Origin of the sequence: Streptosporangium sp. 'caverna' (assembly GCF_003203775.1) — a bacterium.
Lineage (GTDB): Bacteria > Actinomycetota > Actinomycetes > Streptosporangiales > Streptosporangiaceae > Streptosporangium > Streptosporangium subroseum.
Genome location: NZ_CP029711.1, coordinates 56,649 through 111,860 on the forward strand (window position 1 = coordinate 56,649; position 55,212 = coordinate 111,860).

Here is a 55,212-nt window from a genome sequence, read left to right on the forward strand (position 1 = left end):
CGATCGCCGCCTGTGCCTTCGCCGCCATCCTCTTCAAGGTGGTGACAAGTCCCGAGGTTCAGCAGTTGATCACGGGCCTGATCAACCGGGCACTGAACGTGGCCGGATGATCCTCGTGGCACCGGCGGCTTCCCATCGCCGATCGAGGGGATCGGTGACCGTGGAGACCGCCGCGGTGCTACCCGCCCTCATGGTGGTGCTGGCAGCCGGATTGTGGGCCGTGGCGGCGGTCGAGGCGCAGCTCGAATGTGTGGACGCGGCGCGGGCGGGTGCTCGGGCCGCCTCACGGGGCGAGGCTCTAGAGCGCGTTCGGGGCGGCGTTCTGGCCGTCGCCCCGGCGGGTGCGCGAGTCGTGGTGACGCGGAGCGCGGAGGTCGCCCGGGTGGAGGTGTCCGTGAGTGTCAGACCTCGCTGGGGCGCCTCGCTCCCGAGCGTCACCGTTCATGCGGCTGCGATGTCCGCCACCGAACCCGGTGTGATGTCCGCCACCGGGCCTGGCGAGGAGTGACGGCTGAGCCCGGTGCGATGTCCGTCACCGGATCCTGTGGATCTGTCATCGAATCCCGTGTGACGTATGTCACCGAGCCCGATCGGATCCGTCACCGAATCTGATGGAAGCGATCGCCCTCTCCGGCACCGAGCCCGATGTGACGTTTGCCATGGTGACGGCTGTCTCCGGCACCGAACCATGAGGAGGGAGACGGATGGAGTCGGCGATGAGAGGCCGCCGGTGCCACAGGGAGGCGGGGAGGAGATTGGGCCGGGAACAGAGCGGACACCGGAAGCAGGCCGGACATCGGAACGGGGCGGACACAGAGCGAGGGTCGGCCACGATCTGGATGGTCGGGCTCATGGCGTTGATCTTCGCGATGGCGTCCGCGGTCGCCTTCACCGGGATGGCCAGGGTGGCGCGTCACCGGGCGCAGAGCGCCGCCGATCTGAGCGCGCTCGCCGCCGCGAGACTGGCCTTCGCCGATCCGAACCGCGGTTGTGCTGAGGCGTCCTCGCTTGCCGTGGGCAACGGGGCGAAGGTCACACGCTGTTCCATCGACGGTGACGGCATCGCTGACATTCAGGTGGCCCTACGGCTTTTGTTGCCTGTGGCGGGCGGGGTGACCGTCATGGCCGATGCACGTGCCGGGCCTGTTCACATCTCCGATTTCGCCGACTGAGAAAGGGATCCGAACAGAAGTGATGAGTCCTTCGGAAGAAAGGTCGCGATCGAGCGGCCGACCAGGACGACGTTTCCCTACCTCGGCTCCCGATCCCGGCGGACGCCGTCGTTTTACGAGCACTCCCCTCCTGGCTGGAGGAGTTTTACGAGCACTCCCCTCCTGGCTGGAGGAAGCGACATAGGGTCACGGCCCGCGGCGGCAAACGCAGCGCTTCCATTCACGGTCCTGAGGGAGCAGGCGTGGGGCCCACGGTCCGTGAGCAATATGGGGCTCCACCGTCATGAGCTTTCGGGTGACCGAAATGTCGGGTGCACTGGATGTGACCTGCTTCGATCATGCCTCGCGCGGGTCGATGGAGAGCAGGACGGCGAGGAGACGGAGTGCTCCGGTCTTGTCCAGAGGCTCGTTGCCGTTGCCGCATTTGGGCGACTGGATGCAGGAGGGGCAGCCCCGTTCGCACTCGCATGAGGCGATGGCCTCGCGAGTGGCGGTGAGCCAGTCGCGGGCGCGGGCGTAGCCACGTTCGGCGAAGCCGGCGCCGCCTTCGTGGCCGTCGTAGACGAAGACGGTGAGCAGCCCGGTGTCCGGGTGGAGTTCGGTGGAGACGCCGCCGATGTCCCAGCGGTCGCAGGTCGCGAACAGCGGTAGCAGGCCGATGGAGGCGTGTTCGGCCGCGTGGGCGGCTCCGCCGAGATCCAGGCCGTCCCCGGCCAGAGGGGTGATCGCTGAGGCGGGAAGCGTCCACCAGACCGCGCGGGTCCGCAGCGTGCGCGGAGGCAGGTCGAGAGGCTCGTCACCGAGGAGTTCGCCGCTCTGGGCGCGACGCTTGATGTAGGAGACCACCTGGCTGGTGACCTCCACCGAGCCGAAGTGAAGCTCTCCGGGGCCGAGCGGGTGCGAGCGAAGGGATTCGATCACCGAGATGTCGGTGACGTCCCTCGCGAAGGTCGTGTATTCGGGTGTCCCGGCCTCGAGCAGGGCGACTTCCGCCTCCAGGTCGAGCTCGGTCACCAGGAACGATTCTCCCTGATGCACGTAGACCGCGCCGGTGTGCACGGACATGTGGGCCGAGGGCTCGTCCACGGTGCCGAGCAGCCGGCCGGTGGACGTCTCGACGAGCTGGACCGGAGCGCCTCCTCCTCCCCGGATGTCGGCGAGGTCGGTGGCCCGGTCCCGGCTGGTCCAGAACCAGCCCGTGGCGCGTTCTCTGAGCAGGCCGGCCTCGACCAGGTCTGAGAGCACCTGCTTGGTGGCCGGTCCGAAGACCTCGAGGTCGTCATGGGTGAGGGGGATCTCGGAGGCGGCCGCGCACAGATGCGGCCCCAGCACGTAGGGATTGTCGGGGTCGAGCACGATCGCCTCGACGGGCCGGCCGAACAGGGCCTCGGGGTGGTGGACCAGGTAGGTGTCCAGGGGGTCGTCCCTGGCGATCAGCACCGCCAGCGCGTCCTGCCCGTCCCGTCCCGCCCGCCCGGCCTGCTGCCAGAGTGACGCCCGGGTTCCCGGCCAGCCCGCGATGAGCACGGCGTCCAGCCCGGACACGTCGACGCCGAGCTCCAGCGCGTTGGTCGTCGCCAGCCCGAGCAGGTCTCCCGACCGCAGAGCCTTCTCCAGTTTCCGGCGGTCCTCCGCCAGATATCCGGCCCGGTAGGCCGCCACCTTGTCGGGCAGTTCCGCCGGTGCGCCCACGTCGATGACGAGGTCCTGGAGCCTGGCCCGGGTGGTGAGGGCCACGGACTCGGCGGCACGGCGGGAGCGGACGAAGGCCAGGGTGCGGACGTCGGCGATGACGAGGTCGGCGAGGAGGTCGGCGCTCTCGGCGGTGGCGGGACGGCGGAGGGGTGCGCCCCCCTCGCCGCGCAGGCCGGTCAGGGGCGGCTCCCACAGGGCGAAGGTGGTTGCGCCTCGGGGAGAGGCGTCCGTGGTCACCTCGGCCATTTGAAGGCCCGTCAGGCGCATTGCGAAAGTTCCGGGCTCGCTGGCCGTGGCCGAGGAGAGCAGGAAGGTGGGGCTGGAGCCGTACCGGGCGCAGATCCGGCGCAGGCGGCGCAGGATCTGCGCCACGTGGGAGCCGAACACGCCTCGGTAGCCGTGGCACTCGTCCACGACGATCATCCGCAGCCGCCGCCAGAAGGCCGACCACTGGGCGTGGCGGGGCAACAGGGTGCGATGGATCATGTCCGGGTTGGTCAGGACGTAGTTGGCGTGCCTGCGGATCCAGGCCCGTTCCTCGAAGGAGGTGTCGCCGTCGAAGGTCGCCGCGCGGAGTTCGGGCAGGTCGAGCTCGCCCAGTGAGCGGAGTTGATCGGCTGCCAGCGCCTTGGTGGGCGACAGGTAGAGGACCGTGCCGCCGTCGAGCACCGACGAGAGGGCGGGCACCAAGTAGGAGAGGGACTTGCCCGAGGCGGTCCCTGTGGCGATGATCACGTTTAGGCCGTCGTGAACCAGGTTGGCCGCCTCGGCCTGATGCGGCCACAGGCCGGAAATACCGTGGTTCGCCCAGCGCGTAACCAGACGTTCATCGACCCAGTCCGGCCACTGAGTCTCGCCCGCCTGACGTGCGGGAACGTGCTCCACGTGTGTCACACGCTCGCGACGTGCGGGAACGTCGAGCAGGTGGGTGAGAGCGGTGCCCGCTCGAAGGGAAGAGGATGAGGGCGGAGTCACTGGTTTCCAGTCTCACATCTGTGGGCAGAGTCGCCGGGAATCGTGATTTCGTATAGACACTGAGCGTACGCATGGTTGAATGCCGCGCGTCGGGGCTTGTCATCCGGGGGTCACTCGGTCCCAGGAGGCACGTCCGAATTGGTACTTTCGCAGGCAAGGCGCTGGAGGATCTGTGGATCTGAAGTTGGACCACCATTCCGAGGACCGTCTCACCATCGTTGAGGTCGAGGGTGAGATCGATGTCTACACTGCGCCCAGATTGCGTGAGCTCCTGATCGACCTGGTCAACAAGGGGAATTTCCACCTGCTCGTCAACATGGAGAAGGTCGACTTCCTTGACTCCACGGGCCTTGGTGTCCTGGTCGGCGGGCTCAAGCGAGTTCGGGCGCACGATGGCTCACTGGAGCTGGTCTGCACCCAGGAGCGCATCTTGAAGATTTTCCGGATTACCGGACTGACCAAGGTCTTCGGGATCTACGCCTCGGTTGACGAGGCCAAGGAAGCCCACGGTCGAGACAAGTAGTCGTGGCTACCGTCGAGCTGACGTTCAGCGCTCTTCCCGCACATGTGCGCACGGCACGTCTGGTCGCCACGGCGATCGCCAGGCGCACCGGTGTGGAGGAGTCGCTGCTGGACGAAGTACGGCTCGCTGTCGGTGAGGCATGCTCACGGGCCGTGGAGGCACATCGCCTCCACTGCCCGGGAGAGCCGATCCGTATCGAGCTACGAGATGACTTGGGGCGGTTCGAGGTGACAGTCACCGACTCCGCGCCAAGTGACGAGCTGGAGCAGGATCGCGGATTGTTACGGTTCGACGATCCGCTCGGGCAGCTCCCTGACACCCTGATGTCCGGATTCGGCATTGCGGTCATCGCGGGGCTGGCCGACGACGTTCAGGTCTACCCGAGTCAGAAGGGCATGCGCATCCGCATGAGCTGGCCCGCGGCGACCAACGGCCTGCCTCCGATCTGACAGACGACTCCAGCAGCCGGGCGCGTCCGCTTGCGGGCGCGCCCGGCTGTTCGTCTGCGTATCCCCATTTTCGGTCAAAACATAATTTGTATATAAGCAGACCGAAATGGCCATGAAACTGGGTTGTAGGCCTTGATGTGGCGGCGTAAATGCCCTTATAAGCAGGTCGGTCGGCGAGGGCTTAGCTGACGCGTTGTCAATTGGCCGCCGGGAGAGGCTTTATATCCGCGTCCTCGCTGCGTAGACTCCCGGCACCGGCCAAGGTTTGTCCTTCGGAGCGGCCCATGACGGGCCGAATCCGGTGGGCGTCTGCGGACGCAACTGGAAGCGGCAGTGCGAACCACCCCGGATGTGCGCCGCTCCGCCCGCTTATACCTATTGCAGCGCACTCCGGGCAGGACGTGGTTCCCGTCTTGCCAAGGAGAGTCGGATGTCTGTGCTCCACCTCGCCGCTGTCGAAGAGCCAGCGGTATCCCTGAGCGGTTCCCATTTCAACATTGTGATCGTGGTCGCCGTCGTGGCCCTGCTCGCACTTGGCGTCGCAGGCGCCCTGGTGCGGGAGGTGCTCGCCGCCGATCAGGGCACCGAGCGTATGCAGAACATCGCGCGAGCCGTACAGGAAGGGGCTTCCGCGTATCTGACGCGGCAGTTCCGGACGCTCGCGGTGTTCGTCGTACTGATTCCTTTCCTGCTGTACCTCCTACCGGCCGAGTCGACCAGCGTGGCGATCGGCCGATCGGTGTTCTTCGTGATCGGTGCGCTGTTCTCCGCACTGACCGGTTTCATCGGCATGTGGCTCGCGGTCCGCGGAAACGTCCGTGTCGCCGCGGCCGCCCGTAGTGCCGGCGAGAAGGTCGCCATGCGGATCGCCTTCCGCACCGGTGGCGTCGCGGGCATGATCACTGTCGGTCTCGGCCTGCTCGGCGCGGCCATCGTGGTGCTCGTCTACGGAGGCGACGCTCCGGCGGTGCTGGAGGGCTTCGGCTTCGGTGCCGCCCTGCTCGCCATGTTCATGCGAGTGGGCGGCGGCATCTTCACCAAGGCCGCCGACGTCGGCGCCGACCTGGTCGGCAAGGTCGAGCAGGGCATCCCGGAGGACGACCCGCGCAACGCCGCCACCATCGCCGACAACGTGGGCGACAACGTCGGTGACTGCGCGGGCATGGCCGCCGACCTGTTCGAGTCCTACGCGGTCATGCTGGTCGCCAGCCTCATCCTGGGCAAGGTCGCCTTCGGCGTCGAGGGCCTGGTCTTCCCGCTGATCGTTCCGATGATCGGTGTGCTGACCGCCATCATCGGCATCTTCGTCACCGCTCCGCGCAAGGGTGACCGCAACGCGATGGCCGCGATCAACCGTGGGTTCTTCATCTCCGCGGCCATCTCGGCGATTCTCGTCGCCGTCGCGGCCTTCCTCTACCTGCCGAGCAGCTTCGCCGGGCTGACCGGCGTGAGCCCGGAGGTCGCCGCGATCACCTCCGACCCGCGTCTGATCGCGATCGGCGCGGTGCTCATCGGTCTGGTGCTGGCGAGTGCCATCCAGGTCCTCACCGGCTACTTCACCGAGACGAACCGTCGTCCGGTGAGGGACATCGGGGAGAGCTCCCGCACCGGTCCCGCCACGGTCATCCTGTCCGGCATCAGTGTCGGCCTGGAGTCGGCGGTCTACTCCGCACTGATCATCGGAGGCGCCGTCTACGGAGCCTTCCTGCTCGGGTTCGGCAACGTCACCATCGCCCTGTTCGCCGTGGCACTGGCGGGCACCGGCCTGCTGACCACGGTCGGTGTGATCGTGTCGATGGACACCTTCGGCCCGGTCTCCGACAACGCCCAGGGCATCGCCGAGATGTCCGGCGACGTCCAGGGTGAGGGCGCACAGGTGCTCACGTCGCTGGACGCGGTGGGCAACACCACCAAGGCCATCACCAAGGGCATCGCGATCGCGACGGCGGTGCTCGCCGCGACCGCGCTGTTCGGCGCGTTCCGTACGGCGGTCGAGACCCAGCTGACCATCGCGAGTGCGAGTGTGAAGGAGGCGCTGGGCTCGTTCGCGTCGTTCAACCTGAGCGTCGACTCCCCGAACGTGCTCGTCGGCCTGATCATCGGTGCCGCGGTGGTGTTCATGTTCTCCGGTCTGGCGATCATGGCGGTCGGCCGTGCGGCCGGGCGGGTGGTCTTCGAGGTCCGCGAGCAGTTCCGCACCAAGCCGGGAATCATGGCCGGTACGGAGCTGCCCGACTACGGCAGGGTCGTGGACATCTGCACCCGCGACTCGCTGCGGGAGCTGGCCACGCCTGGCCTGCTCGCCGTACTGACCCCGATCGCCGTCGGTTTCGCCCTCGGTTACGCGCCGCTCGGCGCGTTCCTCGCCGGCGCCATCGCCTGCGGCACGCTGATGGCGGTGTTCCTGGCCAACTCCGGTGGCGCCTGGGACAACGCCAAGAAGCTGGTCGAGGACGGCCATCACGGAGGCAAGGGTTCACCGGCTCACGAGGCCACCATCATCGGTGACACCGTCGGTGACCCGTTCAAGGACACCGCCGGCCCGGCGATCAACCCGCTGCTCAAGGTGATGAACCTGGTGGCGCTGCTGATCGCTCCCGCCGTGGTGACCTATGCCGACAACGTGGGGCTGCGGATCGGCGTCACCGTGCTCGCGGTCGGCGTCGTCGTCGCCGCGGTGGTCATCTCCAAGCGTCGTTCGGCGAGCATCGCCCCGGCCGAGGAGAGCCAGACGGATCGCGAGCCGGAGCAGATCTCCAGCTGAGCGAGGTGTGACGGGAGGGGTGCACGGGGGCGTGCACCCCTTCCGCATGTGCGGACGACCCCGGTGGGAAACTGGGCCCATGGAAGAACAACCCTCCGGCGGTAAGACGCTCCTCCTCATCCTGCTGGCGATGGTCGTGGTGTTCGCGGTGATCGCGGGTGCGGCCATCTGGGCGTCGGGGTGACGGCGCGCACGCTCATCGTCCTGCGGCACGCGAGGGCGGCTCAGGTTCCCGGCCTCCCGGACAGGGAGCGCCCTCTCACCGAGCGCGGCGAACACGACGCCCGCCGGATCGGTGAGGCGCTCACCGGCATGGACCTCCGGCCCGACCTGGTGCTCTGCTCGCCGTCGGCGCGGACCAGGCGGACCGCCGAGCTGGCCCTCTCCGGGGACGGGGCCACCCCCTCCGGCGCGGACATCGTGTTCGAGCCGGTCATCTACGAGGCCTACTCCGATGAGCTGCTCACGCTGATCCGGCGGAGCGACCCCGAGGTGCGCACGCTGATGCTGGTCGGCCACAACCCCGGCATCCACCACCTGGTCCAGGGCCTCACCACGGAGAACGGCGACTTCGGCTTCCCGCCCGGCGCGTTCGCGGTCATCGAGATCGACGACGAGTGGGCCGGGCTCGACGTGGGACGCGGCGTCAGCCGCTGGAGCCCGGGCGACCACTGAACATCCGATAACGGGGCAGGAAGGTCAGGAAGGGTACGACCTCCCGTCGTCGGGATCGGGGGTGGCATGCGGAGGATCGTCAAGGCGCTGCGCTGTGACTTCGAGATCTCCGGGCGTCCCGCATGGGGATACGGCCTGATCTGCGCGCTGGGCGTCTGCCTCCCGCTGTTGCTCGGCGTGCTGTCCGGCCACGTCCACGAGGGCGCCGCGACGGCGCTGGGCGGCTACCTCGCCGTCTTCGGCGACGCCCCCGGCCTGCCGTACGGCGAGCGCGTCCGCAAGCTGCTCCTCGCCACGGTGATGGTCACCCTCGGCGTCGGCCTCGGCGGATTGATCCAGCCCTATCCCTGGCCGGCCGCCGTCGTGGTCGGTCTGGTCGCCGCGGCCAGCGTCTACTGGGCCGTGCTCGGCATTCCCGCGGTGCTCGCCGTGGTCCTCGCCTACTTCGCCCCGTCCGGATTGAGCCTGCCGCTCCACATGGCGGTCACTGCGGCCGGCGGCCTGCTGGTCACGCTGCTGGTCGTGGTGGTCTGGCCGGTGCGCCGCCTTCAGCCGCTCCACAGGGCGCTGCGGAAGGCCGGTACGGCTGTCGCCGACCTCCTGGCCTCGGAGGGCAGGACCTCGCTCTCGGACGAGAGCAGGGAGCTGCTGCAGCGCCAGGCAGGCATCGCGCAGAAAGACGCGGCCAGGGCGTTCTCCCTCTACCGGGTCTCGGACGAGGACGAGAATGAGAACGACCACTCCCCGGAGCGGTTGCTGGCCACGCTGACCCGCGTCCTCCACGAGACCGTCGCGCTGCGCGTGCTGCGAGCGGCGGCCGCAACGGCGGACATCGGGACGGGATGGACCGATGAGCTGGATGAGGCGGTCGAGGCACTGGCCCTCGCGCTGCGGGAGGCGGTGACGTCCGGCAGTTCGGCCGCGGTGCCCGAGGCGCTGGCCGCCGCCAAGCGCTTCGCCGACCGGACGGAGGAGATCCGCAGGGACGTCGACGCGGATGGTGAGGGGCTGACCGGGGTCGTGCTGCTGGGGCAGATCTGCCGGGGTCTGGACCGGATCGGGATGGCCGTGCGGTCGGTGGCGCAACAGATGGCCGAGGGGCTTGACGTCGCGGTGCGCCTGCCGAGGTTCGGACGGCCGGGAAAGCCGGTGTTCACGACCGGCTCCGACCCGATCCGGCGGGGGCTGGCGACGATCATGGCCATGGGGCTGATGCTGCTGGTTCACGAGCACTACGCCAAGTGGTTCGTGGTGACCGTGACCGTCAGCCTCCGTCCGGCCTACCAGGACACGGTGGACCGGGTACTGCTACGGGTCCTGGGCACGGCCGTGGGCGCGATGGGCGCGGCGCTGGTGCTCGCGATCGCGCCGGGTCTCTTCTACCTGATCCTGTTCATCGGGATCTGCGCGGCACTGGGGTTCGCGTTGCGCGGATCCTGTTACGGCTGCTGGGCGATGTTCTCCACGCCGCTGTCGCTGATGCTGTCCGACTTCTCCCTGCCGCTCAGCTGGGACGCGGCGGTGGCCAGGGTGGCGCTCACGATCGCCGGCGGGGCGCTGGCGCTGCTCTTCGCCCGGCTGCTGTGGCCCAGGGAGAACCGGGCACTGCTGACCGGCAGGATCGTGGACATGCTGGAGAAGCACGCCTCGCTGGTGCGGTCGCTGGCCGACCAGGGCCCCCGCGAGGTGCGTGCCGAGGTCGACTCGGCGGCCGACGCCGGGGATCGGCTCACAGAGTCTCTGGACCGGTTGGACAAGGAGCCGGGGGGCAGCGCGCCACGGAGGCTCAGGGACGCGGTGACGGCGGCTCAGAGGCTGCGGGACAACGCGCTCACGCTGCTCGCGGTGCCGCCGCCCGGAGCGGAGCCGGGGCCCACGGTGACGGTTCTCGACATGGTCGCGGATCGGCTGGAGAGGGTCGCGGAGGCGGTCAGGGCGGAGCGGCCCGAGGAGCCGCCCGATGATCTGGACAGCGTCCTCGACGAGCTCGGCGCATACGTGGACGGGCTGGCCGCGCGCCGCATGGAAGAGCTGGCCGAGGGGACCGCCGACCGGATGACCGGGGTGCGCGAGGGGATCAGACACGCCGCGGCCGCCCAGCCGCCCCTGCGGGGCCTGAGCGCCGAGGCCGTCCGGCTGGCCTCGCTCAGCGCTCCGCGACGGTGACGCCGTCTTCGGCGTCGGCGTCCTCGACCTCGGCCCGAGGAATGCCGAGCAGGTAGAGGATCGAGTCGAGATAGGGCACGTTCACCGCGGCGTCGGCGGCCCGGCGGACCACCGGCTTGGCGTTGAACGCGATCCCCAGACCCGCCTTCGCGATCATGTCCAGGTCGTTGGCGCCGTCGCCGATCGCCACCGTCTGGCTGATGGGGATCCCCGCCTCCAGCGCGAAGCGCTCCAGCGCCCGCGCCTTCCCCGGCCGGTCGACGATCTCGCCGATGACCCGCCCCGTGAGCAGGCCGTCCACGACCTCCAGGGTGTTGGCCGCCGAGTAGTCGATCCCGAGATCCTTGACGAGGGCGTCGGTGAGCTGGGTGAACCCGCCGCTGACGATCGCGAACCGGTAGTCGAGCCGCTTGAGCGTCCGCACCAGCGTGCGGGCACCGGGAGTGAGCACGACCTCCTCCCGGACCTTCTCGAAGACCTCCTCGCTGAGGCCTTCCAGCAGCGCGACCCTGCGGCGCAGCGACTCGGCGAAGTCGAGCTCGCCGCGCATCGCCTCCTCGGTGACCCTGGCGACCTCCTCCAGGCAGCCCGCGTGCGCCGCCAGGAGCTCGATCACCTCGCCCTGGATGAGCGTGGAGTCCACGTCCATCACGATCAGCCGCTTGGCCCTGCGGTGCAGGCCGGTCCTCTGCACGGCCACGTCGACCTGCTGCGTGTGCGCCTCGACGGCCAGCTCGGCCCGGAGCGTGTCCGGGTCGGCGCCGGAGACGGCCAGCTCGATGCAGGTCACCGGGTAGTTGGACAGTCGTTCGATCCGGTCGATGTTGGCGCCTGCCGCGGCGATCCGCCCCGCGATGCCCGCCATCGCGGCGGGCTGGAGGGGCGCGCCGAGCACGGTGATGTGAAGCCGCCCGCGTCGCCGCCTCTCCTTGGGATCGGAACCCGTGGACAGCTCCACCTGCAGACCGAGGTCCTCGGCGCTCCGCTCCACGGCGGTCCAGAGCGCGCCGAGGGTGCCGCCGGTCCCGGTCGGGGCCTCGCCGGCGTAGGAGACGAGGATGCCGAGGGTGAGCCGGCCACGGATGACGACCTGCTCGACGTCGGCGACGACGACGGGGAAGTTCGACAGGACCGAGAAGAGCCGCGAGGTGACGCCCGGTCGGTCCGGGCCGGTCAACGTGATCAGAAGCGTGCGCTGGTTCATCGTTCCCTACGCTACTTGGCTCTGGAATCGATCGTGAATGTGGTTCATCATCCGGACGCCTGAAGTTCGCGGACACCTCAGGTCCAGCGTCACTTATGGGTGTCTTCATGAACCCATGACGACCCTTCCCGCAGAGCCACGAGTCGCTCGCTACACCGTCGGGCTGGCCAGTACCGCTGTCGAGATGCGCGAGGCCCAGCGCCTGCGCCACCAGGTCTTCGCCGAGGAGATGGGTGCTCGGCTGGACAGTCCCATCACAGGTCTGGACGTCGATCCGCTCGACGCCTACTGTGACCACCTGCTGGTACGGCACGGCGACACGGGCGAGGTCGTCGGCACCTACCGGCTGCTCACCCCTCGCCGGGCCGACCGGCTCTACTCCGACTCCGAATTCGATCTCAGCGCGCTGGCCGGGATCCGGCCGGGCATGGTCGAGGCGGGCAGGGCCTGCGTGCACGCCGACCATCGGGGCGGTGCGGTGCTCGGGCTGATGTGGGCGGGCATCGCGCGTTACATGGTCGCCGGGGGGTACGAGTGGCTGGCCGGGTGCTGCTCGGTCCCGGTGTCCTCCGCCGCCGGGGTCATGCAGCGGGTGCCGCTCTCCCCGCCGGAGTATCGCGTCACCCCCCACCGTCCCCTGCAGGTCGACCCGAGCTCCGACCGGACCGTGCTGCCTCCCCTGATGCGCGGCTACGTCCGGCTGGGCGCGTGGATCTGCGGCCCGCCCGCCTACGACCCCGACTTCGACGTGGCCGACTTCTTCGTGCTGCTCTCGATGGCCAACGCCGACCCCCGCTACCTGCGTCACTTCCTGGGAGAGCAGGCGTGAACCCCTGGCTGCCGGTGGCGCCGTGCATGCCCACCACCTGTCTCATCCCCTCGGACGCGAGGGCCGCCTGGCCGCGCAGGACCCTGCGGCTGGCGGCCGCCGTGGTCCTGATCCTGGCCGGTACGGCGTTCGCGCTCCTCACCCACGTGCTCGGTACGGCGGAGCGGGTCCGGTTGACGAGCATCTGGTCCCGGCTGCTGCTGCGGGCTCTCGGTGTCCGGATCGAGGTACGGCAGGGCTTCGCGTTCCTGGCCGGGTCGGCCGAGCGCGGTTTCGCCCCCGTTTCGAGGGCGAAACTGGTCGTGGCCGGCTCTGTCTCGGGCGTCTCGGGCGTCTCGGGCGTCTCGGGCGTCTCCGGTGTCACCGGTGTCACCGGCTCGGGGGCGGCTCCGCTGATCGTGGCCAACCACGTGTCCTGGCTGGATCCGCTCGTCATGGCGGCCGCGCTGCCGTGCCGCCTGCTCGCGAAGCGGGAGGTCCAGGGATGGCCGGTGATCGGCATGCTGGCGGCCGGGTCGGGCGCCCTGTTCATCGACAGGGACCGGCTGTCGGCGCTGCCCGAGGCGGTCGGCGAGGTGGCCAGGGCCCTCGGGGAAGGCCACCCGGTGATGGCCTTCCCCGAGGGCACCACCTGGTGCGGCCGTGAGATGGGCGCCTTCCGCCCGGCCGTGTTCCAGGCGGCACTGGACGCCGAGGCCCCGGTCCGCCCGGTCGCGCTGCGCTACGTGGACGTCGACGGCGCCCTCGCCACCGGTTCCACCTTCGTGGGCGACGACACGCTTCTGGCCTCCATCCAGAGGGTGGTCGCCTTCCGCCGTCTGGTCGTGGAGGTGACCATGCTTCCTCCGGTGACCGCGGAGAACCGCCGCGTCCTGGCGTGGAAGGCCGAGGCCTCGGTCGCTTCGGTGATCATGGAATCGGCGAGGCACACGGTTCCCGCCGCGGCCTAGGGCCGCGGCCCGCGGTTCCCACGGCGGCCCGGAAGCGTGGTTCGTGGTCCTGCGGCGGCCCGGAAGCGTGGTTCGTGGTCCTGCGACGGCCCGGAAGCGTGGTTCGTGGTCCTGCGACGGCCTGGAACCGTGGTCCTGCGGTGACCTGGAGCGCGGGGCGCGATGTCCGGTGCGCCGTCGGCGACCGGTGCGTTTCTAGGCCGACCCGAGATAAGCGATGACCGCGGCCACCCGGCGGTGGGTGTCGGGGCTGTTCTCCAGGGCGAGCTTCATGAAGATCGAGTTCACGTGTTTCTCGATCGCGGAGACCGACAGGTGCAGGGCCCGGGCGATGCCCCCGTTGGACAGGCCGTGTGCCATCTCCCTGAGCACGTCCAGCTCCCTGGGCGTCAGTTCGGCGGGCGGGGGAGTGTCACGCACCCCGCGCTTGGCCAGCAGACCCTCCACCACCTTGGGGTCGATCACCGATCCGCCCCCGGCCACCGACCTGATGGCGCCGAGCAACTCGTCGATGTCTCCGACCCGGTCCTTGAGCAGGTAGGCCCTGCCCTCGGTGCCGTCCCTGAACAGGTCCAGGGCGAACATCGCGTCGGAGAACTGGGAGAGCACCACGACCCCGATGTCCCGCGAGGAGGCCCGGATCCGGTGCGCGGCGTCGATGCCCTCCATGCCCGGCCGTACGAGCTCGGCCGATCCGGGCATCCGGATGTCGGTCACCACCACGTCGGGCCGGAGCCGCTGAGCGGCGTCGAGCAGCTCGTCGGCGGTGCCCACGGCCGCCACCACCTCGATCTCCCCCGAGGCCTCCAGGAGCCGGCGGGTGCCCTCGCGCACCAGATAGTGGTCCTCGGCCAGGACGACCCTGAGCTCAGCCATGGGCCACACGGTGTGCGGAATCGGTCATGGGGGAAATCATGCCGGGCGGGCGGTCCCGGCGCATATGAGGCTGTCCACACTTCGTACGGCGGACGCGAGGGACGGCGGGGGCCGGGTGCCTGCCGTACGGCGGGTGCGCGGACGCCTCGCCCGGGTCGAACGCCGAGAGCCCCCGCCCCGAAGGGACGGAGGCTCCGGTGGCGGGCATCACCGGCCGGTCGATGCCCCATCGGAGCGGCGGCGGGCCGGGTTCGTGCGCCGGGGTACGGCTAGCGCGCGACGCGCGTGCTGTGGTTCTTGCCGAAGAACCAGCTCTTGACGCCGAGGCGCTCGAGCTCGTCACGGCTGAGGGTCTCCGCGCCCGTGGGCACGTCGTAGGCCGCCACGCCGAGGGTGGACTTCAGCGTGCCCTTGGCGGTCTTCGCGACCTTGAACGCGAACTTGAAGGAGATGGACTCCTTGACCTTGAGGTTCTTGTCCACGGCGCAGACCAGGATCTGCTCCTCGGTGATGCACTCGCTCTCGGCGGGGCCCTGGTAGGTCCACTTGCCGCTGAGGATGACGCTCTTGGGGAACTGGGCCAGGATGAAGTAGGCGCCTGCGTCGGAGACGTACGGGCCGGAGTTCGTGGCCTTGATGGTGTAGGTGATCTTTTGGCCGGGACGGACCGTCTTGGAGGCCGCAGCCTGGACGACGAAGGTGGAGAACGGGTCGTCGGCCTTCTTGACGGCCGCGGCGGGAGCCTTGGCGGGAGCGGCCGAGGCCGGTCCGGCGAGCAGGAACGTGCCCGCGAGCGGTGCGACCAGGGCAAGAGCGGCGATCTTAGAGATCGGGTGGCGCATTAAACGTCTCCCAGTTGGGGGGGACGGGGACGCTGTGATCGTCCCCGTTCAAGTCGCAGCGTTTTATCACATATAGCGAGAAAAAGTAAATTTATTATCTTTATTACGCTATTCCGAGCCGACTCTCGGAGCGGCGCCGTATCGAGTGTCGGAGTGTCCCGCGCCGGCCGTCCCGCCCCATGTGGACAGCCTCGGATGCTTCGGGTATGCGGGAAATTCATCGAAAAGAGATGTACGGACTATCGGGGGAACCGGGTTCTCGGCCCCGGCACTTCAGACGCACACCCATGCGGAGATTAAGGGCGTTCCGGGTATCGGTTACGCCCGTTGGAACGCGGGCCGACGCCATGGCGAACTCGCCGCTATAGCGCGGGCGCCGCCCTTACCTCCGTTCTGAATTCGGTGCCCCTCGTGGATTGCCGTGATCGGCGGATGAGGGCCGGCGGGAAAGCCCCGCCGGATGACCGGCTAGCTCAGGATCAGGTGGACATCTCCGAACTCGTGCCAGAGATAACCCTCCCTGAGAGCCTCCGCGTAGGACCTGGAGAGCAACTCGCCACCGGCGATCGCCGACAGCATCAGCAGGTGACTGGAGCGTGGCTCGTGCAAGCCGGTGATCAGGCCGTTCACCGCCCTCACCCCGGCGGAGGGCGTCACGATGTGGGAGGTCCAGCCGCGCGCGGCCCGTACGCGGCCGGTGGCCAGCGCGGCCGTCTCCAGCGCCCGCACCACGGTCGTGCCCACGGCGATCACCCGGCTGCCCGACTCGCGTGCGAGTTCCACCTGCCGCGCGGTGGTCTCGGGCACTTCAAACCACTCCGGATAGGGCGGCTCGTTCTTCTCCGGCGAGGCCACCCCCGTGTGCAGGGTGATCGGCGCCATGCCGATCCCGCGTGACACCAGCTCGGTCACCAGGCCGGTGGTGAACGGCCGTCCCGCGCTGGGCATCTCCGCGCTTCCGGGGCGCACCCCGAACACGGTCTGGTAGTCGGCCAGCGGCCAGTCCTCGTCCACGTAGGAGTAGCGGATCGGCACGCCGTACCGGTGGAGGTAGGCGGGGACCTCGCGGTCGAGCCTGGCCCGCCACAGACGCGGCGTCTCCCGCTCCAGCAGCCGCAGGGTGGCCCCGCCGGGCAGCGGCAGCCACTCCCCTCCGGCGCCGCCCGGATAGGGCTCGCTGGCCGTCCGCATCCGGCGGCGCAGCTCGACCAGCCAGGTTCCGTCCTCTCGCTCGGTCGAGAAGTGCACCGCGAGCCGATCGAGCCGGACCGCGGCGGGGAGCGTGGCGGAGTTGTTGACGACCAGCAGATCACCGGGTTCCAGCAGGCTGGGCAGGTCGGCGAACGTGCGGTGGCTGATCTCACCGCCTCTCCCACGGGTCTCCCTGGCCTTCCCATGGGTGTCTTCGGCGCTCTCGCGTGTTCCTGCGACGTCACCGTTGCTCCCATGGGGCTCTCGGGTGTCCGTACGGGTCTCGCCGTTGTTCCCACGGGGTTCTCGGTTGTCCGTAGGGGGCTCTTCGGGACTTCCACGGGTCTCCAGGGCCTTCCCGCGGGTCCCTTCGGTGCTTCCGCGCGTCTCTCCGACACCACCGCGCGAGACCAGCAGCCGCACTCCGTCGCGGGCCAGCCCGCGGGCCTCGGGTGGCTCGTGCGCCTCCAGGTCGTACGGGAGTACGAAGTCCGATGCCATGGCGTCCGTCGTCGGTGTGCTCACGATTCCTCCTTCGCCGTTCCGATCCGCGTGCCGCCGGGATCGCCGGCCCGTTCGCGTCGTTCGCGTCGGCCGCTCATTCGTGCCTCACCCGTCCGCTGGCCGGGCGCTCCGCGATCAGCCGCCGCAGGGTGGGGACGACCGCCTCCGGGCCTGCGGCCGCCGAGGCCTCCTCGGCGCCGACCGCGTCGGCGAGCATGGCCGTGTTCATCTCGCCCGGGTCCACCCACCAGACCAGGACGTCGGGCTCCTCGGCGGCCAGCACGCCGGAGATCTGCTCCAGGGCGGCCTTGGTCGCGCCGTACCCGCCCCAGCCCTCGTAGGGCTCCACAGCGGCGTCGGAGGAGATGTTGACGATTGCCCCGCGCCGCTCCCTGAGCCCACGCAGGGTCAGCTGGATCAGCGCCAGCGGAGCCAGCACGTTGGATCTGAACAGATCTTCGAGGGTGTCGATCGGATAGCCGGCCAGGGGCGGCAGCGGGACCGCGCCCAACCCGGACGCGTTGTTGACGAGCAGGTCCAGCCCACCCTGATCGTGTACGGCATGCGCCAGCCGGTCCCGGTGGCCCGGGTCGGCGACGTCTCCGGCGATGGCGAGGGCGCCGAGCTCGTCCGCGACGGGTTTCAGCGCGTCCACGCCCCGTGCGGTGAGGATGAGCCGCCAGCCGTCGGCGGCCAGGGAACGAGCGAGCGCGAGGCCGAGGCCACGGGAGGCGCCGGTGATGAGTGCTGTCTTCGTCGTGTCTTGACGGGTCATGTCTCGACGGTATGAACCGCATGCCTCCCGCACATCGGGCGCAGGACCGGGGCGGCCCTGCGCTGATGGACCTAGGACCGACGGCCGAGCGCGGTCGCGAGCACGGGGGCCTAGAGTTTTTTCATGAACGAAGACCGGGACGCGGTGCTGCACGCGGTGAGTTCCGCGGTGCTCGCCGTGACCAGGCACCTCTCGGTCAGGGAGGTGCTCCAGGTCATCGTGCGGTCCGCCCGGCAGCTGCTGGACGCCCGCTACGCCGCGCTCGGCGTGCCCGACGACCAGGGGGCGTTCGCCGAGTTCGTCGCCGACGGCATCTCCGACGAGCAGTGGGACGCCATCGGGCCCATGCCCCGCCAGCACGGCATGCTGGGCGCGATGCTGCGTGAGGGCGAACCGGTCCGGCTGCCCGACATCCGCAGGGATCCCCGGTTCGAATACTGGCCCCGCGCCCATCCGATTCTCAAGGACTTCCTCGGGGTGCCGGTTCTCGACGGCGATCAGGTGCTCGGGATCATCTTCCTGTCCAACAAGCGGAGTCCCGGGGGGTTCACCGAGGCCGACCAGGGGCTGCTCACCATGTTCGCCGCGCACGCCGCGATCGCGCTCACCAACGCCCGCCTCTACGAGCGCGGCCGGGAGCTGACGCTGGCGGAGGAGCGCACCCGGATGGCCGGGGAGCTGCACGACGCGGTGACCCAGAAGCTGTTCTCGCTCCGGCTCACCGCCCAGGCCGCGGCCTCGCTGGTGGTTCGCGACCCCGACCGGGCGCTGCGGGAGCTCGATCGGGTCGAACGGCTGGCGGGAGAGGCCCTGGCCGAGCTCCGCGCGGTGATCGTGGAGCTCCGCCCGGCCGAGCTCGACCGGCACGGCCTGGCCGAGACGCTCCGCAAGCACGTGCACCTGCTGGACCGGCTTCACCCGGCCTCGTTCACCTTCGAGGAGACCCCGGTGTGCGCGCTCGCGCCGATGACCGAGATGGCCGTCCTCCGGGTGGCCCAGGAGGCGCTGCACAACGCCTCCCGGCACTCGGCGGCGGGCGTCGTCAGCGTACGGCTGGGCTATGAGGACGGGCGCGTGGTCCTGGAGGTGCGCGACGACGGGGCGGGGTTCGACGTGGACGTCGCCGCGGGGCGGGGGCTGGGCATCGCGTCGATGGGAGACAGGGCACAGGCCCTGGGCGGGGTCGTACGGGTGAGGTCGGAGCCCGGCCACGGGACACTGGTCAGGATGGAGGTGCCCGCGTGCCCCGTGTGATCCGTGTGCTGATCGCTGACGACCACCCGGTCGTCCGGCAGGGACTGCGCACCTTCCTGGACCTTCAGGACGACCTCGACGTGGTGGGAGAGGCCGCGGACGGCGCGGAGGCGGTCGCCCTGGTGGAGTCCCTCGTCCCGGACGTGCTGCTGCTCGACCTGAAGATGCCGGTCCTCGACGGTCTCGGCACGCTGCTCAGGCTGGGAGAGGGAGGGCCGTTCCCGCGGGTGCTGGTGCTGACCTCGGTGAGCGACAGGGAGGACGTGGCCCCGGCGATGCGGGCCGGGGCGGCCGGCTTCCTCTACAAGGACGTCGAGCCCGCCGCGCTCGTCCAGGCCATCCGCGCGGTCCACGGAGGCCAGATCCTGCTGGCGCCCGAGGCCGCCGAGGCGATGCTGTCGGGGTTGCCCGGGCCGTCGGGGCCGCCGGACTCTGCCGCTCCGGTGGCCGGGCACATGACGTCGCTGACCGACCGGGAGCGCGAGGTGCTCACACTGATCGCCTCGGGGCGCTCCAACCGTGAGATCGCCAGGGAGCTCACCGTGGCGGAGAAGACGGTGAAGACCCACGTCTCCAACGTGCTGATGAAACTGGGGGTCCAGGACAGGACCCAGGCCGCCCTCTACGCCGTGAGGCACGGCCTGGACCGGCCCGGTGGCTGACCGTGTCCCCCGGACCCCTCCACCCGGGAGCGGCGCCCGTTCGGGCAACGGTCGTGTCCGCCGCTCCACCGGTGAGCCGACCGGGTTTCCCACGCCCGGGAGCGGCGCCCGTCCTTGGAACGACCCGGCCGGGGCCCGGAGGCACCCCGCTAGACGAACTCGGTGATCGCGTGATGGGCGGCCACCCGCGCACGCCGTACCGCGCGGTCGAGGTCACGCAGGGCATGGTCTCGGGCGGTGATCTGACCCGAGGTGAGTCCCCGGTCGTCGGCGACGCGCAGCACCGCGTCGAGCCGGGCGGCGAGAGCGGCGACCCGGTGGGCTCGGGCCGGGTAGCCGGGGGCCAGGCCGTCGCTGACGATTTGCACGCGGCGGTGGCCCTGAGCCGGGCCCTCCACACCGAGCAGGGCGTCGGTGGCCGCGCGCATCGCGAGGGTCAGCCCGTGCTCGGCCTCGGCCAGCGAGGGCAGGTCAGGGGTGGTGGTGCCAGCCCCCAGCACGCTCCAGCGAACCCCGGCGTACGATGACCCGCGGCGGTCTCTCATGGGGATGAGGCCGAGGCATCTGCCGGGAAGCACGGCTATCGCAGCCTGCCCCGCCTCGATGGCCGCGGAGTTGAAGGGGGGTGGTCCGGTGAGTCCGAGTGGGTCGCCCGCAATGGGGAGGGCCAGCCGCAGCGACTTCATGCCCTCGATCCGCAGGTCGGCGAGGAATCCGCGGAGGGGAAGGTCGCCGGTGTCTCCGGCGACGAGTTGGGGGCCTGCCTGCCGCTCCACGCGGTCGGCGGCTTCGTCGAGGCCTACCTGCCCCGCGAGCCAGGCGTTGCCCCAGCAGACCAGGGTGGCCGAGATCGGTGAATCAGGATGCACCGATCCACGATATGCGCTTGTCCTGCAATAGGTTTTGTTCCAGGCGATTCACGAGGAGGCGTAAAGGGATGGGCGGTCAGGTGCTTCGGCTACAGGACGTCACCGTCCGCAGGGACGGAGCGGCCCTGCTGCGGGACATCGACTGGACCGTTCATGAGGACGAGCGGTGGGTCGTCATCGGCCCCAACGGCGCGGGCAAGACGACGTTGTTGCAGGTGGTCGGGGCGATGCTGTTCCCCACCGAGGGCATCGTCGAGATCTTGGGCGAGCGGCTCGGCCAGAGTGACGTGTTCGAGTTGCGGCCCCGCATCGGGCTCGCGAGTGCGGCGCTGGTCGAGAAGGTGCCGCCGGAGGAGAAGGTCATCGACCTGGTCCTCACGGCCTCCTACGCGATCCTCGGCCGCTGGACGGAGGAGTACGACTCCAACGACGTCACGCGCGCCGTCGAGCTCATCGACCAGCTCGGCTGTGCGCATCTGATCCGGCGCCGGTTCAACACGCTGTCGGAGGGTGAGCGCAAGCGGGTTCTGATCGCCCGCGCGCTGATGCCGGACCCCGAACTGCTGCTGCTGGACGAGCCGGCCGCCGGGCTGGACGTCGGCGGACGGGAGGATCTGGTCCGCCGCCTGGCGATGTTCGCGAACGATCCGAAGGCGCCGACGATGGTGCTGGTCACCCATCACGTGGAGGAGGTGCCCAGCGGCTTCACCCACGCGCTGCTGCTCCGTCACGGATCGGTGGTCGCCCAGGGCCCGATCGACCAGGTGATGACCGCTGAGAATCTGTCGCGGACCTTCAGCGTCCCGCTCACCTTGGAGCGCGGGCTCGACGGCCGTTGGTACGCACGGGCGCACCACTTCTGAGGTTTTAGCCGGGATTTTCTCGGAGTTCCGGGGCTTTCTCTGAACTCTGGGATTTTCCTGGATTTCTAGGGTCTTTCACGGATCTTTTGGCGCCCTTTTCGAGACCATTATGCGGCGTTCGAAGGCCGATAAAGAAAAAATAAAATATCCTTCCGGAACGAGAGATCCAGGTGACTCGACCGTCCGGAGTGGCTCATGGAATCGCTGGTCGCTGCACTCGTCGTCACGGTAATAGCAGTGCTCGCCCTTTTTAGGGCGGTCCGCATTATTCCGCAGGCCAATGCGGGGATTGTGGAGCGATTCGGCCGTTATCATCGGGCGCTCAGACCCGGGCTGAACCTGATGGTGCCATTCATCGACCGGATGAAGAAGACGATCGATCTGCGCGAGCAGGTCGTCTCCTTCCCGCCGCAGCCGGTGAGCACCTCGGATAATCTCGTCATCTCCATTGACGCGGTCATCTATTTCCAGGTCGTCGATCCCAGGGCGGCGACCTACGAGATCGCCAACCTCCTGATCGCCGTCGAACAGCTCACCGTGACCACGCTGCGCAACGCGGTCGGCGGCATGGATCTCGAGCGCACGCTGACCTCCCGTGAGGAGATCAACAGCGAGTTACGCGGGGCGATGGACCACGCCACCGGCAAGTGGGGCGTCAGGGTCAACCGCATCGAGCTCAAGGCGGTCGACGTTCCCGTCTCGATCCAGGAGTCGATGGAGAAGCAGATGCGCGCCGACCGGGACAAGCGGGCGGCGGTGCTCTCGGCCGAGGGACAGAAGCAGGCGGCCATTCTCGTCGCGGAAGGTCAGAAACACGCCGCGGTGCTCAGAGCCCGCGGTGAGGCCGAGGCCCTGGTGCTCAGGGCCCAGGCCGACGCCGAGGCCAGGGCGATGCGCGCGAAGGGTGAGGCCGAGGCGATCGGCATGCTCTGCCGTGCGATCCACGAGGGCAAGCCGGACCGGGAGTTTCTCGCCTACCAGTATCTGCGGACGCTCCCCGAAATCGCCAAGGGCGACGCCAACAAAGTGTGGATCATGCCGTCGGATATGGGCAGGGTGATCGAGAGCCTGGAGAGCCTGCTCGCCGGTAAGGACACCCCCGCCGCCTGACGGGGCGCGTCCTCCTCCTAGCATCCGGGGAGTGCCGTGCACCGTTCACGGGCGCGAGCCGGACAAGTTGAGGGGGGCGTCATGACGCCGTTGGGGGCCGTTGCGCTCTTCGCTGCCGGAATCTGGGCCGGGGGTATCAACGCCGTCGTCGGCTCGGGGTCGCTGATCACGTTCCCGACGATGCTGGCGTTGGGGTTCCCGCCGGTCGTCGCCAACGTCTGCAACACCATCGGCCTGGTCCCCGGGTCGCTGACCGGTGCGATCGGCTACCGCGCGGAGCTGAAGGGGCAGCGCGACCGGCTGCTCAGGCTGGGAGTGGCCGCGCTCATCAGCTCGTTGATCGGCGGGATGCTCCTGCTCTACCTTCCGCCGGGGGCCTTCAACGTTGTCGTTCCCGTTCTGATCGGCGTGGCGTGCGTGCTGGTCGTGGTGCAGCCGAGGCTCAACAGGTGGCTGCGCGCCCGGCGGGAGCACCCCCGCCCGGATGGAGGCCCCTGGCTCTGGCTCGGCGTCTTCGGGGCCGGGATCTACGGCGGCTACTTCGGCGCGGCCCAGGGCGTGCTGTTCATCGGGTTGCTGGGCAGTTTCCTCGACGACGGCCTGCAGCGGATCAACGCCGCCAAGAACGTGCTCTCGCTGGTGGTCAACGCGGCCGCCGCGGTGCTGTTCATCATGGTCGCGGAGGTGGACTGGCTGGCGGTCCTGATGGTCGCGCTCGGCTCCACGATCGGCGGCTTCCTCGGCGCGAAGGTCGGCCGGAAACTTCCCGCCCCCGTATTGCGCGGATTCATCGTCTGCGTCGGCATCGCCGCGATAATCAAACTGGTGTACGGATAAATCTGCGATGTTTTTGGGTATATAGCACATATGAAGGGTGACAAGGTAGAGATTGTCATTGACGCAGGGGACAGCTCACGCACCTACGAAGTCGCCGCCACCAAAGCGGGTCGCCGGGTTGAGGTGACCAACCTTCGCGGTGGTGTGGTGGAGGTGAGCGAGGTCACCCGGAGCGGTACGGCCGTGCGCACCGCCAGATTCATGTCCAGCAGGGTCCTCGCCCTGGTCGAACACCCGGCCGACGGCAAGTCCGACTGACCGTCCATCCCGCCCAGATCAAGACCCGGGTGGGATGGAGGTCATCCATCCTGCCTGGTTTCCATCCCGCTCAGAGCCCGGATCGGGCTGGGACGAGATGAGACCATCCATTTCGCCCAGCTCGGGCTCGGATTCCACCCAGCCCGGACTCGGGCGGGATGGAGACGATCCACTCCGCCCGGGTTCTATCACGCCCAGGTCAGACCTGGGTGGGACGGACCTGGAGGACGCCGTCACGGCGGATCCGGGTCTCGAAGGACGGCTGCGGGGCCGTGGCGGGACCGTGGACGACGGCTCCGTCGGACAACCGGAAGGTGCTTCCGTGCCAGGGGCACACCACGCAGGAGGTGCCCTCCTCGGAGACCAGCTTCCCTTGATGGAGGGGGCCGGCCAGGTGGGAGCAGCCGTCGGCGAGCACGGTGACCCCGCTGCCGATCCGTAGGACGAACAAGTCGATGTAGCCCAGTCTCCGGGCCACCGGGCGTCCGTCGGGAAGGTCGGTGATGTCGCACAGGTCGTGCCAGCCCAGCGGGACCAGATGGGTGACCGACTCGGCGTGGTTGGCTCCGGCGGCCTGCCGGTAGGCCAGGTGACCGCCGAGGTAACCTCCCATGCCCGCCGCGCCCAGCCCGGCGAACGACAGCATCCGTCCGTTCCGGTCGTGCCCGGCGAGCCGGAACGCCAGCGAGCCGGCGTAGAGCCCGAGGGCGACCAGGTTGGCGATCGCGTGCACGAATCCGACCCGCTGCTGCTCCCGGTGGAGCACCGACCAATCGGTGATGCCCGCGACCGCGGCGGGTATCGCGCCGGCGACCCCGCCCGCGAGCAGTATGCGCGCCGCCCGCGGATCGGAGCGGGTCACGTCGAGCACCGCCGTCGCCACCCAGAACCCCAGGCTGACGTTGGCGAGCGGTGGATGGAGGGGTTTGCCGAGGGGAACTCCATGCAGCAGGTCGCGTAGCCCTCCGGGGCCGATTCGCCGGCGCACGGCCTTGGCGAGCAATCGGATCGGCCTGTCAGCCCTGGTCGACCGTTCGATACGGTCGGTGAGGTCGACTGGAGGCACCAGATCTCTGAAGGTCCGGCGTCCTGTTTTGACTGTTTCCTTCACAATCGCCCCCTTCTAACCCATAGGGACCTACCCGGGAACGGCGTTATGCACGCGCCAAATGTCCCCGCCTGACGGAGAGGGCAATGATCTCGGTGGCGTAGGCGCCGAGCGTCGCCGATCCCTCCTCGATGATTTTCACCTTCTCAAGCACCTGGTCGGCTGTCACCTTGTAGAGCGACCAGGTACCGCCTTCGTTGTGGTGGTTGGCCATGATCGGCGCGATTCGGTCGAGGGCCTTGGCAAACCGGGCTTCGGGAGTCTTGCGCTCTTCGAACTCGTCCCAGAGCGCGCGCAGCCGCATCGTCTGGTCCTCGGGGAGCAATCCGAAGATCCGGTCGGCGGCCTTGCGTTCGATGCCGAGCTGGGCCTCGACGGCGGAGGCGTCGTAGATGAACGTGTCTCCGGCGTCGATCTCGACGATGTCATGGACGAGCAGCATCGCGATGACTCTGTCCAGGTCGGTGCCCGGCGGGGCATGCTCGGCCAAGACCATCGCCAGCATGCCCACGTACCATGAATGCTCGGCGTCGTTCTCGCGCCGCGACCCGTCCATGAGGGTGTTGCGGCGGACGATGCGTCTGAGCTTGTCGATCTCCATGACGAAGGCGAGCTGAGCGTGCAGACGGTCCTGTGCTGGAGGGGTGGTCACCTGCGCAAGCCTAATGCGCGTCGATCCTCCTTTTCCGAGCGACCATGGGATCATGCGCGACCAAGTGTGACGGGGACCCCGTTGAACACGGCGTTTCCGGAGGGGATATCGAACACCGAATCGTCTGCCGGCGTGTTCGCGTCGATTCCCGCGTGTTTGGCCGCGACCAGCTGAGAGGTCCCGGAGTGCCCTCATCCGTGGGGCGGTCTGACCCCTCCCGTGAACTCATGAGGGCGCCGCCCGGGACAAGGGGAAGCCCCGGAGTTCGTGCTCCAGGGCTTCGAAACGGGTCACGAGATCCGGGGCCGCTCCGCACCGAGCGGGGAGATCGTGGCCGGGCTCCCGTCGTGGGTGAAGGTCACGCGGCCATGGGGAAGGCCGTCGTGGCGGGGCGGGTATCGGGCACCTCCTCAAGGTCCCGGCCGGAGCGCAGAGACACCCAGTTCGCCTGCCCGTAGAGCCGGTCGAGTCCCAGGAAGAGCCCGGGGGCCGCCTCCCTGCGGATGATCTCGACAGTGATCAGGTGGGCCCACCTGCGGTGCCGCGCGACCTCGGTCCGCCGGGCGTAGCAGGCCGACGAGAGCTCTCCGGAGAAGGCCTCGAAGTCCTCGGCGCAGATCCCGGCCCGGGCCAGGACGAGAGCCTTCTCCCCGATGGCCGTCGGGGTTATCCACAGGATCAGCGGGAGCCGGCCCGAGCGGGTGTGCATGCCGGTTTCCGCGCACGTCCTCTGGATGCGGTGCCGGGAGACCAGGCACCACATGTGCGCGATCACCCAGTTTCGTCCGAAGCGGGAGGCTGCAGGGGCGCCGACGGTGCCGGCCAGCACCAGGAACGGCAACCAGTCGCCCTTCCCCAAGGAGAGGACAACGGCGGTCACGGCGATGACGCCGGCGGCCAGCAGGGCGATCTCCGTGCGCCAGCGCCACAGCCGGACCAGAGGGCTCGTCCGGTGGGGCAGTGGCTCGTACGGCCGCTCGTAGCGGTTGTTGCGGAGGTTACGCCACGACATTGCCGCTCACCCCCTCGTCGGGAGTGGGCGTGAGAGCGAGGGCGGGAGCGGCGAGGCGTTCAGCCTTGAGGAGGTCGAAGCGGGGGTCGCGGTAGTGCCGGGCCCCGAACCCGGTCCTGGTTACGGTCCAGCCGAGCCGGTGGGCCCATTCATCCTGGTCCATGCAGAGCTCTCGGTCGGAGATGTCGATGAGGTCGAGGATGAAGGCCTTGATTCCATAGAGTCCCTTGGTAACGTGGAAGTACATAGGAAACTCCCTTCGTGGCTTTGACGCGGAGTTCTTGTGCCAACCGGGTCGGTGGCCGCCGGCCCGGTTTTTCTGTGGCGCCTCATCGGCGCCTTCTGGTGCGCGCGACACTGGGCTGTCGTCGGCCGGCTTTCCTGCTCCCCCTGGTGACCTCCCCGCATGACTCCGACATGTGGACGGCGCCGTTGCCGATCAGGCGCGCACCACCCGTAACTCCCGCGCGTGGCCCGCTGAGGGTCTCCCGAAGAACTCCACCGGATGATCATCGGTGGCTTCCCCGATCTTCTGGGAACCTTCCTGATTTGATAGTCGCTCAGGAGAGATTTCCCTGCAAGGCTTGGCGTAAGGAAAGAAGCAATAATCTTTCACACATGCACTGCAACGATCCGTGTAACTTGCACTACCATTTGTTCTGTTCCTGCTGAGGCCATGCCTGCCCGTCATGGTGAAGGAGGTCGCGATGTCTGAGCGCGGTAGTCCGGCGTTTCGCCGGCGTCGGCTGGGCATGGAGCTGCGCAGGCTCCGCGAAAGCCTGAACCTGACTGGTGACGAGGTGGCCGACCGTCTGCTCTGGTCGACCGCCAAGGTAAGTCGCATCGAGAATGCCAAGACGCTGGCCAGCCAGGTTGACGTCGAGGCGCTCGCTGAGCTTTACGGGGTCGAGGAGGCCCTTCGGGGGGTTCTTGTCGCGCTGAGACACGACGCCGCCCAGAAGGGCTGGTGGGAGCGATATCGCAATTCCATTCCCGATGACTACACCATGCTCATCGGAATGGAGGCGGAGGCCACCGTGGTGCGAAGCTGGGAACCCCAGATCGTCCCCGGTCTCCTCCAGACGGAGACGTATGCCTGGAGCCTCTCGCTGGCGAGCCAGCATGCCAGTCAGCTTCCGCCGAGCTGGCTTCAGGATCGGATCGAGATACGGACGGAGCGGCAGCGCACGCTGCTGCACACGGCCGATCCGCTGACTCACGTGAGCGTTCTCCATGAATCCGTGCTGAGGAACCAGTACGGCGACGCGCGCGTCATGCGCGACCAGCTCGTCCATCTGATCGAGGTCTCGGAGCTGGAGCACGTGGAGATGAGGATCCTGCCTCAAGTCGTTCCACCACCGGTATCCACCGGAGCTTTCCTGCACCTGACGTTTCCCGACTTCCCTGACGTCGTCTACGAGGAGTCTCTTCCCGGTGGACGATTGGTGGAAGACGCGGAAACGGTCTACATGTACGAACGCGCCTTCGGCCACCTGATGGAACGGGCTCTCGACGAGGCGGCGTCACAAGAACTGATCAAGAAGACAATCAAGCACTGGAGCTAGTGGCGGGTTTCGACCTGTTGCTGTCCCTCATTTTCGGAAAGAATTATGAACATAAATAATCACAATGATGTGATGTGGAAGAAAAGCACGCGAAGCGCTGTCAACGGCAACTGTGTCGAGGTGGCGACGCTGGGCGAGGGGCGCGTGGGAGTCCGGGACAGTAAGGACTCGGCGGGGCCGGTCCTGGTCTTCACCCCTGAGGAATGGGGTGCTTTCGTCGGGGGGGTGAGGGACGGGGAGTTCGACCTGTAGGAGAAGGGGGCCCGGCGCTCGCGAAATCTGAAATCAGAAAACGGCCCACCGGTTGACAGCCGGGAGCCGCTTTCCTGGACGGCCGCCACTGTGAAAAGTGAGAACGGCCCTGTGACACCGATCAGCCGCGATCGTTGGTAGCGGTCGGCTAATCGAGGCGCCTTACCAGTTCGGCGGAGTGCCAACCGATACGGACACGGGTCCATCTTGTCATGGGCATGATCGATGTGTTGGTCACTTCGTCGGAATATCCCCTACAAGACGGAGTCAAGGATCATGGGTAGTACGCCCTCTAGCAAAGGGTCCAAAAGCTGCACGTTCAAGATCGAACTTTCCGGCGGGGATTGTGTTCCACAGTTCGCCGATGCCCTCAGGGAGGTAGGGATGACTGATCTGGGGGCTTCCGGGCAAGCAACGCTCAGGACCGACAAAGCATCGATCGATGACGCCGGAACCGCGACGGAGGCCTACGAAAGAGCCGAGACGGCGGGTCTAGCTCTTCGTAGTTTCGATTATACGATGCGTGATGGCGGCGTGGAGGGGAACACGCTCGTCATGCGGGTCCCGAACTGCCAGGCCGCCCAGCCGGACGCCTGGGTTACGGTCAGCGGTCCCGCCATCAACCGCTGGGTGGAGACCGTGTGCCGCGTGGCCAAAACCTTCGAGCGCGCGGCCCCCCCGAAGGACCCGCCCGACGATGAGAAACGTATCCGGCGTACGGTGCGGAAGCTGCTTTCGTTCCTTTCGAGGTCGTTTTTCTGGCCGGTGGCGGCAGGTCTCGTGGTTCTCCTTCTGGCGATCTGGCTCGGTCTGCGGTAAGTCATCCCGGTTAGTGGAATATCCCATGCAAGAGCCTTGTGTTTCCCCGCCCCGATGTAATTCTTGGCGTGGTGCTCTTGGATGAGAGGACGGGCATGGATCCTGTCGACCTGTTGATCTGGAAGAAGAGCAGCCGGAGTGCCGCCAACGGCAATTGTGTCGAGGTGACATGCCTCTCCGGGCGCAACATCGGTGTGCGTGACAGCAAGAATCGGACCGGCCCGGTGCTTGTGTTCGATCACGCCGAATGGGCCGCCTTCGTCGGCGGTGTGAAGGGTGGAGAGTTCGACTTCTGAACGCTTCTTCCTGAAAGGGGCTTGCCCATGGCGGTCAGGCCCCTTTCGTGTGCCTGGAGACAGCCGTACGGCCCGCACCCTGGCGAGATGCGGGCCGTACGAACGGGTGTGACTATTCGGTGGTGACGCCCAGGCCCTGGGCGACGCCCTGGCCGAGGTCCTTGTGGATGTTGGTCCAGTATTCGACGACGTGCTTCTTCATCTCGGCCGTGACCTCCGGTGCGGAGGCGTGGCCGACGACGTTGCTCACCAGGTGGGAGCGGTCGGTCTCGGACAGGACGTTCTCCCACAGGGCGCGGGGCTGGGCGTAGTCGTCGTCCTCGCGGTGCAGGGTGTAGGCGGACCGAATGATCTCGCCGCTCACCTGGTAGTTCTCACCCTCGAACAGCGACGGGTCGGCGACGGGGCCACCCGCGGTGTTCGGCGCGTAGACCGGGTCGGCGGGGTTGCTGAAGCGCATGGCGCCGTCCTTGTTGTAGCTGTGGACGGGCACCTTCGGCGCGTTGATCGGCAGCTGCAGGTAGTTGGCGCCGATGCGGTAGCGGTGGGTGTCGGGGTAGGAGAACAGCCGGCCCTGGAGCATCTTGTCCGGGGACGCGCCGATGCCCGGCACCAGGTTGGCGGGCTCGAAGGCGGCCTGCTCCACCTCGGCGAAGTAGTTCGCCGGGTTCCGGTTCAGGGTGAACCTGCCGATCGTGATCTCGGGGTAGTCGGCGTGCGGCCACACCTTGGTCAGGTCGAACGGGTTGAACCGGTAGTCGGCGGCGTCCTCGAACGGCATGACCTGGACGTTCACCGTCCAGGACGGGTGGTCGCCGGTCGCGATCGCGGTGTGCAGGTCGCGGAGGTGGTAGTCGGCGTCCTGCGCGATGATGGCGCCGGCCTCGGCGTCGGTGAAGTTCTTGATGCCCTGGTCGGTCCTGAAGTGATACTTGACCCAGAACTTCTCGCCGCCCGCGTTGTACCACAGGAAGGTGTGGGAGCCGAAGCCGTGCATGTGGCGCCAGGACGCCGGGGTGCCGCGGTCGGTCATCAGGAAGGTGACCTGGTGGGCGCTCTCCGGGGAGTTCGTCCAGAAGTCCCACTGCATGTTGTGGTCACGCAGGTTGGTGTCCGCACGGCGCTTCTGGCTGTGGATGAAGTCCGAGAACTTCTGTGGGTCGCGGATGAAGAAGATCGGCGTGTTGTTGCCGACGAGGTCGTAGTTGCCCTCGTCGGTGTAGAACTTGATCGCGAAGCCGCGCGGGTCACGCTGGGTGTCGGCACTGCCGAGCTCGCCGGCCACCGTGGAGAAGCGCAGGAAGAGCGGGGTCTCCTTGCCCTTTTGGAACAGGCCGGCCTTGGTGAACTGGCTGACGTCCTCGGTGATCTGAAGGACGCCGTGCGCGCCGCCGCCCTTGGCGTGGACCACGCGCTCGGGCACGCGCTCCCGGTTGAACTGCGCCATCTTCTGGATCAGGTAGTGATCCTGCAGGAGAAGGGGCCCGTTGGGGCCTATGGACTGGGAATGCTCGTCACTCGGTGCGGCGATTCCGGCGTCGGTCGTGGTGGTTGGCCTGGTGCTCATAGATGGGTCCTCCGGGGATTCTTCTTCATCGAGAGTCTTCGGCGTCTTGGGAACGACAGTCCGGGCACATGCCCCAAAAGATGACGTCTGCCTCATCAATCAGGTATCCGATATCAGAGACAGGGTCGAGACAGGGGGCGTGGCCGACGGCGCAGTCGACGTCCGTGACCTTCCCGCACCGGCGGCAGACGAGATGGTGATGGTTGTCACCGACTCGCGCCTCATATCGGGCGGGGCTGCCCGCGGGTTCTATCCGGCGGAGCAGTCCTCCTCGGTGCATCGAGTGCAGGGAGTCATAGACGGCTTGCAGGGAGATCTGACCGACTCGACCCCGCACGCCACGGTAGACGGCCTCCACATCCAGGTGGTCGCCCTCCCGTACGGTCTGCATGATCGCCAACCGGGCCGCGGTCACCCGCAGGCCTGCCTGGCGAAGCCGGTCCTCGTCTTCCATGCTCCCCACGCTATGGCTTAAACCTGAATCATTCAACTAAGCGATTCATCCCAGTTTGGAGGAATCGAATCTCGTAGGGCGAGTTATCCCACGGGGTGTTAAGGAGATGGCATCCTCAAATACCGATGGACACGTACCTCACTCGCCGCCTCGCCGCGGCCACCGCTGTCACCCTCTCCGCGATGCTCCTCGTGGCCTGCTCGGCGGCCGAGTCCTCCGTTCCGACGGCCACGCCCGACGTCGCGGAGAAGCCGACCACCTCCACCAAGCCCAAGCCCACGCCCGAGCGCAGGCCGTACACCATCTCCTTCGGCGGTGACGTGCACTTCGAGGGCGTGCTGAGAACCCGGCTGGACGCCGACCCGAAGACCGCGCTCGGCCCGATCGCCAAGGTGCTCAAGGCCTCCGATCTGGCGATGGTCAACCTGGAGACCGCGATCACCACCGGCGGCACCCCCGCCCCGGGCAAGCAGTTCACCTTCCGGGCCCCCGCGGCCGCGCTGACCGCGCTGAAGGCGTCCGGGGTGGACGTCGCGTCCATGGCCAACAACCACGGCATGGACTACATGCAGAGCGGACTGGCCGACTCCCTGTCCGCCGTCAAGCGCTCGAAGTTCCCCATCGTGGGAGTGGGGAAGAACGAGGCCGAGGCGTACAAACCCTGGCGTACGACGGTGAACGGCAACCGTGTCGCCATCATCGGCGCGACCCAGGTGCTGGACGCCGAGTTCATCAACGCGTGGACGGCGACCGACAGCCAGGGAGGCCTGGCGTCGGCCAAGAACGAGCCGCGGTTGATCCAGGAGGTGCGCAAGGCGCGCAAGAACTCCGACACGGTGATCGTCCACCTGCACTGGGGCACCGAACTGCAGAAGTGCCCGAACGAGGCCCAGCTCAGCCTGGCCCCCAAGCTGGTCGCGGCCGGGGCGGACGTCGTGGTGGGCGGTCACGCGCACATCCTGCTCGGGAGCGGTTACCTGAAGAACGGCTACGTCAGTTACGGCCTGGGCAACTTCGCCTTCTACAACTGGGGTCCGGACACGGGCAGGACCGGCGTGCTCACCCTGACCATCAACGGGCGCAAGGTGCTCAAGGACCAGTGGACCCCCGCCTCCATCCAGGGCGGCGTGCCGGTTCCGATCACCGGAGCCGGCAGGCAGCAGGCCGTCAACGGCTGGAAGGCGCTGCGCGACTGCGCGGGCCTGACCGCCAAGCCCGGCTCGTGAGGTGTCTCCAGACCTGATCGGGTTGTTCCGAAGAAGGGGCAACGCGCCCGGTCGTGGGAGACCCTCCTGCGCGCGGGCCGCCGGTCTACGAGCCGCGACCGTCACACCGCCGGCGGGGAGACCTCCTGCACACGAGGTCGTCGGCCGAGTTTCATTCGGCTCCCGTGAGTGGGAGAAATCTTGCGATTGACGAATAAGACCTGACCTGGAGGGGCTGGACAGGCAAGATGGTGGAGTGTCCATCATGCCTGCCGAGGAGCCCGGTGAAGCTCCGCTGCGGCGCCAGCCCACCCAAAGACGGAGCGCACGACGCGTCGAGAGAATGCTCGACGCGTGTGCCGATCTGTTGGACGAGGTCGGCTACGACGCGCTGTCCACCACCCGGATCGCCGAACGCGCCGGAGTCGCGATCGGCTCGGTCTACCAGTTCTTCCCCGACAAACGGGCCGTCATCCAGGCGGTGACCCGGCGCCAGGTGGAGCGGCTCATCTCCCGGATCGGGAGGCGCTTCCTGTCGGAGGACTACGCCGGCTGGTGGGACGCGGTCGACGCGATCATCGACGAGTACGTGGAGATGCACAGGACCGTCCCGGGTTTCCGATCCCTGCACTTCGGTGACGTGGTCGATCTGAACCTGCTCGACGCGGTGTCGGACAACAACACGGTGATCGCCGGACGGCTGCGCGGCCTCCTTCTCCAGGAGTACGGCCTGGCGGACAGCGAGAAGATCGACCTGGCCGTCCTGGTCGCCGTCGAGGCCGGAGACGCGGTGCTCAAGCTCGCCTTCCGTCATGATCCGAAAGGTGCCCCGGAGATCGTGGCCGAGGCCAAGCGTCTGATCCGGGGATATCTGAACCGTCAGTTCGCGGGTTCGTCGGGGTGAGGTGACTCGGGGGCCGGGCTCTCCTGCTGGGCTCTCCGGTAGTGCTCCGGTGGCGTGATCTCCTCGGTGGCGGTGCTCAGCCCGGGGACGGCGAGCCTCTCCCGGTGTTCGCGGTTCTTCCGTCTGCGCTCGAGCTCGGCCAGCCGGCGCCCTTCCTTGACGATCTCCCTGCTGAGACTCGCCTCAAGGAGTCTTTCCCCGCGGATCCTCTCCTGGAGAGATCTCTCCGCCTCGTGTTCCATCGGCCCGGGGACGATCGCGGTGGGCCTGGGCGGTTGTTTCCTCCGCTCCTGGTCGGAGCGGCCCATGGCCGCGCAGGGCGTCGGGGCGGGTTCGGCGGTGGCCCGGGACCGCCGAGCCTGGCGGACCAGCTCGATCTCCTCGGCCAGCGCGTCGTGCCTCTCCTCCCGGAGCCGGTTCTCCAGGGAGAGCAGCTCGCTACGGGCCTTCTCGACGGCGTCCATCCTGGCGGACAGGTATCCGGCGGACCCCGGAACGATCACGGAAACGGCCACCAGGAATGTCAGAGTGAAGGTCGTCTGCTTGGACATGCCCATCGCAGCCCTCCCAACGAGGTCACTCCACTACCAGGAGTCGCGGCTCATATGCCCGTTTTGCTGGAGGGACACGCGCACTGTGACCACTCGTTTACCTAAGGTCATGTGACCAATACCTGCCGTTGTCCGGACGAAATCGAGCGCCGCTCGGTACTCTCGCGATGTGGCGCATGTGACACGTGAGCAACTTGATCGACTGCTTGAGCAGACCCTTTTGGCCGACGATCACGAAGACCTGGCCCGGCGGCTTGAAGCCCTGGTAGAGGCATACGTGACCGGTGACATATCGCGGTCGGCGATCCTCCTGCTGGCGGCGGAGGAGTGGCGGCAGGCCGGACAGCCGGCCAACGCTCTCGACTGTTTCCAGAGGGCGGTGGATGACGGGGGCGAGGTGAGCATCGACCCCCGAGCCGGAATTGCGGACACCCTCTTCGAACTCGAACAGCAGGATGAGGCGCGGGAGGTGATCGAGGCGATACGGGCCGACGGCGGGGTCACCCCCGCCACCGCGCTCACGCTCGCCGAGACCCTTGTCGCCTACGGAGACCTGCGAGAGGCCCATCGCTGGGCCACGGAGGGAGCCCATGAGGCCGTGGAGGGCAGCGGGGAGCACATCGCACTGCTCAGGACCCGCTATCGGATCCGGGTGGATCTGGGCCTTCCTGAAGACGAGCTCGACGCCTTGCTGGACACGTCGCACTGAGTGGCGAGGCGGCCGGCCTCTCGCCTGACTCGCTGCGCCGATGTGGCGGGTACGTCAAGGTGACGGGACGGGCGTGGCCGGAGGTGATCGCCGCGGTCGGCCCTTCGCCCGACCGTGGCGTCGCGGCCTGCCTGTCGTGGCGACGGCCCGGCCGGGACGGTCGCGTTGTGATGACGCGGTCGGTCCTTCGCCTGGCCGCCCGCCGCGCCGGTGTGGCCGGCCCGCCGCGGTGACGAGGCGAGCCCGCCGTGCGACGTGGTCGAGATGTCGCGTAGGCGGGTAAGGGCCGTGACCCGGGGAGCCCCCCGGATCACGGCCCTTACCCACGGGTGATCCGGCCGCCGGCTAGCGGAGCCCGAGATCGCTGGACACCGCGTCAAGGACCGGGTGCTCGGAGGCCCGCGCCGGGCCCTCCTGCGGGGCGACCGCCGCGCCCTCCAGAGGGGTGACCTCCGTGCCTTCCTGCGGGGTGGCGCCGCCCGCGGGGGCCTCGGGCGCGGCCGGGCCCTCCGGCTCGATCATGCCGGGCAGGTCCGTGTCGGCGCCGGGTAGATCCGTGCCGGGCAGGTCCGCGTCCGCGCCGGGAAGGTTTGTGCCGGGGAGGTTCGTGCCGGGCGGGTTGGCGTCCGTGCCGGGAAGGTCAGTGCCGGGAAGGTCCGTACCGGACAGACTCGCGCCGGGCAGGTCCGTGCCGGGCAGGTTCTCCGTGCCGACCACCACCGGGATCGGTCCCGGCAGCGGCACGTCGCCGGTCGGCGCACCGTTCGGTCCGGGGAGGTCCTGGATCCGGGAGACCCGGAACCGGGACCCGTCCAGCCCGGTGTCCGGCCCGCCCGGTGCGCCCGGCAGGCCGGGCAGGTCCGGGGTGGTGGACATGGTGCCGACCCACGGGGAACCGGTGGTGTACGGCTGGCCGAAGGGCGAGGACTGGAAGGAGGCGTCCCCGGCGTCGGTGAAGCCGACCGCCCCGGAGGTCCAGGAGAGGCCGGGCAGACCCGCGGCCCGGGCGAACCGGTCCACGGGCCTCGGCGCCCCGCCGCCGGCGAAGGTCGTCGTCCCGTCACCGGCCGGGGTCATCGTCTCGCCGCCGGGTGTGATGACCCCGACGCCGCCGATCTCGTCGCAGACCCCGGCTGTGTAGCCGGGGTAGCCGGGGTAGCCGGGATACGCGGGGTATCCCGGCGTCACCACGTTCACCACATCCCGGCCCTGGCAGGGCGTGACCCCCGCCGATGCCGGAGCGGTCACCGTCCAGCTCACACTGGCCGTGAGCGCCGCCACCGCGAGGATCCCCCGGATGTTCCGTGATGCGTTCGACATGCGCGTTTCCCTGTTCGTTTTCGGTAATCGGATGAGTGCCGAACGTAACAGTGGGGTCTTGACCAGGGATCTGTTTGGACCAACGATGGTTAAGCCATTACCGGGCCGATCGCCAGGGTGTCGTTCGCCTCGTCGAGGTCGACCAGGACCTGGTCCCCGTCATGGACCTCGCCGGAGAGCACCTGCTTGGCCAGCTTGTCGCCGATCGCCGACTGGATGAGGCGGCGGAGGGGGCGCGCGCCGTACAACGGGTCGTAGCCGGTCAGGGCCAGCCAGTCGCGCGCCGCCGGGGTCACGGTCAGGGTGAGCCGCCGATCGGCCAGCCGCCCGGCCAGGTGCGCCACCTGGAGGTCCACGATCCTGGACAGCTCCTCCGTGCCGAGGGCGTCGAACAGGATCACGTCGTCGAGCCGGTTGAGGAACTCGGGCTTGAAGGCGTTTCTCACCGCGTCCATCACGGACTTCCGCTGGGTCTCCTTGTCCAGCTGCGGGTCCACGAGGAACTGCGAGCCGATGTTGGAGGTGAGGACCAGGATCACGTTGCGGAAGTCGACGGTTCTGCCCTGCCCGTCGGTGAGCCGTCCGTCGTCGAGGACCTGGAGCAGGACGTCGAAGACCTCGGGGTGGGCCTTCTCGACCTCGTCCAGCAACACCACGGTGTACGGCCTGCGCCGCACGGCCTCGGTGAGCTGGCCGCCCTCCTCGTAACCCACGTAGCCGGGCGGGGCTCCGACAAGGCGCGCGACGCTGTGCTTCTCGCCGTACTCGCTCATGTCGATGCGGACCATCGCCCGCTCGTCGTCGAACAGGAAGTCCGCCAGAGCCTTGGCCAGCTCGGTCTTGCCGACGCCCGTCGGACCGAGGAACAGGAAGCTGCCGGTCGGCCGGTCGGGGTCGGAGATGCCCGCGCGTGCCCGCCGTACGGCGTCGGAGACCGCCTGGACGGCCTGCTTCTGGCCGATCAGACGCTTGCCGAGCTCCTCCTCCATGCGGAGCAGCTTGCTGGTCTCGCCTTCGAGCAGGCGGCCGGCGGGGATGCCGGTCCACGAGGAGATGACCTGGGCGATGTCGTCGGGGCCGACCTCCTCCTTGACCATCGGGTTCTCGGGCTGGGCGGCGGTGCTGGCCTCGGCGAGCTCGGCCTCCAGCTTGGGCACCTCGGCGTACATCAGCCGCGAGGCGGCCTCGAAGTCACCGTCGCGCTGCGCCCGCTCGGCGGCGCCGCGCACCTCGTCGATCTGCTTCTTGAGGTCGCCGAGCCGGTTGAGCCCGGCCTTCTCCCGCTCCCAGCGGCCGACCAGGCCGTTGAGCTCCTCCTGGCGGTCGGCGAGCTCCCTGCGGAGCCGCTCCCGCCGCTGGACGCTGCTCTCGTCGGTCTCCTTGGCGAGCGCGAGCTCCTCCATCTTCATCCGGTCCACGTTCCGCTGGAGCTGGTCGATCTCCACGGGGCGGGAGTCGATCTCCATGCGGAGCCGGGAGGCGGCCTCGTCGATGAGGTCGATCGCCTTGTCCGGGAGGAACCTGGAGGTGATGTAGCGGTCGGAGAGGGCGGCGGCGGCCACGAGCGCGCCGTCGGCGATCTGGACCTGGTGGTGCGCCTCGTAGCGGCCCTTGAGGCCGCGCAGGATGGCGATGGTGTCCTCGACGTTGGGCTCGCCCACGTAGATCTGCTGGAAACGCCGCTCCAGCGCGGGGTCCTTCTCGATGCGCTCGCGGTATTCGTCGAGCGTCGTCGCGCCGATCATCCGCAGCTCGCCCCGGGCGAGCATGGGCTTGAGCATGTTGCCCGCGTCCATCGCGCCCTCCGCGGCGCCCGCGCCGACCATGGTGTGCAGCTCGTCGATGAAGGTGACGATCTGGCCGTCACTCTCCTTGATCTCGCCGAGCACGGCCTTGAGGCGCTCCTCGAACTCACCCCGGTACTTGGCGCCGGCGACCATCGCTGACAGGTCCAACGCGATCAGACGCTTGTCGCGCAGGCTGGAGGGCACGTCACCCGCGATGATCCGCTGGGCCAGCCCCTCCACCACGGCGGTCTTGCCGACACCGGGCTCGCCGATGAGCACCGGGTTGTTCTTGGTCCTGCGGCTGAGCACCTGGATGACCCGCCGGATCTCCGAGTCGCGCCCGATCACGGGGTCGAGCTTGCCCGCCCTGGCCCGCTCGGTCAGGTCGATGCCGTACTTCTCCAGCGCCTGGTAGGTGTCCTCGGGCGTCGCGGTGGTCACCCTGGCGTGCCCGCGCACCTGCTCGAAGGCGTCCAGCAGCGCGTTGGGGGTGGCCCCGTGCGACTTGAGCAGCTGGGCGATCGGGCCGCCGTCGGCGGCGAGGCCGACCAGCAGGTGCTCGGTCGAGACGTAGTCGTCCTCAAGCTGGAGGGCGCGCTGGGCCGCGGTGTTCAGCACGGTGAGCAGCTGCCGGGAGCTCGACGGGGCGCTGACCGTGGAGCCCTGCGCCTTGGGCAGGGCCGCGAGCCGCTCCTCGGCCTCGGTGCGGAGCTTCTTCCAGTCGGCGCCCACGGCCTCCAGCAGAGGTACGGCCGTGCCGCCGGTCTGGGCCAGCAGCGAGGTGAAAAGGTGGGCCGGGGCGACCTCCGGGTTACCCTCGGCGGCGGCCCGGCGGATGGCGGACGAGACCGCCTCCTGGCTCTTCTGCGTGAGCTTGTAGTCCATGCTTGTGTGCCTCGCTCCGTTTGGCGGTAAAGCCCCCCCGGGACCTCATGGAGTCAGGCGGGTGGCAGTTGGTACTGGATCAGGGCGCGGATCATGGTCATCTCCGCGCGCAGACGGTGGTTCTCGTCGCGCAGGCGCAGCGCCTCGGTCTCCAGCGACAGGATCCGCTTGATGCCCGCGAGGTTGATGCCCTCCTCCTGGGAGAGCCTCTGAACCTCGCGGAGCATCACGATGTCGCGGGTGGAGTAGAGGCGCCCGCGACCCGCGGTCCGGCCAGGACTGACCAGGCCGAGACGGTCGTACTGGCGCAGGGTCTGCGGATGCAGACCCGACAGCTGGGCGGCCACCGAGATCACGTAGACGGGTGTGTCGTCTGAGAGATCGAAATAGTTGGCTTCCATGGCTACTCGCCTCTGGCCTGTTGGATCAGCTCGGCCCTCGGGTCACCACCCGCCGTGGCGTCGCGGAACTCCTCCAGGGCGCCGCGCGCCTTGTCCTCCAGTTGCTGCGGCACCAGAACCTCGACCGTGGCGAGCAGGTCGCCCTTGGTGCCGTCCTTGCGGGCCACGCCCCTGCCCCGCACCCGGAAGGTGCGGCCGTTGGGGGTGCCCTCGGGGATGCGCAGCGTGACCGGCAGCCCCTTGAGGATCGGCACCTTGATCTCGGCGCCGAGCGCGGCCTCGGTGAAGGTGACCGGAACGGTGACCGTGAGGTTCTCACCCGTCCTGCCGAACACCGGGTGCGGCTTGACGTGGATCAGGACGTACAGGTCACCGGCCGGGCCGCCGTTCTCGCCGGGAGCGCCCTTGGCCTTGATCTTGATGCGCTGGCCGTCGCCGACCCCCGCCGGGATGCGCGCCTGGATCGTGCGGGTGCTCTTGCCCCGCCCGCTTCCCTCGCACACCGGGCACGGGTCGTCCACCAGCAGGCCGCGGCCCTTGCAGTCGCGGCACGGCTCGGAGAAGGCGAAGTTGCCCAGGTTCCGGCTGGCCGCGCCGGTGCCCTCACAGGTCGGGCAGACCCGCGGGGTGGTTCCGGCCTTGGCGCCGGTGCCGCCGCACGCCGTACACGCGGAGGAGCTGGTGAGGCGGAGCGACACCGTGGCGCCCTCGACCGCCTCGCCGAAGGAGAGCGTGACCTCGGACTCGATGTCCTGGCCGCGCCGCGCCCTGGTGGTCGTCCCGCCGGTACGGCCCGTGCCGCCCCGGTTGAAGAGGCCGCCGAAGATGTCGCCGATGCGCTCTCCGGTGCCGCTCTGCTGCTGGTGCGTGCCGCCGAACAGGTCCCCCAGGTCGAAGGGGAACCCGCCGCGGGGAGCGCCGGCGCCCCCCGCGTAACCCCCGACCCCCGATCCGAACAGCGTCCGCGCCTCGTCGTACTCCTTGCGGCGCTTGGTGTCGGACAGGATGTCGTAGGCCTCGGAGACCTCCTTGAACTTGGCGGTGCTCTCCGAGGCCGCCGAACTCCCGGGATTGGCGTCCGGGTGATACTGCCTGGCCAGTTTCCGGTAGGCCTTCTTGATCTCATCCGCGGTGGCGGTCTTGGGCACACCAAGGACGGCGTAGTAGTCCTTCTCCAGGTAGTCCTTGGTGCTCATCCGCGTTCCTTCTCAGAGATCAAATACGGGGGTGTCAGTTGTCGCCCGCGACGGGCTCTTCGGGCTCCGCGACCGCGACCCGCGCGGGGCGGAGCACGCGCTCGCCGATCCGGTAACCGGGCTGCAGGATCTCCACGCAGGTCGGCTCGGTGACGTCGGGGGAGTAGCTGTGGATCAGCGCCTCGTGCACCGTCGGGTCGAAGGGCTCGCCCTTGGTGCCGAAGGTCGTCAGTCCCAGCTTCCCGGTGGCCGCCTCCAGGGACTCGCTCACCTTGGCGAAGCCGCCGGTGAGCTCTCCGTGGTCACGGGCACGGCCGATGTCGTCGAGGACCGGAAGCAGCTCGACCAGGGCGCCGGCCACCGCCTGCTCCCTGACGGCCGCCCGGTCACGCTCCACCCGCTTGCGGTAGTTGGAATACTCCGCCTGGAGACGCTGCAGGTCCGCGGTGCGCTCGGCGAGCTGGGTGGCCAGCTCGATCGAGGCCAGGTTGTCGGCCAGGGAGGGCTGGTCGGCCTGCTCCCCGGCCTGCTCGGCCGTCTCGCCCGCGGGCTTCGGCTGACGCGCCTGCCCCGTCTCTGGGTCGATCTTGCGGTTGTCGCGGATAACCGGCTCCTCCTCGGAACCGTTCTCGCGCGTGCTCACGCTCTTACTCCCCTCGGCTCTCCGACCGTCACTTCTTGCCGTCTTCGCGCTTCGGCTCGTCGTCCACGATCTCGGCCTCGACCACATCGTCGTCCGCCTTCTGGCCGTCCGTGGTCTCGGCGTCGGTCGTGCCGGCCGGGCCTTCGGAGCCCTGCGCCTGAGCCTGAGCGTAGATCGCCGAACCCATCTTCTGGCTGACCGTGGCGAGCTTCTCCGCGGAGGCGCGGATCGCGGCCGAGTCGGTGCCCTCGAGCGTCTTCTTCAGCTCGGTGAGGGCGTCGTTGACCTCGGTCTTGATGTCGTCCGGAACCTTCTCGGCGTTCTCGCCGAGGAACTTCTCGGTCTGGTAGACGAGCGAGTCGGCGTTGTTGCGCGTCTCGGCCTCTTCGCGGCGCTGCTTGTCCTCTTCGGCGTAGGACTCGGCCTCGCGCATCATGCGCTCGATGTCGTCCTTCGGCAGCGCGGAGCCGCCGGTGATCGTCATCGTCTGCTCCTTGCCGGTGCCGAGGTCCTTGGCGGAGACGTTGACGATGCCGTTGGCGTCGATGTCGAAGGTGACCTCGACCTGCGGGATGCCGCGCGGCGCCGGGGCGATGCCGGTCAGCTCGAAGGTGGCCAGCTTCTTGTTGTAGGCCGCGATCTCACGCTCGCCCTGGTAGACCTGGATCTGCACCGACGGCTGGTTGTCCTCGGCCGTGGTGAAGACCTCGGAGCGCTTGGTCGGGATCGTGGTGTTGCGCTCGATGATCTTCGTGAAGATCCCGCCCTTGGTCTCGATGCCCAGCGACAGCGGGGTCACATCGAGCAGCAGGACGTCCTTGACCTCGCCCTTGAGCACGCCGGCCTGGAGGGCGGCGCCGATGGCCACGACCTCGTCCGGGTTGACGCCCTTGTTGGGCTCCTGGCCGGCGGTCAGACCCTTGACGAGGTCGACGACGGCGGGCATGCGGGTCGAGCCGCCGACGAGCACCACGTGGGCGATGTCGGAGACCTTGATCCCGGCGTCCTTGATGACCTGGTTGAACGGGCCCTTGCACCGCTCGAGCAGGTCGGCGGTGATCCGCTGGAACTCGGCGCGGGTGAGCTTCTCCTCCAGGTGGAGGGGACCCTCGGCCGAAGCGGTGATGTAGGGCAGGTTGATGGAGGTCTCCGACTGGCTGGAGAGCTCGATCTTGGCCTTCTCAGCGGCCTCACGCAGGCGCTGAAGGGCCATCTTGTCCTTGGTCAGGTCGACGCCGTGCGCGTTCTTGAAGCGGGTCGCGAGCTCGTCGACGACGCGCTGGTCCCAGTCGTCGCCACCGAGGTGGTTGTCGCCGCTGGTGGCCTTGACCTCGACGAAGCCGTGGCCGTCCTCCTGGCCGACGTCGAGCAGGGACACGTCGAAGGTGCCGCCGCCGAGGTCGAAGACGAGGATGGTCTCGTCCTTCTCCTTGTCGAGGCCGTAGGCGAGCGCCGCAGCGGTGGGCTCGTTGATGATGCGGAGCACGTTGAGGCCGGCGATGGTGCCGGCTTCCTGGGTCGCCTGACGCTGGGCGTCGTTGAAGTAAGCCGGGACGGTGATCACCGCGTCGGTGATCTTCTCGCCCAGGTAGGCCTCGGCGTCCTGCTTGAGCTTCTGCAGAACGAAGGCGCTGATCTGCTGCGGGGAGAACTTCTTGCCGTCGATCTCGACGGACCAGTTCGTGCCCATCTCCCGCTTGACCGAACGGATCGTCCGGTCCACGTTGGTGACGGCCTGTCGCTTGGCGACCTCGCCGACAAGAACCTCGCCGTTCTTCGCAAAGGCGACCACAGACGGGGTGGTCCGCGAGCCCTGCGCGTTGGCGATGACGGTGGGCTCACCGCCCTCGAGGATCGAGACGACGGAGTTGGTCGTCCCCAGGTCGATACCTACCGCACGTGCCATGAGTACGTCCTTGTAGTCAAAGTTGAGTCGATGCGACTCATACTGGAGTCTCGAGTGACGTTTGTCAAACGACTTGAGTCTAGTGGGCTCAACCTTCGTTCGCGTGAAAGCATTCCCGGCTTCCGGGCAACAAGGGACGTCTCCCGGCGCGGCCGGGGGCGCCTTCTGTCCCCCTACAACGAAGGAAGACGCATGATCGCTCCCCCTGATCTCGGGCCGCGGCCCGAGATCGGCGAGTGGTCGCCACGCGACGATTTCGACCAGGTGTTCAACGCCCACTTCGCCGAGATCCATCGCTACATCGCGCGGCGCCTGGACGTCAACGCCGCCGACGACCTCGCGGCCGACACCTTCCTCGCAGCCTTCCGCGACCGCGACCGCTTCGACGCCGCCCGGGGCGGGGTCCGGCCCTGGCTGTACGGCATCGCCACCAACATCCTGGCCAGGCACCGCCGGAGCGAGGTACGCCGGTGGAGGGCGCTCAGCCGGTCCGGGACGGACGAGCGCGTGGAGAGCCACGAGAGCGTCGTCGCCACCAAGGTCGCCGCGGGGCAGGTGACGGGCCGGCTCGCGGGGGCGCTGGCCGGTCTCGCCAAGCGCGACCGCGACGTGGTCCTGCTCGTCGCCCTCGCCGAGCTCACCCACGCCGAGGTGGCCGCCGCCCTCGGCATCCCGTACGGGACCGTGGCGTCCCGGCTGAACCGGGCGCGCAAACAGCTCCGCAAGGCGCTGGGCGACGTCAACCCGCTGAAGGAGGCCCACGATGGATGAGATCACCCTGCTGGAGTCCTCGCTGCCGGACGCGCCGCCGCCCGCGCCCGAGGTCGTCGCCCGCGCCCGTGCCCGCCTGGCCGCCCACGAGGTACGGCGCCGCCCGCGCCGCACCTGGACGCTGATCGTCGGAGCCGCCACGGCCACCGCCGCCGTCGTCACCGCGGCCGCCCTGGCCGCGAGCCTCCTGACCCACGCGCCGGCTCCCGTGTCGGCTCCCGCGTCGGCCTCGGCCTCGGCGACGCCGACGCCGACGCCGAGGAGCGGCACGCGACTGCTTCTGGAACTCGCGGACAGGGTGGAGAGGCTGCCCGTCGAGACCGGTGCCTACTGGAGGACGCGGACCCTCTCCAGGGAGCCGACACCGATGGGCCCGGCCTCCGCCCGCTACTTGATCGGCTCCACGATGGACATGCGCGAGTGGACCCCGGTCAAGCCCGGGGCGCATTCCGTCCAGGAGATACGGACGACGGGTTATGAGCCGCTCACCTCGCGGGATGAGCGGATCTGGCGTGAGCAGGGCTCTCCGAAGCAGTGGAAGATACCGGTCGGATGCGTACCACCGAAATCCTCCGGCTGCGAGATGACCGCCACCAAGGGTGAGAAGATGCCCCCGGGGTTCATGTTCTGGGTGTCTTCCAAAGGACAGCTCCTCGATCACTCCGTGTCCTCCTTCACCCTCGCGGGGTTGGCGGCTCTCCCGGCCGATCCGGCTCTCTTGAGGAAGCGCCTGGCCGGATATCACGCGGCACAGGTGAAACGGGGCATCAAAGCACTCTCCAAGGACAGCTTTGAGGAATTCCTCGTGGAAGCCGTGCCGGATATGCTCGGGCTGCCGGTCCGTCCCGCCGTCCGGGCGACGTTGCTCCGGATGTACGCGGAACTGCCCGGAGGCGTGGCAGTCCGCGAGACCGTCGATTCGCTGGGCCGCTCCGCCCTCGTGGCCGATCTCCGCGACAACGAGCTGCGAGAGACCACCCAGCTTGAGTTCGGCAGCCATGAGGTCCCGGTCACGCATGAGACCCTCCTGGACTCCCTGACCGGTAGGAGAATTGGTGCGCGGTATCTCACGGTGCGCGCGGAGGACGGGTTTCCGAAGGGCACGGCGCTCATTGACACCACCGTCAGTGAGGTGGGCTGGACCGACGAGCGACCGGTGCTTCCCTCCGGCTGCCACCTGAAGGACAGCAGCGGCACCTGCCGCTGATCCGGTGAAAACAGCGGTACGGCTCCCGCGCCGCGGGAGCCGTACCGGACTCAAGGCTCGGCACCGTCGACGATCTTGCGGTGGCCGAAGGGCTGCTTGAACTCGACGGTCGTCATCTTTGCGGGTCCCCGGAGCGCGGCGGGGCCGAAGGTGTCGCGGGTCGTGCCCGCCGCGCCGAAAGGGTTGGAAACGCGCACCTCGTCGGTCGTTGTCCCTTTCGGGCTTTCTGGAACCCGGATGGCAGGGACGATCGCTGTCGGGCGGATGCGATGGTTTCCTGCTTAATGGGGTTAATGCACTAAAATGCAACATTTAGGAACAGTGGGCAAAAAGATGCAATTTTTGTTTTTGTGACATTTAATGTGATTAATGCTTAAATGGGCGAAGGTTGGAAACGATCAACGCGTTGCGACCTTGAGCGCCGCAGGGAATTTCATGGCCTGCCCGGCCTCGGGGAGGGTGACCGCGGAGATCGCACAGTGCGTTCCTGTCGCGCGGTCCTCCGCCGGGTTGCTCGACCGTTCCTCATCCTTCGAGGCCACCGCTCGATGGTTCTCGCAGGTGCAGGGGGTGTGGTCGCCCACCCGTGACGCGTGGTCGTCGAGAGGGGTCAAACAATCAACGCGAAGCACACATCGCCGTGACGAGGGTTGTGCGGCCATATGTGCGATATCCGGGAGGTCCCTGTGGTGGATCCGTCTCCGTACTACGAGTCGATAGGTGGCGCTTCGGCCGTCCGAGAAGTGGTCGACCGCTTCTACGTGGCCGTGCTCGACGACGACGACCTCAAGCCGTATTTCGCCGATGTGGATATGCCGAGCCTCAAGCGGCACATGGTCGCCCTGCTCGGTTCGGTGCTCGGCGGTCCGAAGCCGTACGAAGGCCGTGAACTGGCCGACGCGCACAGGGGATTGGGCATCACGGGAGAGCACTACGACAAGGTCGGCGACCACCTGGTGACGGTGCTACGGGGCCGGGGGGCCGACGAGGAGATCGTGCGGCACGTCGTACACACCCTGGGCCAAGTGCGGGGGGCCGTCGTGGAGGAGCCCACCGAGGTGGCCGGCTGAGTGGACGCGCAGGCGCCGAAGGACAGCGGCACCTGATCACGCGCTCCGGCGACCAGGTGCCGCTCCTCTTCTGCTCCGCCCTGTTCCGCGATGCGTTCCGGGACGCGGGACGTGTTCCCATGTCCATGGCGGCCCAGCGCGACCGGCGCACCGCGCCCCTGTTGCCGTGCTCCTGGTCGGTGCCGGGTCCTGTCGCGGCGGCCGTCCGGTCAGAGCCGGGAGCCGTCGACGATCTTGCGGTGGCCGAGGGGCTTCTTGAGCTTGACGGTCGTCACCTTCTGGATGGCGATCTCGATGCAGGCGACGTTCTGGACCTTGCTGCTCGGGCCCTCCCAGAGGGTGACGGTCACCTTCTTGGAGGTCTCGCGCACGGTGACCCGGTCGAGCACGTTGCAGGGCTCGACCCCGGACCACCAGACGACCCGCAGGCTCCGGCGGTCCTTGGACGGCGTGGCCTTCAGCCACCTGACCTTGCGGGGATTGTCGGTGTGTCCCTCGGGCTTGGTCGGTTTGGGAGTGCCCCCCGTGGGCTCGGTCTGGGGTGCCACCGTGTGGCTCACCGGCTGAGAGGGGGCGGCCTGGGAGGGAGCCGCCTGTGAGGGAGCGGCGCCCGTGGCGGTCACGGCGCTGGGTTCGGTGCCGCAGCCCGAGGCCAGCAGCAGGCTTCCGGCCAGAAGAGAGGTCGCGATCATACGCATGCCCCTACAACGGATCGGAGCCGCAGGAGGTTCAGGGGACTCCGATATCGCGCTGCCGGACCTCGATCGTGATCGCCCAGCGCGCTTTCGCCGTTTTCTCCGCATCGTCGAACTCTCCTCGGGCCGCTCGGGCGGAGAGGGCCTCCAACGCCTCGATGCGCTTCACGCGCGCCACATACTCCCGAAGGACGATGCTCACCGCGTCCTCTTCGACGGTGGTATCCGGCATCCGCATCGCCTCGGCGAGGATGCCGTCGTCGAGATCGATCCGGGTGACGCTCATGTCATTTCTCCCGCACCGGCAACCTCTGTCCAGCGCCACTGTCGCTTTTCCCGAATGATTTCGCAGGGAGAAGCGGCCGATAGGCTGCGAGGAGTTTCCGCCTTCCTGATTTCGAGGTGTTCCCATGATCGCGATTCTTGGAACCGGCAAGATGGGCGAGGCGCTCCTGTCGGGGCTGCTGCGGGCCGGGTTCAAGCCTGGCGACGTGCTGGCGACCGCGCGGCGCGCGGAGCGTGCCAAGGACCTCGAAGAGCGGTACGGCGTGCGGACGGTCTCCAACGCGGAGGCCGCCGAGAGCGCCGACACGATCATCCTCGCGGTCAAGCCGCAGGACATGGCCTCCCTGCTGGGAGAGATCGCCCCGCACGTTCCGGCGGACCTCCTGGTGATCTCGGCGGCGGCGGGCATCACGACCTCGTTCGTGGAGTCGCGCCTGGGCGGCGACATCCCGGTGGTCAGGGTGATGTCCAACACGCCGGTGCTGGTGGACGAGGCGATGAGCGTGATCTCGGCGGGCGCCCACGCCTCCGAGGAGCACCTCAGGCGCACCGAGGACCTGCTGCGGCCGGTCGGCAAGGTGCTGCGCATCCCCGAGTCCCAGCAGGACGCCGCCACCGCGCTGTCGGGCAGCGGCCCCGCCTACTTCTTCTACCTCGTCGAGGCCATGGTCGACGCGGGCATCCTGCTCGGCATGCCCCGCGCGGCGGCCCTCGACATGGTCACCCAGTCGATCGTCGGGGCGGCCATCATGCTCCGCGACTCGGGCGAGCATCCGGTGATCCTCCGCGAGGCGGTCACCTCTCCGGGAGGCACCACCATCGCGGCCATCGCGGAGCTGGAGCGGCACAGCGTCCGCGCCGCCTTCCTGGCCGCCATCGAGGCCGCCAGGAATCGCGGGCGCGAGCTCGCCGAGGGCTGACCGCGTCCTCCGTTCACATACCCCTCTATTAGGAAACTTTCCTACATAGGGCATCATTTCCACGGGACTTCGGTGGGAATGGGGTAGTCGTGGCGCAGGCCGTACACGCTGACGAGCAGCGGGAACAGGCGGGATCCGCGGTCTGGTCGCGGAGTTTCACCCTGTTCTTCACCGCGCGGTCCGTCTCCATGCTCGGCGCCGCGATGGTCCCGTTCGCCACGGCGATCGGCGTGGGCGGGCTCGGGTACGGCTCGACCGGGGTGGGGCTCGCGCTGGCCGCGTGGATGGCGCCCTTCGCGCTGCTCATCCTGTTCGGCGGGGTGTTCGCCGACAAGTTCACGCCGCGCCGGATGATGATCGGCGCCGACACGGTCCGGGTGGTGACCCAGGGGACCAGCGCGGCGCTGTTCATCTTCGGCCATCCGCAGCTCTGGCAGATCCTGGTCATCGCCGCGGTCAACGGCGTCGCCGCCGCGATGTACCAGCCCGGGGTCTCCAGCACGGTCCCGCGCGTGGCCAGGGACGTGCAGAAGGCCAACGCCACCCTGCGGGTCTCCGAGGCGATCATGCTGCTGGCCGGGCCGGGCGTCGCGGGCGCCATCGTCGGCTTCGCGGGCGTCGGGATCGTCTTCGCCATCGACGCCGCCGGGTTCGCGACCAGCGCGGTCTGCCTGCTCCTCCTGCGCCTCCCCGCGGTCGCCTCCCCGCCCGCGGCGGAGTCGATGTGGCGCAACCTGCGCGGCGGCTGGCAGGAGTTCCGGTCCAGGACCTGGATGTGGTCGGTGATCCTGGTCTGGGCGGTCTTCGGCGTCACCCTGTTCGGTCCGATGATCCCGCTGGGCTCGGTGCTGGTCACCAAGCAGCTCAGCGAGGCCGCCTACGGCCTGGTCATGTCCGCCTCCGGCGCGGGCACCGTCGTCGGCGGTCTGGTCGCGATGCGGATCCGCCCGGGGCGGCCGCTGATGGCCGGGGCGATCGGCCTGTTCGGCTTCGCGCTGGAGCCGCTGTCCATCGCCGGCGCGCTGCCGCTCCCGGTCATGATGGCCGCGCACGCGATCGGCGGTGCGGGCTGGGCGTTCTGGTCGGTCATGTGGGCCACGAGCATCCAGACCCAGGTGCCGCCGGAGGCGCTCAACCGGGTCACCGCCTACGAGGTCGCCGGATCCACTCTGTTCGTCCCGGTCGGCCAGGTGCTCGCCGGCCCGGTCGCCGAGGTGGTGGGGGCGCAGGAACTGCTGACCGTCTCCTCGATCGTGGCGGTCGCCGGCTGCACCACCCTGCTCCTGGTGCCCGCCATCCGGGGCCTGCGCAGGACGAGCCCCGCCTGAGCGGCCCGCGGCCTGCCGACGGGGCGGATGGGGCCGGGTCGCAGGGAATCGCGGACCAGGCCTGGAGTCGCGGGGATCGCGGTTCGACGCCCGGGTCACGTGGGGCGTGGGGCCCGGCGCCCAGGGCCATGCGGGGGTGATGGCCCTGGGCGCCGATCACATCGCGGCCCTTCACTGCCGGGGCGGCCTACGCGTCACGGCGGTTCATCAGGACCGCGGCGACGATCATCGTCACCGCGATCCAGGCGCAGTACACGCCGAATCCGGTCCACGGTCCCAGCGCCCCCTCGGCCGTCCGCGTGGCCATGATCTGCTGACCGGCGTTGACGGTGACGTACCGGCCCCATCCGCCGGGCAGCGCGGACGCCATCGGAGGCAGAACGAAGATCAGGGCGATGACCGCGACGATCGCCCCTGCCGCGTGCCGGATCAGCGCGCCGACCGCCAGCCCGAACAGGCCGCTCGCCGTCAGGTAGAGCCCGGTCCCCAGGACGGCGCGGAGCACGCCGGGATCCCCCAGGGACGCCTGCGAGCCGGTGGGCGCCAGCAGCGCCTGGCCGGCGAGGAAGGACACGAGCGACGCTCCCGCGGTCACGGTGAGGACCGTGACCGTGAGGACCGCGGCCTTGGCCGCCAGCACGTGCAACCGCCGGGGCACGGCGAGGAACGTCGTACGGATCATGCCCGTCCGGTATTCGCCGCTGATCACCAGCACGCCGAGCGCCGCCGCGGCCAGTGCCGCGAAGCCGGCGCCGAACAGGCTGATCGATGTGGGGTCGAACGCGGTCGCCATCTGGGGGGCCAGGTTGTCCCACGACGCGGTCATGATCATCGAGAACGCCACGCCGCCGGCGATCATCAGCACCGCCGTGGCGAGCAGCGTCCACATCGTGGAGCGCACCGAGCGCATCTTGGTCCATTCGCCGAGCAGTATCGCGTTCATCCCGCTCACCCCGTTCATGCCGTCGTCCCTTCCGCTGTGTACTGTGCGCTGTCCCTGGTCAGCTCCATGTAGGCCGCCTCCAGCGTCGGCTGGACGAGCGTCACCTCGTGCAGCGCGATCCCGGCCGCCGCGGCCACCTCGCCGATCTTCGCCGCCGTCATGCCCGTCACCCGCAGGTGGTCTCCGTGCGACTCCACCGCCGGGTCCGCGGGCGGCTCCGACGGGTTCACCGCCGCCACCGAGTCCCTGGACGACTTCGACATGGAGTTCCCGGACGGCTCCGCCGCCGACAGGAGCGCCGCGAGCTCGGCCGATCTCGGCGAGCCCACCCGGACGTAGGACTGCGCGCTGCGGTCGATGAACGCGCCCATTCCCGAGTCGGCGATGAGCCTGCCCCGGCCGATCACGATCAGGTGGTCGGCGGTCTGGGCCATCTCGCTCATCAGGTGGCTGGAGACGAAGACCGTGCGGCCCTCGGCCGCCAGTTTCCGCATCAGCGTGCGGATCCACAGGATGCCCTCGGGATCCAGCCCGTTCACCGGCTCGTCGAACAGCAGCACCTCCGGGTCGCCGAGCATCGCCGCGGCGATGCCGAGCCGCTGGGACATGCCCAGGGAGAATCCGCCGATCCGCCGCCCGGCCACCTCCGCGAGGCCGACCAGGTCCAGGACCTCACCGATCCGCGAGGCCGGGATCGAGTTCCCCTGTGCCAGGCAGAGCAGGTGGTCGCGGGCCGTGCGCCCGCCGTGGACGGCATTGGCGTCCAGCAGCGCGCCGACCTTGCGCAGCGGGTGCCGCAGCTCGCGGTACGGCGAGCCGTCGATGTGGACCGCGCCCCTCGTCGGACGGTCGAGCCCGAGGACCATCCTCATGGTGGTCGACTTGCCCGCGCCGTTGGGCCCGAGGAAACCCGTCACCCGGCCGCTCTCCACGGTGAACGACAGCTCGTCCACGGCGACGGTCGAGCCGTACCGTTTTGTGAGTTCCGTTGCTTGAATCATGATTCCAGGCTCGCCGCGCCCCGGCCGGATATCCTCCGCCCCGCGAAGGGTTCTGACCCTGGGAGCACGGTACGGCTCACGCCCCCGGCTGGGCCTCCGCTCCCAGGCTCGCGGCTCCGGGCAGCGGGAACCGGGCGTGCACCCCGAAGCCGCCTTCGCGCCGGGGCCCGGTCCGCAGCTCGCCCCCGGACAGCGCCACCCGCTCGGCCATGCCGACCAGCCCGAACCCGCCGCCCGGAGCCGTCTTCGCGCCCAGGCCGTCGTCCAGGACCTCCACCTCGACCGCGTCCGGCAGGTAGGTGAGCCGCACGCTGGAACGGGCGCCGCGAGCGTGCCTGCGCGTGTTGGTGAGGGACTCCTGGACGATCCGGTAGATCGCGTGGTCCACGACCGAGGGCAGCGCCACCGCCTCCCCGGTCACCTCCAGCCGCGCGGGCAGCCCGGCGCTCGCGGCCTGCCTGACCAGTTCAGGCAGCGCCGCGGCCCCGACGCCCGCCTGGTTCTCCGGTTGCTCGCCGTCTTCGGCGCGGAGCACGTGCAGGAGCCGGCGCATCTCCGCCATCGCGGTCCGCGCCGTCCGCTCGGCCGTGAGCAGGGTCTCCTGGGCCTTGCCGGGATCGGCCGGCACCGTCGTCCTGGCCGCGCCCATGAGCACGGTGATCACGCTGATGTGGTGGGCCACGACGTCGTGCAGCTCGCGGGCGATGCGACGGCGCTCGGCCCGCACCGCGTTCTCGGCAGCCTCGCGCTGCCCGCGCTGCCTGAGCTCTCCCCGGAACCGGACGTACTGGCCCAGCCCGACGTAGAGGAACGCCCCCAGCACGGGGACGGTCTGGTTTCCGGGGAGCGGGGGGACGACCAGCACCATGCCGGCCAGGTAGGTGCAGGCGCCGGCGCCCGCGAGGAGCCAGGCCGTCCTGTTCGGGGCGTGACGGCCCGCGCTGTAGAGGGCGACGACGCCGGGCGTGGTGCCCGGGCCGTCGACGCCGGCGGCGACGCCCGCGAGGTCCAGGGCCAGGGCGACCACCACGACGGCGGCGGGCCGGCTCCGCCGCGCGAGGAGGGCCAGGCAGCCGGCCGCGGCGATCGCGCCGCCGATGACCTGGCCCCGTGGGTCGCCCAGATGGGAACGGAGCATCGCCGATCCCTCCAGAAGGAGGACCAGCCCGGCGAGCAGCGTGTCCTGGACGCGAGGGCGCTTGAGGAACCGCCATGCGGCGCGGGGGGCGTGCAAGCGCATGCCTCGACCGTACGGCACGCCGTACGCCCGCGAAGGGCGCTGTTTTTAACGGAATAAGTCCAGATATTTCGCTCGGATCAAAACGGCCTTCTCCTCCATGAAGTCCATGTAAACCGGCTTCCGAATTCGTGCGGTAACGTCGGCCGAAAGCGGGGAAGATCGAGGTCTGTCGGGACACGCAGCCGAACGGGAGGGATCCATGAGCCGATCCGTGCGGGTCGTCTGGGATGATGCGCTCACCTCCTACGACTTCGGGCCGGGGCATCCGCTCGCACCCGTCCGTGTCGAGCTGACCATGGCGCTGGCCAGGGAGCTCGGCGTGCTGGAGCGGGTCGAGATGACCGGGTGCGCGCCCGCCACCGACGAAGAGCTGGCGCTCGTCCACAAGCGTGACTACATCGAGGCCGTCAAGTGGGTCTCCGCGACGGGACGGCCCGACCTGTCCCACGGGCTCGGCACCGCGGACAACCCCGCCTTCGCCGGGGTTCACGAGGCGTCCGCGCTGATCACCGGTGCCACCCTGGAGGCGGCCCGCTCGGTGTGGAGGGGCGAGGTCGAGCACGCGGTGAACGTCGCGGGGGGCCTGCACCACGCGATGGCCGCCACGGCGAGCGGGTTCTGCGTCTACAACGACCCGGCGGCGGCGATCGCCTGGCTGCTGGCCCAGGGAGCCTCCAGGATCGCCTACGTGGACGTGGACGTGCACCACGGGGACGGCGTCCAGTCGTTGTTCTACGACGACCCGAGGGTTCTCACCATCAGCCTCCACGAGAGCCCTCGCACGCTCTTCCCCGGCACTGGTTTCCCTCAGGAGACCGGCGCGGAGGGGACCGCGGTCAACGTGGCCCTGCCCGCCGGATGCGGCGACAGCGGCTGGCTGAGGGCCTTCCACGCGGTGGTGCCGCCGCTGCTGCGGGAGTTCGCCCCCGAGATCCTGGTCACCCAGCACGGCTGCGACAGCCATGCCCTGGATCCTCTGGCCAACCTGATGCTCAGCGTGGACGGCCAGCGCACCGCGTACGAGGCGCTGCACAGGCTCGCCCACGAGACCGCGGGCGGGCGGTGGATCGTCACCGGCGGCGGAGGGTACGAGCTGGTGCAGGTCGTGCCCCGGGCGTGGACCCACCTGATCGCCGAGGTCTCGGGGCACCCGCTCGATCCCGCCACCGCCACTCCCGAGGCCTGGCGCCGGTTTGTCAAGGAGCGGACCGGGCAGACGGCACCGTTGACGCTGACCGATGGCAGGCATCCGGAATTTCGTGATTTCTCTACTGGTTATGACCCAGCAGACGGGATCGATCGGGCCATCATGGCGACCAGAAACGCCGTCTTTCCCTTCCACGGACTGGATCCCCTCCCCTGACCATCGGGCGCGCCGGTGGACCGGTCCTGGGAACTCGGGGATCCGCGGGAGGCAAGACGGGCCCGCGAGGGAGACCACCGGTCGCCGGCGCCCGAGTCGCGATGCGCGGTGTCGCAGTCAGAGCGGCGTCGCAACTGAAAAGAGGATGAGCGGATGAGCGACGAGCGAGGTCAGCGGCTGTCGGTACTCGCGACGGGACAGGACGCATCGCCGTCGACGGTCGACGACCTTCGCGAGCACCTGATCCGCACCCGTATCGCCGGTGAGGTGGCGACCAGCCGGGAGAACAACCTGGACCACTACCGGTCGCTGGCCAACCGGGACCCCCACCACATGTTCGGGCTGACGCCGGACGGCAGATGGTCCTACAGGGACGTGCTGGAGCTGATGGCCAAGTCCGCCGGCGTGGTGGCCGACCCCGGTCACCGCGAGGGCCAGGACACCATCGACCCCGACCGCACGATCGAGGCGACCGAGCGGATGGGCGACGCGATCGCAAGCGTGCTCCGGGGCGGGAATCCCAGGATCCTGATCGCCACCGGGCATCCCACCGGTCTGCTCACCGTCCACATGGCCCTCGCACGGCTGGTGCGGGAGCGCGGCGCCACGTTGATGAGCACGGCCGAGGGCTGGTCCTACTGGGGCAACGGGTTCGGCCGCAAGCGCAAGGTCCGCTACATGGACGACGTCGCGATGCTGGACGACCGGGGCGCCTTCGTGCACACCCACGACCCGGCCCCGATGCGGGCCATGATCGCCGAATTCGGCGACGAGCGTCCCGACCTGGTCATCGCCGATCACGGCTGGGCCGGTGCGGCCGGCGAGGCGGGGATCCTCACGGTCGGATTCGCCGACAGCAACGACCCCGCGCTCTTCGTCGGGGAGGCGGAAGGCAAGATCGCGGTGACCGTCCCGCTCGATGACAACGTGCTGCCCAGATATTACGAACCGCTGACGCACCACTTGGTAGAGAGGGTCGTGCGAGCCCTCTGAGACGGGGGATGCGCAAATTGGGTCATCCCTATACGGGCTTTTCGCGCCTGCATTCCACGTAGCTCGCCGACCGTTTGCCAACTTTTTGAGGATTGTGGGCGACTCTAATAGGAGACAGTTGGTCCGTTCCAAGATCAAGGCGAGGGGCACGGTCCGGCTGCTGGCCAGCGATTTCATCCGTTTCGCTGACATGGGACTACGTAGGTTGAGAAAATAGGGGGTTTGCGCACTCGGAGTCCCGACTTACGCTGACGGCAGTACACGTGCGTGAGCAATGGCACCAGTGGGGATAACCCGGAAACACGTGCGGAAGAGGCGTCCGATGGGTGCAGGCGAAAGACCTCTCAGCGAGGTGAAGTTCCTGACGGTGGCAGAAGTGGCCGCTGTCATGAGGGTGTCCAAGATGACTGTGTACCGACTCGTGCATTCGGGCGAGCTGCCGGCCATCCGGGTCGGTCGATCCTTCCGAGTGCCGGAGCAGAAGGTGCACGACTATCTCAGGGATGCCTACATCGAGGCGGGTTGAAGCAGGGGGACCTCGACACATTGTGCCGAGTGGCCGGAGAGCGACGAGCCGGCCGCGAGGCAACGAGGAGTGGTGAGTGGCTTGCGGATGCCGCTCCTCCCGGTCCGAACCGGTATGTGACGGGCTCGTGCTTCTCTGAGGTAGCGACGTCATGACGTCGTGAGTTCAAGTGCCCGGGGTCTCCCAGGGGCGATC

The 55,212-nt window shown here is 68.7% G+C and carries 56 protein-coding genes and 1 pseudogene (1 of these 57 cut by a window edge); 31 read left to right on the forward strand and 26 right to left on the reverse strand.

Features of this window, described 5'->3' with window-relative positions; all coding sequences use genetic code 11:
* The 3 genes from DKM19_RS00275 to DKM19_RS00285 form a co-directional block, all read left to right on the forward strand.
* Positions 1 to 110: the final stretch of a DUF4244 domain-containing protein gene (locus tag DKM19_RS00275; RefSeq protein WP_110693961.1), read on the forward strand. It extends 127 nt beyond the left edge of the window; the window shows 110 of its 237 coding nt (coding positions 128–237); its start codon lies off the left edge, out of view; its stop codon occupies positions 108 to 110.
* Between the two features lie 44 nt (positions 111 to 154).
* Entirely contained in the window at positions 155 to 508 is a 354-nt protein-coding gene (locus tag DKM19_RS00280; RefSeq protein WP_239514011.1) for a TadE family type IV pilus minor pilin, read from the forward strand.
* 208 nt (positions 509 to 716) lie between these two features.
* Positions 717 to 1,172, forward strand: a complete 456-nt coding sequence (locus DKM19_RS00285; protein ID WP_369987724.1) for an Rv3654c family TadE-like protein — start codon at positions 717 to 719, stop codon at positions 1,170 to 1,172.
* A gap of 336 nt (positions 1,173 to 1,508) precedes the next feature.
* On the opposite strand, the gene DKM19_RS00290 is transcribed toward DKM19_RS00285, so the two are convergent.
* Positions 1,509 to 3,761 (reverse strand): DEAD/DEAH box helicase, encoded by a 2,253-nt coding sequence (locus DKM19_RS00290; RefSeq protein WP_369987726.1) that lies wholly within the window; start codon positions 3,759 to 3,761, stop codon positions 1,509 to 1,511.
* Positions 3,762 to 4,014: 253 nt separating this feature from the next.
* Between DKM19_RS00290 and DKM19_RS00295 the strand changes: the two genes are divergently transcribed.
* The 5 genes from DKM19_RS00295 (at position 4,015) to DKM19_RS00315 (ending at position 10,419) form a co-directional block, all read left to right on the forward strand.
* Positions 4,015 to 4,365 carry an STAS domain-containing protein gene (locus DKM19_RS00295; RefSeq protein WP_030916965.1) on the forward strand — a complete coding sequence of 117 codons (351 nt, stop codon included), beginning with the start codon at positions 4,015 to 4,017 and terminating at the stop codon, positions 4,363 to 4,365.
* Positions 4,366 to 4,367: 2 nt separating this feature from the next.
* Positions 4,368 to 4,814 (forward strand): ATP-binding protein, encoded by a 447-nt coding sequence (locus tag DKM19_RS00300; protein WP_089208970.1) that lies wholly within the window; start codon positions 4,368 to 4,370, stop codon positions 4,812 to 4,814.
* A gap of 430 nt (positions 4,815 to 5,244) precedes the next feature.
* Entirely contained in the window at positions 5,245 to 7,578 is a 2,334-nt protein-coding gene (locus tag DKM19_RS00305; protein ID WP_110693965.1) for a sodium-translocating pyrophosphatase, read from the forward strand.
* A 180-nt stretch (positions 7,579 to 7,758) separates the two neighbouring features.
* On the forward strand, positions 7,759 to 8,253 hold the full coding sequence (locus DKM19_RS00310; RefSeq protein ID WP_239514013.1) for a histidine phosphatase family protein: 495 nt from the start codon (positions 7,759 to 7,761) through the stop codon (positions 8,251 to 8,253).
* 66 nt (positions 8,254 to 8,319) lie between these two features.
* Positions 8,320 to 10,419: an FUSC family protein gene (locus tag DKM19_RS00315; protein ID WP_110693967.1), complete on the forward strand. Its 2,100-nt coding sequence runs from the start codon at positions 8,320 to 8,322 to the stop codon at positions 10,417 to 10,419.
* Here DKM19_RS00315 and serB read toward each other — a convergent pair.
* A complete protein-coding gene (serB, locus tag DKM19_RS00320; RefSeq protein WP_110693968.1) occupies positions 10,400 to 11,623 on the reverse strand; it encodes a phosphoserine phosphatase SerB in 1,224 nt (407 codons plus the stop codon). The genes DKM19_RS00315 and serB overlap by 20 nt on opposite strands.
* A gap of 115 nt (positions 11,624 to 11,738) precedes the next feature.
* Between serB and DKM19_RS00325 the strand changes: the two genes are divergently transcribed.
* A complete protein-coding gene (locus tag DKM19_RS00325) occupies positions 11,739 to 12,452 on the forward strand; it encodes a GNAT family N-acetyltransferase (protein WP_110693969.1) in 714 nt (237 codons plus the stop codon).
* Positions 12,449 to 13,402 carry a lysophospholipid acyltransferase family protein gene (locus DKM19_RS00330; RefSeq protein WP_204358597.1) on the forward strand — a complete coding sequence of 318 codons (954 nt, stop codon included), beginning with the start codon at positions 12,449 to 12,451 and terminating at the stop codon, positions 13,400 to 13,402. The genes DKM19_RS00325 and DKM19_RS00330 overlap by 4 nt, the downstream gene beginning before the upstream one ends.
* Before the next feature lie 195 nt (positions 13,403 to 13,597).
* On the opposite strand, the gene DKM19_RS00335 is transcribed toward DKM19_RS00330, so the two are convergent.
* The 4 genes from DKM19_RS00335 to DKM19_RS00355 form a co-directional block, all read right to left on the reverse strand.
* A complete protein-coding gene (locus DKM19_RS00335) occupies positions 13,598 to 14,278 on the reverse strand; it encodes a response regulator transcription factor (RefSeq protein WP_110693970.1) in 681 nt (226 codons plus the stop codon).
* Positions 14,279 to 14,547: 269 nt separating this feature from the next.
* The gene (locus DKM19_RS00340; RefSeq protein WP_110693971.1) at positions 14,548 to 15,120 is read right to left on the reverse strand and encodes a DUF11 domain-containing protein; all 573 of its coding nucleotides are present in this window, start codon (positions 15,118 to 15,120) and stop codon (positions 14,548 to 14,550) included.
* A 468-nt stretch (positions 15,121 to 15,588) separates the two neighbouring features.
* Positions 15,589 to 16,836 carry an S-adenosylmethionine:tRNA ribosyltransferase-isomerase gene (locus DKM19_RS00345; RefSeq protein ID WP_239514014.1) on the reverse strand — a complete coding sequence of 416 codons (1,248 nt, stop codon included), beginning with the start codon at positions 16,834 to 16,836 and terminating at the stop codon, positions 15,589 to 15,591.
* A 73-nt stretch (positions 16,837 to 16,909) separates the two neighbouring features.
* Positions 16,910 to 17,590, reverse strand: a complete 681-nt coding sequence (locus tag DKM19_RS00355; RefSeq protein WP_110693972.1) for an SDR family oxidoreductase — start codon at positions 17,588 to 17,590, stop codon at positions 16,910 to 16,912.
* A gap of 123 nt (positions 17,591 to 17,713) precedes the next feature.
* On the opposite strand from DKM19_RS00355, the gene DKM19_RS00360 reads away from it, so the two are divergent.
* Both DKM19_RS00360 and DKM19_RS00365 read left to right on the forward strand, forming a co-directional pair.
* A complete protein-coding gene (locus DKM19_RS00360) occupies positions 17,714 to 18,844 on the forward strand; it encodes a GAF domain-containing sensor histidine kinase (RefSeq protein WP_110693973.1) in 1,131 nt (376 codons plus the stop codon).
* A complete protein-coding gene (locus DKM19_RS00365; RefSeq protein ID WP_204359007.1) occupies positions 18,841 to 19,506 on the forward strand; it encodes a response regulator transcription factor in 666 nt (221 codons plus the stop codon). The genes DKM19_RS00360 and DKM19_RS00365 overlap by 4 nt, the downstream gene beginning before the upstream one ends.
* Before the next feature lie 149 nt (positions 19,507 to 19,655).
* Here DKM19_RS00365 and DKM19_RS00370 read toward each other — a convergent pair whose 3' ends face one another.
* Positions 19,656 to 20,375, reverse strand: coding sequence for a hypothetical protein (locus DKM19_RS00370; protein ID WP_110693975.1), 720 nt, complete (start codon positions 20,373 to 20,375; stop codon positions 19,656 to 19,658).
* Positions 20,376 to 20,443: 68 nt separating this feature from the next.
* Here DKM19_RS00370 and DKM19_RS00375 point away from each other — a divergent pair, with 68 nt between their 5' ends.
* The 4 genes from DKM19_RS00375 (at position 20,444) to DKM19_RS52445 (ending at position 23,443) form a co-directional block, all read left to right on the forward strand.
* The gene (locus tag DKM19_RS00375; protein WP_089208957.1) at positions 20,444 to 21,238 is read left to right on the forward strand and encodes an ABC transporter ATP-binding protein; all 795 of its coding nucleotides are present in this window, start codon (positions 20,444 to 20,446) and stop codon (positions 21,236 to 21,238) included.
* A gap of 195 nt (positions 21,239 to 21,433) precedes the next feature.
* A complete protein-coding gene (locus DKM19_RS00380; protein ID WP_110693976.1) occupies positions 21,434 to 22,348 on the forward strand; it encodes an SPFH domain-containing protein in 915 nt (304 codons plus the stop codon).
* 81 nt (positions 22,349 to 22,429) lie between these two features.
* Entirely contained in the window at positions 22,430 to 23,185 is a 756-nt protein-coding gene (locus DKM19_RS00385; RefSeq protein ID WP_110693977.1) for a sulfite exporter TauE/SafE family protein, read from the forward strand.
* 123 nt (positions 23,186 to 23,308) lie between these two features.
* Positions 23,309 to 23,443 (forward strand): hypothetical protein, encoded by a 135-nt coding sequence (locus tag DKM19_RS52445; protein ID WP_255415492.1) that lies wholly within the window; start codon positions 23,309 to 23,311, stop codon positions 23,441 to 23,443.
* Between the two features lie 199 nt (positions 23,444 to 23,642).
* On the opposite strand, the gene DKM19_RS00395 is transcribed toward DKM19_RS52445, so the two are convergent.
* The 4 genes from DKM19_RS00395 to DKM19_RS00410 all read right to left on the reverse strand — a co-directional run bounded on the left by DKM19_RS00395 (position 23,643) and on the right by DKM19_RS00410 (position 26,462).
* On the reverse strand, positions 23,643 to 24,509 hold the full coding sequence (locus DKM19_RS00395; protein ID WP_239514015.1) for a Rieske 2Fe-2S domain-containing protein: 867 nt from the start codon (positions 24,507 to 24,509) through the stop codon (positions 23,643 to 23,645).
* An 88-nt stretch (positions 24,510 to 24,597) separates the two neighbouring features.
* Complete coding sequence (locus DKM19_RS00400; RefSeq protein WP_239514561.1) at positions 24,598 to 25,152, reverse strand: HD family hydrolase; 555 nt, start codon at positions 25,150 to 25,152, stop codon at positions 24,598 to 24,600.
* Between the two features lie 409 nt (positions 25,153 to 25,561).
* The gene (locus DKM19_RS00405; RefSeq protein WP_110693980.1) at positions 25,562 to 26,215 is read right to left on the reverse strand and encodes a hypothetical protein; all 654 of its coding nucleotides are present in this window, start codon (positions 26,213 to 26,215) and stop codon (positions 25,562 to 25,564) included.
* A complete protein-coding gene (locus DKM19_RS00410; protein WP_110693981.1) occupies positions 26,202 to 26,462 on the reverse strand; it encodes a hypothetical protein in 261 nt (86 codons plus the stop codon). The genes DKM19_RS00405 and DKM19_RS00410 overlap by 14 nt, the downstream gene beginning before the upstream one ends.
* 442 nt (positions 26,463 to 26,904) lie before the next feature.
* Between DKM19_RS00410 and DKM19_RS00415 the strand changes: the two genes are divergently transcribed.
* The 4 genes from DKM19_RS00415 to DKM19_RS00430 all read left to right on the forward strand — a co-directional run bounded on the left by DKM19_RS00415 (position 26,905) and on the right by DKM19_RS00430 (position 29,147).
* Complete coding sequence (locus DKM19_RS00415) at positions 26,905 to 27,780, forward strand: helix-turn-helix transcriptional regulator (protein WP_204358598.1); 876 nt, start codon at positions 26,905 to 26,907, stop codon at positions 27,778 to 27,780.
* Between the two features lie 72 nt (positions 27,781 to 27,852).
* Positions 27,853 to 28,032 carry a DUF397 domain-containing protein gene (locus DKM19_RS00420; RefSeq protein ID WP_369987732.1) on the forward strand — a complete coding sequence of 60 codons (180 nt, stop codon included), beginning with the start codon at positions 27,853 to 27,855 and terminating at the stop codon, positions 28,030 to 28,032.
* Positions 28,033 to 28,416: 384 nt separating this feature from the next.
* Positions 28,417 to 28,851, forward strand: a complete 435-nt coding sequence (locus tag DKM19_RS00425) for a hypothetical protein (protein WP_162641162.1) — start codon at positions 28,417 to 28,419, stop codon at positions 28,849 to 28,851.
* Positions 28,852 to 28,946: 95 nt separating this feature from the next.
* Positions 28,947 to 29,147: a DUF397 domain-containing protein gene (locus DKM19_RS00430; protein ID WP_110693984.1), complete on the forward strand. Its 201-nt coding sequence runs from the start codon at positions 28,947 to 28,949 to the stop codon at positions 29,145 to 29,147.
* Positions 29,148 to 29,259: 112 nt separating this feature from the next.
* On the opposite strand, the gene DKM19_RS00435 is transcribed toward DKM19_RS00430, so the two are convergent.
* Both DKM19_RS00435 and DKM19_RS00440 read right to left on the reverse strand, forming a co-directional pair.
* Positions 29,260 to 30,714, reverse strand: a complete 1,455-nt coding sequence (locus tag DKM19_RS00435; protein WP_110693985.1) for a catalase — start codon at positions 30,712 to 30,714, stop codon at positions 29,260 to 29,262.
* A 25-nt stretch (positions 30,715 to 30,739) separates the two neighbouring features.
* A complete protein-coding gene (locus DKM19_RS00440) occupies positions 30,740 to 31,168 on the reverse strand; it encodes a Fur family transcriptional regulator (protein ID WP_110705394.1) in 429 nt (142 codons plus the stop codon).
* A 125-nt stretch (positions 31,169 to 31,293) separates the two neighbouring features.
* Between DKM19_RS00440 and DKM19_RS00445 the strand changes: the two genes are divergently transcribed.
* Positions 31,294 to 32,394 (forward strand): CapA family protein, encoded by a 1,101-nt coding sequence (locus DKM19_RS00445; RefSeq protein ID WP_110693986.1) that lies wholly within the window; start codon positions 31,294 to 31,296, stop codon positions 32,392 to 32,394.
* Positions 32,395 to 32,638: 244 nt separating this feature from the next.
* Positions 32,639 to 33,277 carry a TetR family transcriptional regulator gene (locus DKM19_RS00450; RefSeq protein WP_089209011.1) on the forward strand — a complete coding sequence of 213 codons (639 nt, stop codon included), beginning with the start codon at positions 32,639 to 32,641 and terminating at the stop codon, positions 33,275 to 33,277.
* Here DKM19_RS00450 and DKM19_RS00455 read toward each other — a convergent pair.
* Entirely contained in the window at positions 33,253 to 33,828 is a 576-nt protein-coding gene (locus tag DKM19_RS00455; RefSeq protein ID WP_162641163.1) for a hypothetical protein, read from the reverse strand. The genes DKM19_RS00450 and DKM19_RS00455 overlap by 25 nt on opposite strands.
* A gap of 178 nt (positions 33,829 to 34,006) precedes the next feature.
* On the opposite strand from DKM19_RS00455, the gene DKM19_RS00460 reads away from it, so the two are divergent.
* Complete coding sequence (locus DKM19_RS00460) at positions 34,007 to 34,537, forward strand: tol-pal system YbgF family protein (protein ID WP_239514016.1); 531 nt, start codon at positions 34,007 to 34,009, stop codon at positions 34,535 to 34,537.
* A 345-nt stretch (positions 34,538 to 34,882) separates the two neighbouring features.
* Here the strand turns inward: DKM19_RS00460 and DKM19_RS00465 are convergent, their stop codons facing one another.
* From DKM19_RS00465 to dnaK, 6 genes and pseudogenes are all read right to left on the reverse strand, one after another.
* On the reverse strand, positions 34,883 to 35,857 hold the full coding sequence (locus DKM19_RS00465; protein WP_110693988.1) for a pentapeptide repeat-containing protein: 975 nt from the start codon (positions 35,855 to 35,857) through the stop codon (positions 34,883 to 34,885).
* A gap of 89 nt (positions 35,858 to 35,946) precedes the next feature.
* Positions 35,947 to 38,529: an ATP-dependent chaperone ClpB gene (gene clpB / locus DKM19_RS00470; RefSeq protein ID WP_110693989.1), complete on the reverse strand. Its 2,583-nt coding sequence runs from the start codon at positions 38,527 to 38,529 to the stop codon at positions 35,947 to 35,949.
* 148 nt (positions 38,530 to 38,677) lie between these two features.
* Positions 38,678 to 38,930: pseudogene (locus DKM19_RS00475) on the reverse strand (heat shock protein transcriptional repressor HspR); the annotation flags it as partial.
* A gap of 2 nt (positions 38,931 to 38,932) precedes the next feature.
* Positions 38,933 to 40,126 (reverse strand): molecular chaperone DnaJ, encoded by a 1,194-nt coding sequence (gene dnaJ, locus DKM19_RS00480; RefSeq protein ID WP_110693990.1) that lies wholly within the window; start codon positions 40,124 to 40,126, stop codon positions 38,933 to 38,935.
* A gap of 34 nt (positions 40,127 to 40,160) precedes the next feature.
* Positions 40,161 to 40,769: a nucleotide exchange factor GrpE gene (gene grpE, locus DKM19_RS00485; protein ID WP_110693991.1), complete on the reverse strand. Its 609-nt coding sequence runs from the start codon at positions 40,767 to 40,769 to the stop codon at positions 40,161 to 40,163.
* A 28-nt stretch (positions 40,770 to 40,797) separates the two neighbouring features.
* Complete coding sequence (gene dnaK, locus DKM19_RS00490) at positions 40,798 to 42,675, reverse strand: molecular chaperone DnaK (protein ID WP_089208938.1); 1,878 nt, start codon at positions 42,673 to 42,675, stop codon at positions 40,798 to 40,800.
* Between the two features lie 192 nt (positions 42,676 to 42,867).
* On the opposite strand from dnaK, the gene DKM19_RS00495 reads away from it, so the two are divergent.
* Positions 42,868 to 43,446 carry an RNA polymerase sigma factor gene (locus DKM19_RS00495; RefSeq protein ID WP_162641164.1) on the forward strand — a complete coding sequence of 193 codons (579 nt, stop codon included), beginning with the start codon at positions 42,868 to 42,870 and terminating at the stop codon, positions 43,444 to 43,446.
* Positions 43,439 to 44,653: a CU044_5270 family protein gene (locus DKM19_RS00500; protein WP_110693993.1), complete on the forward strand. Its 1,215-nt coding sequence runs from the start codon at positions 43,439 to 43,441 to the stop codon at positions 44,651 to 44,653. Before DKM19_RS00495 ends, DKM19_RS00500 begins: the two co-directional genes overlap by 8 nt.
* Positions 44,654 to 44,703: 50 nt before the next feature.
* On the opposite strand, the gene DKM19_RS49180 is transcribed toward DKM19_RS00500, so the two are convergent.
* Positions 44,704 to 44,850, reverse strand: coding sequence for a hypothetical protein (locus DKM19_RS49180; RefSeq protein WP_162641165.1), 147 nt, complete (start codon positions 44,848 to 44,850; stop codon positions 44,704 to 44,706).
* A 489-nt stretch (positions 44,851 to 45,339) separates the two neighbouring features.
* Here DKM19_RS49180 and DKM19_RS00510 point away from each other — a divergent pair, with 489 nt between their 5' ends.
* On the forward strand, positions 45,340 to 45,723 hold the full coding sequence (locus DKM19_RS00510; RefSeq protein WP_204358600.1) for a group 1 truncated hemoglobin: 384 nt from the start codon (positions 45,340 to 45,342) through the stop codon (positions 45,721 to 45,723).
* Positions 45,724 to 45,932: 209 nt separating this feature from the next.
* Here the strand turns inward: DKM19_RS00510 and DKM19_RS00515 are convergent, their stop codons facing one another.
* Both DKM19_RS00515 and DKM19_RS00520 read right to left on the reverse strand, forming a co-directional pair.
* Positions 45,933 to 46,415: a hypothetical protein gene (locus DKM19_RS00515; protein WP_110705395.1), complete on the reverse strand. Its 483-nt coding sequence runs from the start codon at positions 46,413 to 46,415 to the stop codon at positions 45,933 to 45,935.
* Positions 46,416 to 46,452: 37 nt separating this feature from the next.
* Positions 46,453 to 46,704 (reverse strand): type II toxin-antitoxin system VapB family antitoxin, encoded by a 252-nt coding sequence (locus tag DKM19_RS00520; RefSeq protein WP_110693996.1) that lies wholly within the window; start codon positions 46,702 to 46,704, stop codon positions 46,453 to 46,455.
* A 124-nt stretch (positions 46,705 to 46,828) separates the two neighbouring features.
* On the opposite strand from DKM19_RS00520, the gene proC reads away from it, so the two are divergent.
* Both proC and DKM19_RS00530 read left to right on the forward strand, forming a co-directional pair.
* Entirely contained in the window at positions 46,829 to 47,623 is a 795-nt protein-coding gene (gene proC / locus DKM19_RS00525) for a pyrroline-5-carboxylate reductase (RefSeq protein WP_110693997.1), read from the forward strand.
* 89 nt (positions 47,624 to 47,712) lie between these two features.
* A complete protein-coding gene (locus DKM19_RS00530) occupies positions 47,713 to 48,951 on the forward strand; it encodes an MFS transporter (protein ID WP_110693998.1) in 1,239 nt (412 codons plus the stop codon).
* A gap of 187 nt (positions 48,952 to 49,138) precedes the next feature.
* On the opposite strand, the gene DKM19_RS00535 is transcribed toward DKM19_RS00530, so the two are convergent.
* The 3 genes from DKM19_RS00535 to DKM19_RS00545 all read right to left on the reverse strand — a co-directional run bounded on the left by DKM19_RS00535 (position 49,139) and on the right by DKM19_RS00545 (position 52,135).
* Entirely contained in the window at positions 49,139 to 49,912 is a 774-nt protein-coding gene (locus DKM19_RS00535) for an ABC transporter permease (RefSeq protein WP_162641167.1), read from the reverse strand.
* Positions 49,909 to 50,895: an ABC transporter ATP-binding protein gene (locus DKM19_RS00540; protein ID WP_110694000.1), complete on the reverse strand. Its 987-nt coding sequence runs from the start codon at positions 50,893 to 50,895 to the stop codon at positions 49,909 to 49,911. Before DKM19_RS00540 ends, DKM19_RS00535 begins: the two co-directional genes overlap by 4 nt.
* Positions 50,896 to 50,971: 76 nt before the next feature.
* Entirely contained in the window at positions 50,972 to 52,135 is a 1,164-nt protein-coding gene (locus DKM19_RS00545) for a sensor histidine kinase (RefSeq protein ID WP_110694001.1), read from the reverse strand.
* A gap of 199 nt (positions 52,136 to 52,334) precedes the next feature.
* Between DKM19_RS00545 and DKM19_RS00550 the strand changes: the two genes are divergently transcribed.
* The 3 genes from DKM19_RS00550 (at position 52,335) to DKM19_RS00560 (ending at position 55,017) form a co-directional block, all read left to right on the forward strand.
* Entirely contained in the window at positions 52,335 to 53,498 is a 1,164-nt protein-coding gene (locus tag DKM19_RS00550; RefSeq protein WP_110694002.1) for an acetoin utilization protein AcuC, read from the forward strand.
* Between the two features lie 153 nt (positions 53,499 to 53,651).
* The gene (locus DKM19_RS00555) at positions 53,652 to 54,491 is read left to right on the forward strand and encodes a phosphatase (protein ID WP_110694003.1); all 840 of its coding nucleotides are present in this window, start codon (positions 53,652 to 53,654) and stop codon (positions 54,489 to 54,491) included.
* A 322-nt stretch (positions 54,492 to 54,813) separates the two neighbouring features.
* On the forward strand, positions 54,814 to 55,017 hold the full coding sequence (locus DKM19_RS00560; RefSeq protein ID WP_089208927.1) for a helix-turn-helix domain-containing protein: 204 nt from the start codon (positions 54,814 to 54,816) through the stop codon (positions 55,015 to 55,017).
* Positions 55,018 to 55,212 lie beyond the last annotated feature (195 nt).

Bases quoted from the DNA above. Each gene is read 5' to 3' on its own strand.
- DKM19_RS00285 (WP_369987724.1), top strand. From the start codon at position 717: ATGAGAGGCCGCCGGTGCCACAGGGAGGCGGGGAGGAGATTGGGCCGG.
- DKM19_RS00305 (WP_110693965.1), top strand. From the start codon at position 5,245: ATGTCTGTGCTCCACCTCGCCGCTGTCGAAGAGCCAGCGGTATCCCTG.
- DKM19_RS00315 (WP_110693967.1), top strand. From the start codon at position 8,320: ATGCGGAGGATCGTCAAGGCGCTGCGCTGTGACTTCGAGATCTCCGGG.
- serB (WP_110693968.1), bottom strand. From the start codon at position 11,623: ATGAACCAGCGCACGCTTCTGATCACGTTGACCGGCCCGGACCGACCG.
- DKM19_RS00325 (WP_110693969.1), top strand. From the start codon at position 11,739: ATGACGACCCTTCCCGCAGAGCCACGAGTCGCTCGCTACACCGTCGGG.
- DKM19_RS00335 (WP_110693970.1), bottom strand. From the start codon at position 14,278: ATGGCTGAGCTCAGGGTCGTCCTGGCCGAGGACCACTATCTGGTGCGC.
- DKM19_RS00340 (WP_110693971.1), bottom strand. From the start codon at position 15,120: ATGCGCCACCCGATCTCTAAGATCGCCGCTCTTGCCCTGGTCGCACCG.
- DKM19_RS00355 (WP_110693972.1), bottom strand. From the start codon at position 17,590: ATGACCCGTCAAGACACGACGAAGACAGCACTCATCACCGGCGCCTCC.
- DKM19_RS00360 (WP_110693973.1), top strand. From the start codon at position 17,714: ATGAACGAAGACCGGGACGCGGTGCTGCACGCGGTGAGTTCCGCGGTG.
- DKM19_RS00375 (WP_089208957.1), top strand. From the start codon at position 20,444: ATGGGCGGTCAGGTGCTTCGGCTACAGGACGTCACCGTCCGCAGGGAC.
- DKM19_RS00380 (WP_110693976.1), top strand. From the start codon at position 21,434: ATGGAATCGCTGGTCGCTGCACTCGTCGTCACGGTAATAGCAGTGCTC.
- DKM19_RS00385 (WP_110693977.1), top strand. From the start codon at position 22,430: ATGACGCCGTTGGGGGCCGTTGCGCTCTTCGCTGCCGGAATCTGGGCC.
- DKM19_RS00400 (WP_239514561.1), bottom strand. From the start codon at position 25,152: ATGGAGATCGACAAGCTCAGACGCATCGTCCGCCGCAACACCCTCATG.
- DKM19_RS00405 (WP_110693980.1), bottom strand. From the start codon at position 26,215: ATGTCGTGGCGTAACCTCCGCAACAACCGCTACGAGCGGCCGTACGAG.
- DKM19_RS00410 (WP_110693981.1), bottom strand. From the start codon at position 26,462: ATGTACTTCCACGTTACCAAGGGACTCTATGGAATCAAGGCCTTCATC.
- DKM19_RS00415 (WP_204358598.1), top strand. From the start codon at position 26,905: ATGGTGAAGGAGGTCGCGATGTCTGAGCGCGGTAGTCCGGCGTTTCGC.
- DKM19_RS00420 (WP_369987732.1), top strand. From the start codon at position 27,853: ATGTGGAAGAAAAGCACGCGAAGCGCTGTCAACGGCAACTGTGTCGAG.
- DKM19_RS00425 (WP_162641162.1), top strand. From the start codon at position 28,417: ATGACTGATCTGGGGGCTTCCGGGCAAGCAACGCTCAGGACCGACAAA.
- DKM19_RS00430 (WP_110693984.1), top strand. From the start codon at position 28,947: ATGGATCCTGTCGACCTGTTGATCTGGAAGAAGAGCAGCCGGAGTGCC.
- DKM19_RS00435 (WP_110693985.1), bottom strand. From the start codon at position 30,714: ATGAGCACCAGGCCAACCACCACGACCGACGCCGGAATCGCCGCACCG.
- DKM19_RS00440 (WP_110705394.1), bottom strand. From the start codon at position 31,168: ATGGAAGACGAGGACCGGCTTCGCCAGGCAGGCCTGCGGGTGACCGCG.
- DKM19_RS00445 (WP_110693986.1), top strand. From the start codon at position 31,294: ATGGACACGTACCTCACTCGCCGCCTCGCCGCGGCCACCGCTGTCACC.
- DKM19_RS00450 (WP_089209011.1), top strand. From the start codon at position 32,639: ATGCCTGCCGAGGAGCCCGGTGAAGCTCCGCTGCGGCGCCAGCCCACC.
- DKM19_RS00455 (WP_162641163.1), bottom strand. From the start codon at position 33,828: ATGTCCAAGCAGACGACCTTCACTCTGACATTCCTGGTGGCCGTTTCC.
- DKM19_RS00465 (WP_110693988.1), bottom strand. From the start codon at position 35,857: ATGTCGAACGCATCACGGAACATCCGGGGGATCCTCGCGGTGGCGGCG.
- clpB (WP_110693989.1), bottom strand. From the start codon at position 38,529: ATGGACTACAAGCTCACGCAGAAGAGCCAGGAGGCGGTCTCGTCCGCC.
- dnaJ (WP_110693990.1), bottom strand. From the start codon at position 40,126: ATGAGCACCAAGGACTACCTGGAGAAGGACTACTACGCCGTCCTTGGT.
- dnaK (WP_089208938.1), bottom strand. From the start codon at position 42,675: ATGGCACGTGCGGTAGGTATCGACCTGGGGACGACCAACTCCGTCGTC.
- DKM19_RS00495 (WP_162641164.1), top strand. From the start codon at position 42,868: ATGATCGCTCCCCCTGATCTCGGGCCGCGGCCCGAGATCGGCGAGTGG.
- DKM19_RS00500 (WP_110693993.1), top strand. From the start codon at position 43,439: ATGGATGAGATCACCCTGCTGGAGTCCTCGCTGCCGGACGCGCCGCCG.
- DKM19_RS00515 (WP_110705395.1), bottom strand. From the start codon at position 46,415: ATGATCGCGACCTCTCTTCTGGCCGGAAGCCTGCTGCTGGCCTCGGGC.
- DKM19_RS00520 (WP_110693996.1), bottom strand. From the start codon at position 46,704: ATGAGCGTCACCCGGATCGATCTCGACGACGGCATCCTCGCCGAGGCG.
- proC (WP_110693997.1), top strand. From the start codon at position 46,829: ATGATCGCGATTCTTGGAACCGGCAAGATGGGCGAGGCGCTCCTGTCG.
- DKM19_RS00535 (WP_162641167.1), bottom strand. From the start codon at position 49,912: ATGAACGGGGTGAGCGGGATGAACGCGATACTGCTCGGCGAATGGACC.
- DKM19_RS00540 (WP_110694000.1), bottom strand. From the start codon at position 50,895: ATGATTCAAGCAACGGAACTCACAAAACGGTACGGCTCGACCGTCGCC.
- DKM19_RS00545 (WP_110694001.1), bottom strand. From the start codon at position 52,135: ATGCGCTTGCACGCCCCCCGCGCCGCATGGCGGTTCCTCAAGCGCCCT.
- DKM19_RS00550 (WP_110694002.1), top strand. From the start codon at position 52,335: ATGAGCCGATCCGTGCGGGTCGTCTGGGATGATGCGCTCACCTCCTAC.
- DKM19_RS00555 (WP_110694003.1), top strand. From the start codon at position 53,652: ATGAGCGACGAGCGAGGTCAGCGGCTGTCGGTACTCGCGACGGGACAG.
- DKM19_RS00560 (WP_089208927.1), top strand. From the start codon at position 54,814: ATGGGTGCAGGCGAAAGACCTCTCAGCGAGGTGAAGTTCCTGACGGTG.